Origin of the sequence: Pantoea phosphatilytica, assembly GCF_051025615.1 — a bacterium.
Taxonomy (GTDB): Bacteria; Pseudomonadota; Gammaproteobacteria; order Enterobacterales; family Enterobacteriaceae; genus Pantoea.
Map to the genome: position 1 here is coordinate 112,730 of NZ_JBPFDF010000006.1, position 56,094 is coordinate 168,823.

General features: G+C 58.2%; 52 protein-coding genes (2 of these 52 only partly in view). 25 read left to right on the forward strand and 27 right to left on the reverse strand.

Annotated features, from left to right (window positions below):
- The 3 genes from ACR6AS_RS18445 to ACR6AS_RS18455 all read right to left on the reverse strand — a co-directional run.
- Nucleotides 1-161, reverse strand: the start of a protein-coding gene (locus tag ACR6AS_RS18445; RefSeq protein WP_293773287.1) for a high-affinity branched-chain amino acid ABC transporter permease LivM. 1,111 nt of this gene lie to the left of the window's left edge; 161 of the gene's 1,272 nt are visible here — the first part of the coding sequence; the start codon lies at nucleotides 159-161; the stop codon falls past the left edge of the window.
- Complete coding sequence (livH, locus tag ACR6AS_RS18450; RefSeq protein WP_434163422.1) at nucleotides 158-1,084, reverse strand: high-affinity branched-chain amino acid ABC transporter permease LivH; 927 nt, start codon at nucleotides 1,082-1,084, stop codon at nucleotides 158-160. Before livH ends, ACR6AS_RS18445 begins: the two co-directional genes overlap by 4 nt.
- 133 nt (nucleotides 1,085-1,217) lie before the next feature.
- The gene (locus tag ACR6AS_RS18455; protein WP_111140406.1) at nucleotides 1,218-2,330 is read right to left on the reverse strand and encodes a branched-chain amino acid ABC transporter substrate-binding protein; all 1,113 of its coding nucleotides are present in this window, start codon (nucleotides 2,328-2,330) and stop codon (nucleotides 1,218-1,220) included.
- 394 nt (nucleotides 2,331-2,724) lie between these two features.
- Here ACR6AS_RS18455 and panM point away from each other — a divergent pair, with 394 nt between their 5' ends.
- The gene (panM, locus tag ACR6AS_RS18460) at nucleotides 2,725-3,120 is read left to right on the forward strand and encodes an aspartate 1-decarboxylase autocleavage activator PanM (protein ID WP_434163424.1); all 396 of its coding nucleotides are present in this window, start codon (nucleotides 2,725-2,727) and stop codon (nucleotides 3,118-3,120) included.
- Between the two features lie 75 nt (nucleotides 3,121-3,195).
- On the opposite strand, the gene rpoH is transcribed toward panM, so the two are convergent.
- From rpoH to ftsY, 4 genes are all read right to left on the reverse strand, one after another.
- Nucleotides 3,196-4,053, reverse strand: coding sequence for an RNA polymerase sigma factor RpoH (rpoH, locus tag ACR6AS_RS18465; RefSeq protein ID WP_010253314.1), 858 nt, complete (start codon nucleotides 4,051-4,053; stop codon nucleotides 3,196-3,198).
- A 243-nt stretch (nucleotides 4,054-4,296) separates the two neighbouring features.
- Nucleotides 4,297-5,280: a permease-like cell division protein FtsX gene (ftsX, locus tag ACR6AS_RS18470; RefSeq protein WP_003852199.1), complete on the reverse strand. Its 984-nt coding sequence runs from the start codon at nucleotides 5,278-5,280 to the stop codon at nucleotides 4,297-4,299.
- Nucleotides 5,270-5,938, reverse strand: coding sequence for a cell division ATP-binding protein FtsE (gene ftsE, locus ACR6AS_RS18475; protein ID WP_111140408.1), 669 nt, complete (start codon nucleotides 5,936-5,938; stop codon nucleotides 5,270-5,272). The genes ftsX and ftsE overlap by 11 nt, the downstream gene beginning before the upstream one ends.
- Before the next feature lie 5 nt (nucleotides 5,939-5,943).
- Entirely contained in the window at nucleotides 5,944-7,557 is a 1,614-nt protein-coding gene (gene ftsY / locus ACR6AS_RS18480) for a signal recognition particle-docking protein FtsY (RefSeq protein ID WP_111140409.1), read from the reverse strand.
- 232 nt (nucleotides 7,558-7,789) lie between these two features.
- On the opposite strand from ftsY, the gene rsmD reads away from it, so the two are divergent.
- Nucleotides 7,790-8,389, forward strand: a complete 600-nt coding sequence (rsmD, locus tag ACR6AS_RS18485) for a 16S rRNA (guanine(966)-N(2))-methyltransferase (RefSeq protein ID WP_111140410.1) — start codon at nucleotides 7,790-7,792, stop codon at nucleotides 8,387-8,389.
- The gene (locus ACR6AS_RS18490; RefSeq protein WP_009087803.1) at nucleotides 8,379-8,651 is read left to right on the forward strand and encodes a DUF1145 family protein; all 273 of its coding nucleotides are present in this window, start codon (nucleotides 8,379-8,381) and stop codon (nucleotides 8,649-8,651) included. Before rsmD ends, ACR6AS_RS18490 begins: the two co-directional genes overlap by 11 nt.
- 25 nt (nucleotides 8,652-8,676) lie before the next feature.
- Here the strand turns inward: ACR6AS_RS18490 and ACR6AS_RS18495 are convergent, their stop codons facing one another.
- The gene (locus ACR6AS_RS18495; RefSeq protein WP_111141899.1) at nucleotides 8,677-9,033 is read right to left on the reverse strand and encodes a DUF2500 domain-containing protein; all 357 of its coding nucleotides are present in this window, start codon (nucleotides 9,031-9,033) and stop codon (nucleotides 8,677-8,679) included.
- Nucleotides 9,034-9,178: 145 nt separating this feature from the next.
- Here ACR6AS_RS18495 and ACR6AS_RS18500 point away from each other — a divergent pair, with 145 nt between their 5' ends.
- Nucleotides 9,179-9,808: a lysoplasmalogenase gene (locus tag ACR6AS_RS18500; RefSeq protein WP_111141897.1), complete on the forward strand. Its 630-nt coding sequence runs from the start codon at nucleotides 9,179-9,181 to the stop codon at nucleotides 9,806-9,808.
- Between the two features lie 85 nt (nucleotides 9,809-9,893).
- Complete coding sequence (locus ACR6AS_RS18505) at nucleotides 9,894-12,179, forward strand: zinc/cadmium/mercury/lead-transporting ATPase (RefSeq protein ID WP_434163429.1); 2,286 nt, start codon at nucleotides 9,894-9,896, stop codon at nucleotides 12,177-12,179.
- A 37-nt stretch (nucleotides 12,180-12,216) separates the two neighbouring features.
- On the opposite strand, the gene tusA is transcribed toward ACR6AS_RS18505, so the two are convergent.
- Entirely contained in the window at nucleotides 12,217-12,468 is a 252-nt protein-coding gene (tusA, locus tag ACR6AS_RS18510) for a sulfurtransferase TusA (protein WP_010253330.1), read from the reverse strand.
- A 204-nt stretch (nucleotides 12,469-12,672) separates the two neighbouring features.
- Here tusA and ACR6AS_RS18515 point away from each other — a divergent pair, with 204 nt between their 5' ends.
- Nucleotides 12,673-13,338, forward strand: coding sequence for a 7-cyano-7-deazaguanine/7-aminomethyl-7-deazaguanine transporter (locus ACR6AS_RS18515; protein ID WP_111141893.1), 666 nt, complete (start codon nucleotides 12,673-12,675; stop codon nucleotides 13,336-13,338).
- Nucleotides 13,339-13,517: 179 nt separating this feature from the next.
- Nucleotides 13,518-14,072 carry a DcrB family lipoprotein gene (locus tag ACR6AS_RS18520; RefSeq protein ID WP_434163432.1) on the forward strand — a complete coding sequence of 185 codons (555 nt, stop codon included), beginning with the start codon at nucleotides 13,518-13,520 and terminating at the stop codon, nucleotides 14,070-14,072.
- Between the two features lie 49 nt (nucleotides 14,073-14,121).
- Here ACR6AS_RS18520 and iolE read toward each other — a convergent pair whose 3' ends face one another.
- From iolE to iolD, 3 genes are read right to left on the reverse strand one after another with little or no spacing between them, the layout of a single operon-like run.
- Entirely contained in the window at nucleotides 14,122-15,018 is an 897-nt protein-coding gene (iolE, locus tag ACR6AS_RS18525; protein WP_111141889.1) for a myo-inosose-2 dehydratase, read from the reverse strand.
- 32 nt (nucleotides 15,019-15,050) lie between these two features.
- Nucleotides 15,051-16,061: a bifunctional inositol 2-dehydrogenase/D-chiro-inositol 1-dehydrogenase gene (gene iolG / locus ACR6AS_RS18530; RefSeq protein ID WP_111141887.1), complete on the reverse strand. Its 1,011-nt coding sequence runs from the start codon at nucleotides 16,059-16,061 to the stop codon at nucleotides 15,051-15,053.
- 51 nt (nucleotides 16,062-16,112) lie between these two features.
- Nucleotides 16,113-18,053, reverse strand: coding sequence for a 3D-(3,5/4)-trihydroxycyclohexane-1,2-dione acylhydrolase (decyclizing) (iolD, locus tag ACR6AS_RS18535; protein ID WP_434163435.1), 1,941 nt, complete (start codon nucleotides 18,051-18,053; stop codon nucleotides 16,113-16,115).
- 546 nt (nucleotides 18,054-18,599) lie between these two features.
- Between iolD and ACR6AS_RS18540 the strand changes: the two genes are divergently transcribed.
- Nucleotides 18,600-20,513: a bifunctional 5-dehydro-2-deoxygluconokinase/5-dehydro-2-deoxyphosphogluconate aldolase gene (locus ACR6AS_RS18540; protein ID WP_293773265.1), complete on the forward strand. Its 1,914-nt coding sequence runs from the start codon at nucleotides 18,600-18,602 to the stop codon at nucleotides 20,511-20,513.
- A 423-nt stretch (nucleotides 20,514-20,936) separates the two neighbouring features.
- Nucleotides 20,937-21,779 carry a MurR/RpiR family transcriptional regulator gene (locus ACR6AS_RS18545; protein WP_293773263.1) on the forward strand — a complete coding sequence of 281 codons (843 nt, stop codon included), beginning with the start codon at nucleotides 20,937-20,939 and terminating at the stop codon, nucleotides 21,777-21,779.
- Between the two features lie 73 nt (nucleotides 21,780-21,852).
- On the opposite strand, the gene iolB is transcribed toward ACR6AS_RS18545, so the two are convergent.
- Complete coding sequence (iolB, locus tag ACR6AS_RS18550) at nucleotides 21,853-22,671, reverse strand: 5-deoxy-glucuronate isomerase (RefSeq protein WP_111139268.1); 819 nt, start codon at nucleotides 22,669-22,671, stop codon at nucleotides 21,853-21,855.
- A 117-nt stretch (nucleotides 22,672-22,788) separates the two neighbouring features.
- Complete coding sequence (locus tag ACR6AS_RS18555) at nucleotides 22,789-24,294, reverse strand: CoA-acylating methylmalonate-semialdehyde dehydrogenase (protein ID WP_434163440.1); 1,506 nt, start codon at nucleotides 24,292-24,294, stop codon at nucleotides 22,789-22,791.
- 422 nt (nucleotides 24,295-24,716) lie between these two features.
- Between ACR6AS_RS18555 and ACR6AS_RS18560 the strand changes: the two genes are divergently transcribed.
- A complete protein-coding gene (locus ACR6AS_RS18560) occupies nucleotides 24,717-25,532 on the forward strand; it encodes a TIM barrel protein (protein ID WP_434163442.1) in 816 nt (271 codons plus the stop codon).
- 65 nt (nucleotides 25,533-25,597) lie between these two features.
- Here the strand turns inward: ACR6AS_RS18560 and ACR6AS_RS18565 are convergent, their stop codons facing one another.
- Nucleotides 25,598-26,809, reverse strand: coding sequence for an MFS transporter (locus tag ACR6AS_RS18565; RefSeq protein ID WP_434163444.1), 1,212 nt, complete (start codon nucleotides 26,807-26,809; stop codon nucleotides 25,598-25,600).
- Nucleotides 26,810-27,085: 276 nt separating this feature from the next.
- Between ACR6AS_RS18565 and ACR6AS_RS18570 the strand changes: the two genes are divergently transcribed.
- Nucleotides 27,086-28,141, forward strand: coding sequence for an AI-2E family transporter (locus tag ACR6AS_RS18570; protein ID WP_111139272.1), 1,056 nt, complete (start codon nucleotides 27,086-27,088; stop codon nucleotides 28,139-28,141).
- On the opposite strand, the gene ACR6AS_RS18575 is transcribed toward ACR6AS_RS18570, so the two are convergent.
- Nucleotides 28,130-28,813: a FadR/GntR family transcriptional regulator gene (locus tag ACR6AS_RS18575; protein ID WP_434163447.1), complete on the reverse strand. Its 684-nt coding sequence runs from the start codon at nucleotides 28,811-28,813 to the stop codon at nucleotides 28,130-28,132. The two genes, ACR6AS_RS18570 and ACR6AS_RS18575, sit on opposite strands and share 12 nt — an antisense overlap.
- Nucleotides 28,814-28,960: 147 nt before the next feature.
- On the opposite strand from ACR6AS_RS18575, the gene uxuA reads away from it, so the two are divergent.
- The 6 genes from uxuA (at nucleotide 28,961) to ACR6AS_RS18605 (ending at nucleotide 36,151) form a co-directional block, all read left to right on the forward strand.
- The gene (gene uxuA / locus ACR6AS_RS18580) at nucleotides 28,961-30,145 is read left to right on the forward strand and encodes a mannonate dehydratase (RefSeq protein WP_111139274.1); all 1,185 of its coding nucleotides are present in this window, start codon (nucleotides 28,961-28,963) and stop codon (nucleotides 30,143-30,145) included.
- A 271-nt stretch (nucleotides 30,146-30,416) separates the two neighbouring features.
- Complete coding sequence (locus ACR6AS_RS18585; protein ID WP_434163450.1) at nucleotides 30,417-32,021, forward strand: EAL domain-containing protein; 1,605 nt, start codon at nucleotides 30,417-30,419, stop codon at nucleotides 32,019-32,021.
- The gene (locus tag ACR6AS_RS18590) at nucleotides 32,008-32,259 is read left to right on the forward strand and encodes a hypothetical protein (RefSeq protein ID WP_367395899.1); all 252 of its coding nucleotides are present in this window, start codon (nucleotides 32,008-32,010) and stop codon (nucleotides 32,257-32,259) included. Before ACR6AS_RS18585 ends, ACR6AS_RS18590 begins: the two co-directional genes overlap by 14 nt.
- Before the next feature lie 211 nt (nucleotides 32,260-32,470).
- The gene (gene proP / locus ACR6AS_RS18595; RefSeq protein WP_434163453.1) at nucleotides 32,471-33,976 is read left to right on the forward strand and encodes a glycine betaine/L-proline transporter ProP; all 1,506 of its coding nucleotides are present in this window, start codon (nucleotides 32,471-32,473) and stop codon (nucleotides 33,974-33,976) included.
- A gap of 127 nt (nucleotides 33,977-34,103) precedes the next feature.
- Entirely contained in the window at nucleotides 34,104-35,081 is a 978-nt protein-coding gene (hemB, locus tag ACR6AS_RS18600) for a porphobilinogen synthase (protein ID WP_418799504.1), read from the forward strand.
- 101 nt (nucleotides 35,082-35,182) lie between these two features.
- Nucleotides 35,183-36,151, forward strand: coding sequence for a GGDEF domain-containing protein (locus ACR6AS_RS18605; protein ID WP_418799507.1), 969 nt, complete (start codon nucleotides 35,183-35,185; stop codon nucleotides 36,149-36,151).
- 16 nt (nucleotides 36,152-36,167) lie between these two features.
- Here the strand turns inward: ACR6AS_RS18605 and ACR6AS_RS18610 are convergent, their stop codons facing one another.
- Nucleotides 36,168-37,190 (reverse strand): alpha/beta fold hydrolase, encoded by a 1,023-nt coding sequence (locus ACR6AS_RS18610; RefSeq protein WP_111139279.1) that lies wholly within the window; start codon nucleotides 37,188-37,190, stop codon nucleotides 36,168-36,170.
- A 308-nt stretch (nucleotides 37,191-37,498) separates the two neighbouring features.
- On the opposite strand from ACR6AS_RS18610, the gene ACR6AS_RS18615 reads away from it, so the two are divergent.
- The gene (locus ACR6AS_RS18615) at nucleotides 37,499-37,996 is read left to right on the forward strand and encodes a helix-turn-helix domain-containing protein (protein WP_111139280.1); all 498 of its coding nucleotides are present in this window, start codon (nucleotides 37,499-37,501) and stop codon (nucleotides 37,994-37,996) included.
- Here ACR6AS_RS18615 and ACR6AS_RS18620 read toward each other — a convergent pair whose 3' ends face one another.
- Nucleotides 37,997-38,656: an epoxyqueuosine reductase QueH gene (locus tag ACR6AS_RS18620; protein WP_111139281.1), complete on the reverse strand. Its 660-nt coding sequence runs from the start codon at nucleotides 38,654-38,656 to the stop codon at nucleotides 37,997-37,999. It abuts the gene before it with no gap.
- Between the two features lie 271 nt (nucleotides 38,657-38,927).
- Between ACR6AS_RS18620 and ACR6AS_RS18625 the strand changes: the two genes are divergently transcribed.
- A complete protein-coding gene (locus ACR6AS_RS18625; RefSeq protein WP_434163458.1) occupies nucleotides 38,928-40,316 on the forward strand; it encodes a sugar porter family MFS transporter in 1,389 nt (462 codons plus the stop codon).
- A gap of 15 nt (nucleotides 40,317-40,331) precedes the next feature.
- Here the strand turns inward: ACR6AS_RS18625 and ACR6AS_RS18630 are convergent, their stop codons facing one another.
- From ACR6AS_RS18630 to ACR6AS_RS18640, 3 genes are all read right to left on the reverse strand, one after another.
- The gene (locus ACR6AS_RS18630; RefSeq protein ID WP_367395902.1) at nucleotides 40,332-41,009 is read right to left on the reverse strand and encodes an SDR family oxidoreductase; all 678 of its coding nucleotides are present in this window, start codon (nucleotides 41,007-41,009) and stop codon (nucleotides 40,332-40,334) included.
- Between the two features lie 173 nt (nucleotides 41,010-41,182).
- On the reverse strand, nucleotides 41,183-42,010 hold the full coding sequence (locus ACR6AS_RS18635) for a hypothetical protein (RefSeq protein ID WP_111139284.1): 828 nt from the start codon (nucleotides 42,008-42,010) through the stop codon (nucleotides 41,183-41,185).
- Nucleotide 42,011: 1 nt separating this feature from the next.
- Nucleotides 42,012-42,209, reverse strand: a complete 198-nt coding sequence (locus ACR6AS_RS18640; protein ID WP_111139285.1) for a hypothetical protein — start codon at nucleotides 42,207-42,209, stop codon at nucleotides 42,012-42,014.
- A gap of 284 nt (nucleotides 42,210-42,493) precedes the next feature.
- Between ACR6AS_RS18640 and ACR6AS_RS18645 the strand changes: the two genes are divergently transcribed.
- Complete coding sequence (locus ACR6AS_RS18645) at nucleotides 42,494-43,480, forward strand: aldo/keto reductase (RefSeq protein ID WP_434163463.1); 987 nt, start codon at nucleotides 42,494-42,496, stop codon at nucleotides 43,478-43,480.
- 6 nt (nucleotides 43,481-43,486) lie between these two features.
- Here the strand turns inward: ACR6AS_RS18645 and ACR6AS_RS18650 are convergent, their stop codons facing one another.
- The gene (locus ACR6AS_RS18650) at nucleotides 43,487-44,671 is read right to left on the reverse strand and encodes a BaiN/RdsA family NAD(P)/FAD-dependent oxidoreductase (RefSeq protein WP_293773234.1); all 1,185 of its coding nucleotides are present in this window, start codon (nucleotides 44,669-44,671) and stop codon (nucleotides 43,487-43,489) included.
- Nucleotides 44,672-44,914: 243 nt separating this feature from the next.
- Between ACR6AS_RS18650 and pitA the strand changes: the two genes are divergently transcribed.
- A complete protein-coding gene (gene pitA / locus ACR6AS_RS18655; protein ID WP_293773232.1) occupies nucleotides 44,915-46,417 on the forward strand; it encodes an inorganic phosphate transporter PitA in 1,503 nt (500 codons plus the stop codon).
- A gap of 35 nt (nucleotides 46,418-46,452) precedes the next feature.
- On the opposite strand, the gene uspB is transcribed toward pitA, so the two are convergent.
- Nucleotides 46,453-46,788 (reverse strand): universal stress protein UspB, encoded by a 336-nt coding sequence (gene uspB, locus ACR6AS_RS18660; protein WP_111139289.1) that lies wholly within the window; start codon nucleotides 46,786-46,788, stop codon nucleotides 46,453-46,455.
- Nucleotides 46,789-47,203: 415 nt separating this feature from the next.
- On the opposite strand from uspB, the gene uspA reads away from it, so the two are divergent.
- On the forward strand, nucleotides 47,204-47,641 hold the full coding sequence (uspA, locus tag ACR6AS_RS18665) for a universal stress protein UspA (RefSeq protein ID WP_293773229.1): 438 nt from the start codon (nucleotides 47,204-47,206) through the stop codon (nucleotides 47,639-47,641).
- Between the two features lie 629 nt (nucleotides 47,642-48,270).
- On the opposite strand, the gene rsmJ is transcribed toward uspA, so the two are convergent.
- A complete protein-coding gene (gene rsmJ / locus ACR6AS_RS18670) occupies nucleotides 48,271-49,035 on the reverse strand; it encodes a 16S rRNA (guanine(1516)-N(2))-methyltransferase RsmJ (RefSeq protein ID WP_111139292.1) in 765 nt (254 codons plus the stop codon).
- A gap of 8 nt (nucleotides 49,036-49,043) precedes the next feature.
- Entirely contained in the window at nucleotides 49,044-51,086 is a 2,043-nt protein-coding gene (gene prlC / locus ACR6AS_RS18675) for an oligopeptidase A (RefSeq protein WP_434163468.1), read from the reverse strand.
- 293 nt (nucleotides 51,087-51,379) lie between these two features.
- Between prlC and ACR6AS_RS18680 the strand changes: the two genes are divergently transcribed.
- Both ACR6AS_RS18680 and ACR6AS_RS18685 read left to right on the forward strand, forming a co-directional pair.
- A complete protein-coding gene (locus tag ACR6AS_RS18680) occupies nucleotides 51,380-52,222 on the forward strand; it encodes a 23S rRNA (adenine(2030)-N(6))-methyltransferase RlmJ (RefSeq protein ID WP_111139294.1) in 843 nt (280 codons plus the stop codon).
- Between the two features lie 7 nt (nucleotides 52,223-52,229).
- On the forward strand, nucleotides 52,230-53,048 hold the full coding sequence (locus ACR6AS_RS18685; protein ID WP_434163471.1) for a CPBP family intramembrane glutamic endopeptidase: 819 nt from the start codon (nucleotides 52,230-52,232) through the stop codon (nucleotides 53,046-53,048).
- Here ACR6AS_RS18685 and rnz read toward each other — a convergent pair.
- A complete protein-coding gene (rnz, locus tag ACR6AS_RS18690) occupies nucleotides 53,045-53,956 on the reverse strand; it encodes a ribonuclease Z (RefSeq protein ID WP_111139296.1) in 912 nt (303 codons plus the stop codon). The genes ACR6AS_RS18685 and rnz overlap by 4 nt on opposite strands.
- 127 nt (nucleotides 53,957-54,083) lie before the next feature.
- Here rnz and gorA point away from each other — a divergent pair, with 127 nt between their 5' ends.
- Nucleotides 54,084-55,436: a glutathione-disulfide reductase gene (gene gorA / locus ACR6AS_RS18695; protein WP_111139297.1), complete on the forward strand. Its 1,353-nt coding sequence runs from the start codon at nucleotides 54,084-54,086 to the stop codon at nucleotides 55,434-55,436.
- 111 nt (nucleotides 55,437-55,547) lie between these two features.
- On the opposite strand, the gene ACR6AS_RS18700 is transcribed toward gorA, so the two are convergent.
- Nucleotides 55,548-56,094, reverse strand: partial view of an alpha/beta hydrolase gene (locus ACR6AS_RS18700; protein ID WP_111139298.1) — the 3' portion only. The gene runs 350 nt beyond the window's last position; the window shows 547 of its 897 coding nt (coding positions 351-897); its start codon lies off the right edge, out of view; it ends in the stop codon at nucleotides 55,548-55,550.

Here is a 56,094-nt window from a genome sequence, read left to right on the forward strand (position 1 = left end):
ACCACCACACAGCCTGTCGCGATCCAGTTCCAGCGCACGCTACCGGCGTTCTGCACCACCAGCTGTGTGCCATCGAGGTTCAGGCGCAGCCCCATAAAGAAGGTGGCGAGCACCAGCAGCATCAGGGCCGAGATCAGCGCATTAATAAAGGAAGTCTTCATACTTTTTCGACCTCCGGGCGACCCAGAATCCCGGTCGGCATCACCAGCAGCACCACGATCAGCAGCGCAAACGAGACCACATCTTTATATTCCGTACTGAGATAGGCGGAGGTCAGCGCCTCGGCGATCCCCAGCACCAGGCCACCAATCATCGCGCCAGGAATACTGCCAATGCCGCCCAGCACGGCAGCGGTGAATGCCTTCATACCGGCCATAAAGCCGATGAAGGGGTTAATCGAACCGTAGAACTGACCCAGCAGTACGCCAGCAACCGCGGCCATCGCGGCCCCGATCACAAAGGTCAGGGAGATCACGCGGTCGGTGTTAATGCCCAGCAGGCTGGCCATTTTCAGATCTTCTGCACAGGCGCGACAGGCCCGGCCCATGCGGGAGTAGCGAATAAACGTGGTCAGGGCCAGCATCGCCAGGAAGGTCACGACCCAGATCACCACCTGCATGGTGGAGATAGTGGCGGCAAAGCCGTTGCTCTCACCCACCGTCCACTGCCCGGTGATCAGACTCGGCAACGCCAGGTCGCGTGAACCCTGCGTCAGGCTGACGTAGTTCTGCAGGAATATCGACATCCCGATGGCGGAGATCAGCGCAATCAGGCGCTTCGAGGCACGCACGGGGCGATAGGCGACACGTTCAATGCTCCAGCCGTAGGCGCTGGAGATAATCACCGCCATCACAAAGCCCGCCGCGATCATCAGCCAGGTGGTGTCGATGCCCATCATCATCAGGGCAGCAATCACGATAAAGGAGACGTAGCTACCGATCATGTAGACCTCGCCGTGGGCGAAGTTGATCATGCCGATAATGCCGTAAACCATGGTGTAACCGATGGCGATAAGCGCATAAGTGCTTCCCAGGGTCACACCGTTGAACATCTGCTGAAAAAAATAGAGAAACTGCTCCGACATACCTTAACCCTTACTTGTCCGATCGCAGGCGACCGGGGTACAAAAAACGCCTGGCAGTGAGGTGCCAGGCGTTCATGTCGCAGGTCAGGCAAACCGGTTACCCGGCCTGCCATCTACCCGAAAATGACCTGGTTTACTTCACAGCGGTCGAGGTGCCATCGGCATGCCATTTGAAGACGCCGAATTCAAAGCCCTTAAGGTCGCCCTTCTCATCCCAGTTCAGGTTGCCCATTACGGTTGGCACTGCGGCACCCTCTTTCAGGTTTTTCACGATGGCATCCGGCTCGGCACTCTTGCTGCGCTCCATGCCGGTCGCCAGCGACTGCAGTGCGGCGTAGGTGGTCCAGACGAACGGACCGGTCGGATCCAGTTTCTTCGCTTTCAGCGCATCCACGATAGGTTTGTTGGTCGCCACCTGGTCATAGCGTTTTGGCAGGGTCACCAGCATGCCTTCAGAGGCGGCACCGGCAATGTTCGACAGCGAGGCGTTACCCACCCCTTCCGGCCCCATGAACTGGGTTTTCAGACCAGCTGCACGCGCCTGGCGGACGATCTGGCCCATTTCCGGGTAGTAACCACCGAAGTAGACAAAATCGACGTTCTCTTTCTTGAAGCGAGCCACCAGCGTGGAGAAATCTTTATCCCCGGCGGTGATCCCTTCAAACATCACGATGTTCGCGCCCTGCTTTTTCAGGCTCTCCTGCACGGCGCGCGCCAGGCCTTCGCCATACTGCTGCTTGTCGTGTACGACAGCGATGCGCTGCGGTTTCAGCTCGCTCATCACATATTTTGCCGCCGTCGGCCCCTGATCGGAGTCAAGACCGGTGGTGCGCATAATCAGTTTATAGCCGCGTGAGGTCAGGTCTGGTGCGGTCGCGGCCGGGGTGATCATCAGCACACCTTCATCTTCATAGATGTCAGATGCGGGCTGCGTGGAGGATGAACAGAGATGGCCAATCACATAGCGGATGCCGTCGTTAATGACTTTGTTGGCGACCGCCACGGCCTGTTTCGGGTCACAGGCGTCGTCATATTTCACCGCCACCAGTTTGTTGCCGTTAACGCCACCTTTGGCATTGATATCTTCAATCGCCTGAGTAGCGCCCGCGAACTGCATATCGCCATACTGCGCCACCGGACCCGACATGGCGCCAACAATCGCCACTTTGATATCTTCAGCCAGCGCCGCATGGCTCATCGCCAGTGCTACACATCCCGCCAGTAATGCGCGACCTTTCATTTTCATCCTGACTACCCCATCTGTTTTATCGTGTATGTTGTGAGTGTTTGCGCTGCCAGATAAAGTGGAAAACTGATTAAGCATGAATGAGTTAGCTTACTTTTCTGGCATTTATTAGTAATAAGGCTTTATTTTTCAGGTTATTAAACAGGAAGTTTCTTCTGTAAATCAACTGACATATTCAGAATTGACTGAGTGAAACAGCATAATACACTGGAGGCAATGGCCGGTTTTTCACCACTTTGCCAGCGCGTTATGCTGGGTGACCATTCGCTGTCGCTGTTTACAACTATCATCCTGGCATCCAGGCCATCTTTTGACCTGTTTTATTGATGAAAATGTGGTGGTGCGCAGGTTGTATATTTTCGCTACACATTCCCCTATTACAGAGGTTTTTGTTATGAAGCTCACTATTCAGCGGGTGACGATGCTGACCGCACAGGACCGCATCGATCTGGGCAAAGTCTGGCCGGATCTGGAGATGGAAAAACTGGCGCAGCATCTGGATGAGCGGCATCGTCTCTATGCTGCGCGCTTCAACGACCGCCTGCTGGCTGGTCTGCTTCTGGAGATCGCCGGAACCCACGGCAAGATCCAGCGGCTGACCGTCCGCGATGTGACCCGGCGACGTGGCGTCGGTCAGTATCTGCTGGAGGAGACAATGAGGCAGAACAGCTCTGTGGCAGACTGGTGGGTCGCCGATGATGGCAGTGACGATCAGCAGGTGCGGGCGGCCTTTATGCAGGCGTGTGGCTTTCGGGCACAGAATGATGGCTGGATAAGGTCGGCAGAGTAAGCGCCAGCGGCTGAGCAGAGAGGGGGAAACAAAAAGGGCGACATCATCTGTCGCCCCTTACGGTGTTAACGTGCGTTACGCTTCGATCGCCATACGCAGTTTTTTCATGGCGTTCTTTTCCAGCTGGCGCACACGCTCGGCGGAAACGCCATACTGATCGGCCAGCTCCTGCAGCGTGGTTTTGTTATCTTCGTCCAGCCAGCGGGCGCGGATGATGTGCTGACTGCGCTCATCCAGACCTTCCATCGCATAGCTCAGCTTGTCAGCCGCGTGCGCATCCCAGTTATCCTCTTCAATGCCGTCAGCAAAGTCAGAGGTTTTATCCTGCAGGTAGAGCACCGGTGCCATCGAGCGACCTTCGCTGCTCTCATCATCAGCAGACATATCAAAGGTCATATCCTGGGCCGCCATACGCGATTCCATTTCGCGCACGTCTTTGCTGCTGACGCCCAGTTCACGCGCCACCATCTCGACCTCATCCTGGTTGAACCAGCCCAGACGCTGCTTGGTTTTACGCAGGTTAAAGAAGAGCTTACGCTGTGCTTTGGTGGTCGCGACTTTTACGATACGCCAGTTGCGCAGCACATATTCGTGGATCTCAGCTTTAATCCAGTGCACGGCAAACGAAACCAGACGCACGCCCACTTCCGGGTTGAAGCGACGCACCGCTTTCATCAGGCCGATGTTACCTTCCTGCACCAGGTCCGCCTGTGGCAGGCCGTAGCCGGAGTAGTTACGAGCGATATGAACTACAAAGCGTAGGTGAGACAGGATCAGCGTCTTTGCCGCATCCAGATCGCCCTGGTAATGCAGCCGTTCAGCCAACGCTTTTTCCTCTTCTGCCGAGAGCATCGGCCAGGTGTTCGCCGCCCGGACGTAAGACTCCAGGTTGCCAAGAGGAGCAATAGCTAAAGTTTGCATTTCTTTGGTCATTCAAACCCTCACAAATTCAGTGAAATTGCCGCACATTTCCCTGCGCAGACGATACAGTAAGTCAACGTCGCGCGAAATCCGAAAGCAATCTGTGCTACTTAGAGTGGCAAAGTTATCCACAAGTTCAATTTTACCGGTGAATATTTTACACACAGATGACAGGAAGGGAAGAGGGGGGAAGCGATCCTCTGCACCCTTTGTCGGTAGCAGAGGACCATTATAACAAAAAAATGTTGCAGGCGTTTACTGCGGCGTAAATCGGCGTAAATGTTGGACTGTTGCCAGCCAGGCCGCGACCCAGCCGATGATGGCTGCGATCAGCAGCAGCAGCAGTGCCTCATCCCACGAGAAGCCTTCCAGTGAGAAGGTAGTACCAAATACGGTCGCCACGCTGGCCACCACAGACTGGAGTCGCAGCACCAGCACTTCCGACAGCAGCAGCGACAGCACCGCGCCGCTGAAGCCCAGCAGCGCCCCGCCATAGAGGAACGGGCGCAGGATAAAGCCGTCGGTCGCGCCAATCAGCTTCTGCACGTTGATGGTGTCACGCCGGGCAAAGATACTGAGCCGCACGCTGTTACCAATCACCAGGAACACCGCCACGATCATCAGCACGCCAATCATGGAGGCGATCTGCCCGACCAGTCCGGTCAGCGCCGCCAGGCGGGCAAACCAGCTATCGTCCATGCGCACTTCATCCACGCCCTGCACTTTAGTAACCCGATCGCGCAGGCTCTGCATGGTGTCTGAGTTCTGGAAATTCAGTTTCGGCGTAATGATAGCGACCGCGGGCAGCGGATTCTGCTCCAGCATATCCATTGCACCGCCAAAGCCTGACCAGTTACGGAACTCGTTCAGCGCCTCTTCCCGCGTCAGGTAGTTGACGTTATCCACCCCTTCGACCTGTTTGAGCTGCGCCACCACGTTTTCTGCCGCCGTGTCATCCAGCGTTTTGGAGAGATAGACGGTTAACTGCGGGGCCGGATACCACTGGGTGGCCGCCTGGCTGACGTTTTTCCAGACCATGTAGCAGACGCTGGGCAGCGTCAGTGAGATGGCGATGACCATCACCGTCAGCAGGGTGGCCAGCGGCTGACGCCACATGTCCGAGAGCGTGCCGCGCAGCGCATAGCGCCACTGCTCCTGCCAGCCGCCCTTCAGTGCTTTACTCTTCGACGGCTGCTTAGCTTTCGGCGCAGCCGGGCGTTTAATGCGTTTATTGACCATCGTGGCCTCCGTGCAGACGTCCCTGATTCAGCGTCATCATCCGGTAGTTGCGCCGGGCGATCAGGCCGCTGTCATGTGTCGCCATCAGAACGGTGACGCCGACGCGGTTAAACTCTTCGAACAGACGAAGAATGTCTTCGGAGAGCGCGTCGTCGAGGTTACCGGTCGGTTCATCCGCCAGCAGCACGGCTGGCTTGTTCACCACCGCACGGGCAATGCCCACACGCTGCTGTTCACCGCCAGAGAGCTGAATCGGAAAACTTTTCGCTTTGTCGAGCAGCCCGACTTTATCAAGCGCCGCCGAGACGCGACGGCGGATATCTTCGCCGCTGGCCCCGGAGATAATCAGCGGGATCGCCACGTTGTCATAGACCGAACGATCCATCAGCAGATGGTGATCCTGGAAGATCATGCCAATCTGACGACGCAGGAACGGCACCTCGCTGTTACGCAGGCGGGAGATGTCATGGCCGCTGAACCAGATTCTTCCGGCACTCGGGCGCTCAATGCCACAAATCAGCTTCAGCAAGGTACTTTTACCGGCACCGGAGTGGCCGGTCAGAAACGCCATTTCGCCAGGGCGCAGATGAAAATCGACCCCCTGCAGCGCCTGACGTCCGCCGAGATATGCCTTACTGACCTCTTCAAAGCGAATCATCCTAATTAGTCCTCTCGGGCAAACAGTGCCTCAATAAAATCGTCCGCCTTAAACGGTCGTAAATCTTCAATGCCTTCGCCGACGCCGATGTAGCGAATCGGAATACCGAACTGATCGGCCACCGAGAAGATCACGCCGCCTTTGGCGGTGCCATCCAGCTTGGTGAGCGCAATGCCGGTCAGGCCGACCGCTTCGTTAAAGAGTCGGGCCTGGCTGACCGCGTTCTGTCCGGTGCTGGCATCCAGCGTCAGCATCACTTCATGTGGCGCGGAATCGTCCAGCTTTTTCATCACGCGGGTGATTTTTTTCAGCTCTTCCATCAGGTGCGATTTGTTCTGCAGACGACCGGCGGTATCGGCAATCAGTACGTCAACGCCGCGCGATTTGGCAGCCTGAATCGCATCGAAGATCACCGATGCTGAATCTGCACCGGTATGCTGTGCAATCACCGGAATGTTGTTACGCTGGCCCCACACCTGCAGCTGTTCCACCGCCGCCGCACGGAAGGTATCGCCCGCCGCTAACATTACCGATTTGCCTTCGGCCTGATACTGGCGCGCCAGCTTACCGATAGTCGTGGTTTTACCGACGCCGTTAACGCCCACCATCAGGATGACAAACGGCGTTTTGCCTGAGACGTCCAGCGGCGCATCGACCTTCGCCAGGATCGCGGCCATCTCCGCCTTCAGCAGGCCATACAGTGCTTCGGCATCACGCAGCTGCTTGCGGCTTGCCTGCTGGGTCAGATGGGCGATGATGCGGCGCGTGGTTTCCACGCCGACATCGGCAATCAGCAACTGCTCTTCCAGCTCGTCAAACAGGTCATCATCAATCTTTTTGCCCCGGAACAGGCTGATAAAACCGGAACCGAGGTTCTGACGGGTTTTCACCAGGCTGCGCTTCAGGCGGGCGAAGAAGCCCTCTTTGCTCGGGCGCTCCTGCTCCTGCGCGATGAGTGGCGCGGCGGCCAGCGGCAGATCGCTGACGGTATCCGCTAACGGCTCGGCGGGTGCAGTCTCCGCCACGTCGGCGTCATCCAGCGCCAGCGCAGTCAGCTCCTCTTCAGAGAGCGGCGCCTCTTCTTCGTGGTACGGGGTTTCAACGACGTCTGCGTCGCCCGGCGCCAGCGCGGTCAGTTCATCCTCAGACAGCGGCGCCTCTTCTTCTTCGCGATGCGGGGTCTCCACGACCTCCGCGTCGCCCAGCGCCAGCGCGGTCAGCTCTTCTTCGCTTAACGGCGCATCTGCCGGTGCGTCATCGGCGATTGGCGTGATGACGTCGTCGGCGTCAATAACCGGCGTCGCGTCATGTTCAGGGGGGTCGATATCCACCTGCACTTCAGGATCGGCCTCAGCCGCATCCAGCCGCTCAGGTGCCGCTTCGTAGGGCGCGGCGGCGGTAACGTCCGCCTCACGCTGCTGGTCAGCTACCGTTTCGGTGATCGCAACCGTCTCTTCCGCCTGCGCTTCAGCCTGGCGGAGTGCCGGATCGTCCTGTTCAGTCTGCTGCTGAGCGGGTTCCGCGACCGTCGGGGTCTGCTCTTCCGCTACAGGTTGTTTCTCTTCCTCTTTGCCAAATCCCAGCCAGGAAAAAAAGCCACGTTTTTTCTCTTTTGCCATTGTGTGACGACACTCCTCGATGGCTTTGTCCCGGTCGCGCGTGGTTTCCAGGGGTAAATCAATGAAAGTTGGTCAGCGCCAGACCGGCGTAAACCGCAGAATAATGCATGACTTCAGCAACTCAGTAGTCTAACACTTTCCTGCCAGCTCACCACAGCACCCTTTTTTAACGTTTCTTCTCACCGATTGGCCCGTTAAACTACGCAACAAATTATGACGAGTTGTGAGCAATATGAATAAAAACCCCCGCAGTACAGGCGGTGCCGGGCAGATCCGTATCATCGGCGGTCAGTGGCGCGGACGCAAATTGCCGGTGCCGGACAGTGCCGGACTGCGCCCGACCACCGATCGGGTGCGCGAGACGCTGTTTAACTGGCTGGCCCCGGTACTGCCAGAGGCCCGCTGCCTCGACTGCTTTGCCGGTAGCGGCGCGCTCGGTCTGGAAGCCCTGTCGCGCTACGCAGGCTCCGCGACGCTGCTGGAGCTGGAGCGTCCGGTGGCGCAGCAGCTGACAAAAAACCTGCAGACGCTGCGCGCCACGAATGGCACCGTGATTCAGACCAATGCGTTAAGCTGGCTGGCGCAGCCCGGTGAACCTTTTGATGTGGTGTTTATCGATCCGCCGTTTCGTCAGGGATTGCTGGCGCAGACGCTGGCGTTGCTGGAGCAGAATCACTGGCTGGCCGAGCAGGCGCTGATTTATGTGGAAAGTGAAGTGGAAAATGGCGCGCCGCCGGTGCCGCCAGCGTGGGACCTCTATCGCGAAAAAATAGCCGGACAGGTCGCTTATCGTTTGTATCAACGTCAACAGGAGACGCAGGATGTTACTTAATTTGGGGCGTCTGTTGATGCTATGCGTGTGGGGATTTTTACTGGCCAACGTGGTACATCCCTACCCGAAACCGCTGACCTATTTTATCAACGTTGCCCTGTTTTTCATGATCATGATGCATGGTCTGCAGCTCGTTTTACTGCGCGCAACGCAGACCAAAGATGCGCCGCCAATTGACCGCGTTACACAGATTAAGGTGTTCCTGTTCGGCGTCTTCGAGCTGGTCGCCTGGCAGAAGAAACATTTCCCACGCAAAAAATAGGGCTGGCGGGCGTTATGCCCGCCCTCTACGGCAGGGGAGTGAAGCGGATAAAGCGCGTCCCCTGCATCGTCAGCTCGCCCCGGGCGCCTTTATCCAGCTGATGATACTCCCCTTCCTTTAGCTGCACCCTGATGTCGCTGGCACCGTTCAGGGGATGAAACAGCACTTCATAGCGCATCTCTTCTCCGGCGATAACTTCGCGCTGTCGTGAACGACGATTGGGCGCAGGAAATTCGCGCTTACTGCTGACCTCAACCTGCAGAGAACGCGCAGGCGCAGCGTCATTCATGGCCCCTTCGCGACGTTGCTTAATAAACTGACGGGTCGCCAGAACGGCAATGATCGCCAGGACGATAACAAAGATTAACGGCGGTTTACTCATCGCATTCTCACGCCTGTGAAGAAGAGGGATCAGGCGGCAAAGCATACAACCAGAGTTGCCTGATTGTCACATCGCAGAGGCGTAACCTAAACTGGAAGAGATATTTTGGGATCTTTTACCATTCTGAGTAAAAAAGGGAGAAACAATGCTCTGGTCTTTCCTCGCTGTCCTTTTCTCCGGCTGGCTCTATGTCGACGCCAGCTATCGCGGCCCGCAATGGCAGCGCTGGCTGTTTAAACCGGTCACTCTGCTGCTGCTGGTCGGGCTCGCCTGGCAGGCACCGGTATTGCAGAGCACGGACTATCTGATTCTGGCCGGGCTGGTCGCCACGCTGGCGGGTGATGCGTTAACGCTGCTGCCGCGTCAGCAGATGCTCTATGCCATCGGGGCCTTTTTCCTGTCGCACCTGCTCTATACCCTCTGCTTCGCCGCCAGCATGACCATGACCTTCTTCTGGCCGATTCCGCTGACGCTGCTGATCATCGGTGCTGCCCTGATCGGTATCCTCTGGAGCCGGCTGGAAGATCTGCGCTGGCCGGTCTGTACCTTTATCGGTATGACGCTGGTGATGACCTGGATCGCCACCGAGCAGTACTTCTTCCGTCCGACCGATTACAGCTTCTCCATCATGGTCGGTGCCGGACTGCTGCTGCTGGCGAATGCTGTGTGGTTCCTCTCGCACTACCGTCGTCGCTTCGCTGCCGACAGCGCAGTTGTCGCCGCCTGCTACTTTGCCGGTCACTTTATGATCGTGCGCTCGCTGTGGGTGGTCTGATAAAAGTGCCTTGACTCTGGAGTCGACTCCAGAGTGTAGGATAGCGGGATGGGCAGCGTCGCTCATCCCCTTATCCGGAGGTCATATGCAACACCATCACGCCTGTGGCTGTGGCAAACCCCGCGGCAGCCACACCGCCACAAAACCGCTATGCCAGGTTCCTCAGGCTCGTCCCCTTACCCTTTCGATCCATGCTGCCACGCCTGTCACGGCGGATACGGCAGGCTGTTGCTGCGACAGCGACAGCAGTCCCGGCAGTGATGGCGGGGCGGCAGAGGAAAGTGACCGGCGAGGCGGCGCTTATCCTTTCAGCTGGCAGATCCAGGGGATGGATTGCCCCGCCTGCGCCCGCACCGTTGAAACCGCCGTTCGTCAGGTGAGTGGCGTGACCGACGCCCGCGTTCTTTTCAGCAGCGAGAAGCTGATGGTCAGCGCCGACACTGACGTACAGAATGCGGTTGAACAGGCGGTGAAAAAAGCCGGATTCCGGCTCGCGGCCGCGTCCTCCCCCTCTGCCCCACAGGCCGCGCCAGGCTGGCAGCAAAACCGGATGCTGATTCTGCTGGCGCTGCTGGTGCTCGCCGGTACCCTGCTCAGCCAGCTTGCGCCGGTCTGGGGCGACCGGCTGTTTGTCGTGACCACGCTGGCGGGCCTGATCCCGGTGGCGCGCGCAGCCTGGCAGCGCCTGCGCAGCGGATCGCCATTTACCATTGAGACACTGATGACCGTGGCGTCGGCAGGCGCGCTGATGATTGGCGCACACGCAGAGGCGGCGATGGTGCTGGTCCTGTTTCAGCTGGGCGAACAGCTGGAAAGGTATGCCGCCTCACGGGCGCGCAGCGGCGTCACCAGTCTGATGGCGTTGCGGCCCGAATCCGCGATCCGCCTGCAACAGGGCAAACGTGTTGAGGTATCGCTCACGGCGCTGCAACCTGGTGATGTGATCGAAGTCGCGGCGGGCAGCCGTTTGCCGGTCGATGGCCGGTTACTCAGCCCGATCGCCAGTTTCGATGAGAGCGCCCTGACCGGCGAATCCCTGCCCGTGGCGCGGAGCAGTGGCGAGACGCTGCCTGCCGGTGTCACCAGTATTGACCGGCTGGTGCAGCTGGAGGTGGTGTCGAAGCCCGGTGAGAGTGCCATCGACCGTATCCTGCAGTTGATTGAAGAAGCGGAAACGCATCGTGCCCCGGTTGAACGTTTCATCGATCGGTTCAGTCGCATCTATACGCCGCTGGTGATGCTGCTGTCACTGCTGGTGATGGTGGTGGTGCCGCTCTCTGGCGCAGGCGACTGGCAGCCGTGGATCTACAAAGGGCTGACCCTGCTGCTGATTGGCTGCCCCTGTGCGCTGGTGATCTCTGTCCCCGCTGCCATCACCTCCGGGCTGGCGGCGGCGGCGCGTCAGGGCGCCCTGATCAAAGGCGGGGCGGCGATGGAGCGGCTGAGTTCGCTGCGCTGCATCGCGTTTGATAAAACCGGTACGCTGACGCTGGGCAAGCCCGGACTGACGCAGATCCTGCGGTTTGGCGCGCGCGACGAGATCGCGATCCTGGCACTGAGCGCCGCCGTTGAACAGGGGGCGACGCATCCGCTGGCCAGCGCCATCGTGGCGGCCGCGCAGGCGCGCCATCTGACGCTGCCTGAGGCGCACGATCAGCAGGTGCTGGCGGGACGTGGCATCAGCGCCAGGGTCGCAGACCAACAGGTTCAGCTGCTGACGCCCGCGCATGCCCCCGGACTGACGCCGGAGCAAACGGCGCAGATTGCGCAGCGGGAAGCGGAAGGGGAAACCCTCGTGGTACTGCTGTGTGAGGGCGAGGTGCTGGGTGCCCTGGCACTGCGCGATCGGCTGCGCGACGACGCGGCCGCTGCGGTGCAGGCGCTGAAAAAACTGGGTATTGAAAGCCTGATGCTGACCGGCGATAACCCGCGTGCCGCTGCCACGATCGCCCGCCAGTTGCAGATTGATTATCGCGCCAGCCTGCTGCCCGCCGACAAAGTCGCGGCGGTGCGTGAACGGAGCCGGCAGCAGCCGCTGGCGATGGTCGGGGATGGCATCAACGATGCGCCCGCCATGAAGGCGGCGACCCTGGGGATCGCGATGGGCAGCGGCACCGATGTGGCGCTGGAAGCGGCCGACGCGGCGCTGACGCGAAATCAGCTCGGTCATCTCGCGCCGATGATTGCGCTGGCCCGCCGGACCCGCCGCATCATCCGCCAGAATATCGGCATCGCGCTGGGCTTAAAGGCGATTTTCCTGGTCACCACTCTGCTGGGTCTGACCGGACTCTGGCTGGCGGTGCTGGCCGATTCAGGGGCGACCGCGCTGGTCACCGCCAACGCGCTGCGGCTACTGCGGCGGCACGCCTGAGGATGGAGCAGGCTGACGGCGGTCCGTCCGGCCGTCGTTAACCTGCCATGCCTTTGCGGATCAGGAACTGATAGGGCAGCGTGTCGGTCTGCTGCGCCAGCAGGCCATGCTCCATGAAGCGGCAGAAGCCGGGAATATCGCGGGTGGTCGCCGGATCATCGGCGATGATCAGCAACGTCTCGCCATCCTGCAGGCTGCGTACGGTTTTGCGCACCATCATGACCGGCTCCGGGCAACGCAGGCCACGGGCATCCAGCTGATGGTCGGCAGAGGAAAAAGCATCGCTCATAATCGACTCGGTTCAGGTAAGGGGCGCTCATTCTAGCGCGTGCGGGCGGTGACGCAAGGCGATAACGATTGCGCTAAAATTAACCATTGCATAAAAAGCACAACGCGATAAGATGCCGCCGCTTTTTACTCATAAAACTGCCCGCCACCGCTCGAACGGTGTCGCGCAATGGGTTCCCTCACCCCAACATTAAAAAGGTCGATTATGCTCGCATTTTCTTCACGTCAGCGCATGCATGCGCTTTTCTGGTTGTCGTTGTTTCACCTGCTGGTGATCACCTCCAGTAACTACCTGGTCCAGCTGCCGGTTGCTATCTTTGGTTTCCACACCACCTGGGGCGCATTCAGCTTTCCGTTTATCTTTCTGGCGACCGATCTCACCGTGCGTATCTTTGGCGCACCGCTGGCCCGACGCATTATTCTGGCGGTCATGATCCCGGCGCTGTTTATCTCCTATGGCATCTCTTCCCTCTTCTATCAGGGAGAATGGCAGGGCTGGCAGGCGCTGGAACAGATGAACCTGTTTGTGGCTCGTATCGCCTGCGCCAGCTTTATGGCCTACGCGCTGGGTCAGATCCTTGACGTTCACGTCTTTAACCGTCTGCGCCGGCTGCCGCAGTGGTGGGCCGCACCGGGCTGCGCCATGTTCCTGGGGAACATCAGCGACACCCTGGCCTTCTTCTTTATCGCTTTTTACAAGAGCCCCGATGCGTTTATGGCGCAGCACTGGGTCGAGATCGCCCTGGTGGATTACAGCTTCAAGGTGCTGATCTGCATGATCTTCTTCCTGCCTGCCTATGGTGTGCTGCTCAACGCGGCGCTGAAACGCCTGGCGGAACGTCAGGCCACCCGCCAGGTCAACTTCGGCTAAACCTGGCCCGGCAGGCGTCAGGGGCAGACGGACAAACAGACGTCTGCCCGGCCAGAGGCTCATACGCTCTGCCATTCCGGCAATTATCCGCTAAGATCTTCTGACAATCATCAGGTTGCGTTTGCAGCCTGATTCCTGTTGTATGAGTGCCTGACCGGAAACTGAAAAAAGGGATTCTGATGCGCAAGCTGGTGAAATATGTAGGAATGAGTTTACTGGTGCTGGGCTTAGCGGCCTGTGACCAGAAGAAAGAGGAGGCGGCGAATGACAACGGCGTCAGCGCCAGTCAGTCAGCCCAGACTGTCACACTTATGGATGGCAAGCTGAGCTTCTCACTGCCACCAGGCATGTCAGATAAAAGCGGTAAGCTGGGTTCGCAGACCACTAACATGCACGTTTATGCCGATGAAACCGGTGCCCGCGCCATTATCGTGATTGCCGGCGAGCCGACCAGTGACGCGCTGGATGTGCTGTCACAGCGCATGGAGCAGCAGCAGCGTAATCGTGATCCGCAGTTGCAGGTGGTGTCGAACAAAGCCGTGACGCTGAAAAATCAGCCCGCGCAGCAGCTGGATACCGTGATTTCCGCCAATAATCAGACCTCATGGTCGTCCGTGATTCTGGCGAAAGTCGATGGCAAGCTTGTGACGCTGCAGATTACGCTGCCAGGCGATAATCAGCAGCAGGCGCAGAGCAACGCTGACAGTATTGTGAAAAGTATTACCCTGAAGTAAATCGCAGGCTGACTTCTCTGCCCGGCAGAGAAGTCAGCTTAAAAGCCTTTTACAGACCGGCATTCTCGCGAATATATCTGCGGGCTTTAACCGCATATTCGAAGGGATTCGCCAGCGCCGGATCCTGCTCCGCTTCCACCACCATCCAGCCTTTATAACCATAATCATCCAGAATTCTGAACACCGGCTTAAAGTCGATCACGCCATCGCCCGGTACGGTAAAGGTGCCCTTTTTGACCCCTTCCAGAAACGAGAGATGGTTCTCGCGGACGTCGGCGACGACCTCATCGCGCACATCCTTGAGGTGAACGTGGAAGATACGCGGCAGGTGCGTTTCCAGTACCGCCAGCATCTTCTGCTGTGAGCCCTCGGAGTAGTAAATATGGCCGGTGTCGTAGAGCAAACCGACCTGCTCGTCAGTCATCGCCATAAAGCGATCGATCTCTTCCGGGGTCTGAATACCGGTGCCCATGTGATGATGCAGCGTGACGCGCATCCCCTTCTCTGCCGCAATCCGCGCCAGCTCATTGTAGCCTTCTGCGGTTAAGCGCCACTCTTCATCCGTGAAAACGGGTTTCTGCTCAAACACCGCCAGTTCGGTGCCCTGAATACTTTTGCTCTGCTCTGAGCAGCCAATCACCCGTGCGCCCATCGCATGCAGGAAGTTCATGTGTTCGATGAACGCGCTGAGCGTTTTCTCTCTGTCACCACGGGCAAAAAAGGTGCTGAACCAGGCGTTACAGATCTCAATGCCGCGAATGTCGAGCATCGGTTTCAGAATCGCCGGATCGCGGGGATATTTACTGCCGACCTCGCTGCCGGTAAATCCAGCCAGCGCCATCTCACTGACCGTCTGCTGAAAAGTATTTTCACTGCCAAGCGCCGGCATATCGTCATTGGTCCAGCCGATCGGCGCGATCGCCAGTTTTACATTCTCTTTGTTCATCGTCATGTTCCCGGGCCGCATTCAGGGCGAAATCAGTTGTAAAAAGCAGGGCGTGGCGGCATCTCTACCGGCTCAATGGCACCGCTGTTTTGCGCTTTAATGCAGGCATCGGCGGCCACAGAGGCGGCAAAACCATCCCAGGCAGAAGGACCGGTCAGCTGTCCTGCCTGAATGTCGTTGATAAATGCCTGCAGCTCCACGTCATAGGCTTCGATAAAGCGATCTTTCCAGTCCACCAGAATCGTGTTCGACAGACGGGCATCTTTACGCAGCTGTACCGAAGAGGGTTCCGGCAGACGGGCAATGCCCTCTTCGCCAACCACTTCGCACTGAATGTCATAGCCATACGCGCAGTTAACGAAGATTTCGACGTCGATGCGCACCCCTTTCTGAGTTTCAAACAGCACGATCTGCGGATCTTTCAGCTGACTGTGAGACTTCGACGTCACGCGCGGGAAGACCACCTGCACCGTTTTGTAGTCGTCGCTGGTCAGCCAGCGCAGCACGTCCAGCTCATGGATCAGGGTGTTGGTAATCGCCATCGGCGTGGTGTAGTTCTCCGGCACGGTCGGGTTGCGGTGTGCGCAGTGCAGCATCAGCGGCTCACCAATGTCGCCGTCGGTGATCACCTTTTTCAGCGCACGGTAGCCCGCATCGTAGGGACGCATAAAGCCGACCTGCACCAGACGTTTTCCTGCCTGAATCTCCGCATCGACGACCCGGCGGCAGCCCTCGGCGCTCATCGCCAGCGGCTTCTCGCAGAACACCGGTTTACCGGCGGCAATCGCCGCCAGGGTGAACTCTTCATGGGTCGGATCCCATGAGGTCACCAGCACCGCATCGACGTTGGGCGACTGAATCACATCATGGCCATTCTGGAACACCTCCGCCTCGATGTTCAGGCGCTGGAGGGCGGCACGCGCACCGTCGACATTAATGTCAGAGACGGCCACAACCTGGGCACCCTGCAGCACATGGCTGCAGCGGCGAATATGTTCCTGACCAATTGCACCTGTACCGATAACACCAAGTTTCAAAGTCATAATTACACCTGTGTAGGGTTCGTACGGAGAAGAGGAAAACGGCTCTTAAAATTAATACTTTCGTGCCTGATCCAGATGGCTGTTGAGCTTATCCGCCACCGCCTGCGCGCGTTCAGTGTTTGAAGCCTGCGCCACGCCGACATGCCACCAGCTGAAATATTTGTGGATCATGGTTTTTGGCAGCACTTTGATGTCGATAAGAGTCGAAACCGTCTGAGTACGTGCATCTTCCAGCGCGGCGCTGAGTTCCTCCAGCGTGGTCACACGGTAGGTTTTACAGCCGTAACCGGCGGCGATCGCGGCAAAATCGACCGGGATAAAGCCGCCATCCAGCCTGCCACTCTCCGGATTACGGAAGCGGAACTCGGTGGTAAAACTGTCCATGCCGTGTTCCATCTGCAGATTGTTGATGCAGCCGTTGGTCATGTTATCCAGCAGCACCACGTTGATCTTCGCCCCCTCCTGAACCGACGTGACCAGCTCAGAGTGCAGCATCATAAAGGAGCCATCACCGACCAGCGCATAGACCTCGCGCTGCGGCTGGGCCAGCTTCGCGCCCAGCGCCGCATTGACCTCGTAACCCATGCAGGAGTAGCCATATTCGACGTGATAGGCGTTGTAATCCCGGGTGCGCCAGACACGCTGCAGGTCGCCCGGCAGGCTGCCCGCGGCTGCCACGATGACCGCCTCTTTCGGCAACTGCTCATTGAGGGTGCCGAGCACGCTGCTCTGCGTCAGCAGGGATTGTGTCAGGCGGCGGAACTCCGCAAATACCGCCTCGCGATCCAGATGGTCAGCGATCTCCGGCACAAAGTCGCCATCGTGATATTCGGCCTGATAGACGCGCTGCGTCTCTTCCAGCAGCTGACGCTGCGCCTGCGCAATCTGACTGCCCCAGTCGTTGCTGTAGTGCTGTGAGGCCAGTCCCGCCGTCAGCGCCGTCAGTCCCTCACGGGCGTCGGCCAGCAGCTGGACACCGTCCAGCTTGTAGCTGTCGAAGTTGCTGACGTTAACGTTCAGGAAACTCACTTCGGGATGCTGGAAAATCCATTTCGAGGCGGTGGTGAAGTCGGTATAGCGGGTGCCAATCCCGATCACCAGGTCAGCCTCTTTCGCCAGCAGGTTAGCGGCCAGCGATCCGGTCTCGCCCACGCCGCCCAGGTTCAGCGGATGATCGGAAACCAGCGTGCCTTTGCCCGCCTGCGTCTCTGCGAAAGGGATCTGATAGCGTTCGGCGAACTGCCGCAGCGCCTCGCCCGCTTCGGAGTACTTCACCCCGCCGCCGCAGATAATCATCGGCTTGCGCTTACGGGTGATCAGCGTCAGGGCATCCGCCAGCTGTGCTGCCACCGGCAGGCGGCGATCCAGACGGTGAACCCGTTTCTGGAAGAAATAGTCGGGATAGTCCCAGGCTTCGCCCTGTACATCCTGCGGCAGCGATAGCGTTACCGCACCGGTTTCGGCCGGATCGGTCAGGACACGCATGGCATTGATGCAGGCGGACATCAGCTGTTCCGGGCGGCTGACGCGATCCCAGTATTTGCTGACGGCACGAAAAGCGTCGTTGGTACTGATGCTGAGATCGTAGCTCTGCTCAATCTGCTGCAGTACCGGATCGGGCTGACGGGTGGCGAAGACATCGCCGGGCAGCAGCAGCAGTGGAATACGGTTAGCGGTCGCGGTTGCCGCTGCGGTGATCATATTGGCCGCGCCAGGCCCCACAGATGAACTGCAGGCGATAATCTGACGACGCAGTGACTGGCGGGCAAAACCGGTGGCGGCGTGGGCCATGCCCTGCTCGTTACGCCCCTGCCAGACCACCAGATCGCCGCTGTCCTGCTCCAGCGCCTGGCCCAGCCCCAGCACGTTGCCGTGGCCGAAGATAGCGAAGATGCCTTTAACAAACTTCGTTTCGACACCATCCACATCGATAAATTGATTATCAAGAAATTTAACCAGCGCCTGTGCCGTGGTCAGTCTGATTGTGCCCATATTCATCCTTACATGCTGGTGGACCCCGACCTCCGCGACACCCCGCCATACGTGGTTATCGACGGAACAGGCGACCGGAATAACTGAAACGTGAGGCGATTATAAACAAATATATTTTTCATAAAACATGATTACAGAAGAAACATTTCATTTTGCGAGTGAGATCAAATTTAGCGGTTGCAGCGGGTCTGGCGGGAGAAAGCGGCAGGAAAATCCGGAACGTTTTACCGTGCAGCGAGCGGGATGAAAAAATTCATTTCAGTGGGGGCAGCGTGCCCTGGCGACGAAGAGATCTCTGCGATCGGCCTCACAACCCTGACATGGCGCGCATCGGGATAGCGGATTGCGCGCCGGTGGGTCAGGATCAGGAGTTTTACCTGGTTCACATATTTGCGACGGATATTTCATTACAAGTTGTTTATGAAATTTTTATTCCTCATACTGCCGCTACAGCCAGTGAGACATTCACAGACCCGGGAGCCGGGCAGACATGACGTTGCTCGTTTCGCTCGCCAGCTCTGCTAATCACAGAAGGAAACCACAGGTATGCGTACAGAACAGAAGCCGCTTGATGTGATTTGTATCGGGCGAATCGCCGTTGATTTTTATGGCCAGCAGATCGGGGCGAGACTGGAAGATGTCACCTCCTTCGCGAAATATCTGGGAGGTTCGTCAGGCAATGTCGCCTATGGCACCGCCATTCAGGGACTGAAATCGGCGATGCTGGCGCGCGTGGGCGATGAGCACAACGGTCGCTTTCTGCGTGAAGCGTTGCAGCGTGTGGGCTGTAACACTGACGCGCTGATCACCGATCCGCGGCGTCTGACCGCCCTGGTGATCCTCGGTATTAAAGATGAAGAGACCTTCCCGCTGATTTTCTACCGCGATAACTGTGCCGACATGGGCCTGGTGCCGGAAGATATCGACGAGGCCTTTATTACCTCTTCCCGCGCGGTGGCGGTGACCGGAACCCACCTGTCCCATCCACAGACGCGGGCAGCCGTGCTGAAAGCGCTGGATATCGCCCGCCGTCACGGCCTGCGCACCGCGCTGGATATCGATTATCGTCCGGTTCTGTGGGGGCTGACCTCGCCGGGCGATGGCGAAACCCGCTTCATTGAGTCCTCTCAGGTCACTCAGCAGCTTCAGGAAGTGGTGCACTATTTCGATCTGATCGTCGGCACCGAAGAGGAGTTTCACATTGCCGGTGGCAGCACCGATACTCTGACCGCGCTGAAGAGCGTGCGTCAGGCGAGTCAGGCTACGCTGGTCTGCAAACGCGGCCCGCTGGGCTGCGTGGTATTTGAGGGTGAAATACCGGATAGCTGGGACCAGACGCAGCTGCACACGGGCGTGCGGGTTGACGTGCTAAACGTGCTGGGTGCGGGCGATGCCTTTATGTCTGGCCTGCTGCGCGGCTGGCTGAACGATGAGGGCTGGGAACAGGCGTGCCGCTACGCCAACGCCTGCGGCGCACTGGTGGTTTCACGCCACGGCTGCGCCCCCGCTATGCCTACCAGGGCGGAGCTGGATGATTTTCTGAGCCGCGATGATGCGGTAAAACGTCCCGATCTCGACAGTCGTCTGAACCATCTGCACCGCGTCACCACCCGCAGGCAGTCCTGGCCAGAGCTGAATGTCTTCGCCTTTGACCACCGCAAGCAGCTGGCGGAGATGGCCCAGGAGGCGGGTGTCGATGAAAGCCGCATCCCGCCGCTGAAGCTGCTGCTACTGAAAGCGGCACAGCAGGCGGCCGAAGAGGCGGGATTAGAGAATAAAAGCGGCATTCTGGCCGATACCACCTACGGACAGAAAACGCTGAATGCCATTACCGGTAAGAACTGGTGGATTGGTCGCCCGATCGAGCTACCGGGCTCACGTCCGCTGCGTCTGGAGCATGGCAATATCGGCTCTCAGCTGATCGACTGGCCCGCCGAGCATGTCGTGAAATGTCTGGTCTTCTATCATCCTCATGACAGTGCTGAACTGCGAAAAGAGCAGGATGAGCTGCTGCTTGACGTCTGGAAGGGCTGCAACAAGAGCGGTCACGAACTGCTGCTGGAGGTGATTCTGCCTGAGAGCCATCCGGACAAGAACGAGGTTTATTACGTCGATATGCTGAGCCACTTCTACAGCCTGGGCATTAAGCCTGACTGGTGGAAACTGCCGCCGCTTTCGGCCGAATGCTGGCAGACGATTGGTCGCCTGATTGAGCAGCAGGATCCTGACTGTCGCGGCATTCTGCTGCTTGGCCTGGATGCGCCCGAAGAGAAGCTCAAAGCTGGTTTTGCGGCGGCGGCTGACGCACCCTGGGTAAAAGGTTTCGCGGTAGGCCGCACCATCTTTGGTCAGCCTTCCCGCCAGTGGCTGCAGGGTGAGCTGGATGATGAGGCGCTGATTGAGACGGTTAAGGGCAACTATCTGCGGCTGATTGAGCACTGGCGCACTGCCCGTGCCTGATTCACTGCGGCTCTGCCAGACGCCATCCCGGACGGGATGGTGTTAACCTTTCTGACGACGTTTGCATGGGCTGCTGTGAGGCCGTGCAGCCACAGTGAACAGGGTCAGAGCGGAGAAACGTCATCGCCGCCATGCCTGCTCGTTAAGCTAAGCCGCTGCAGCCAGCTCCGATTGTTCAGCACTCCGCCCTCCTCCCACCCGGATGTTATTCTGACCCGTGACGCTCCTCTCCCCCGCAGACATTCCACGCCGCTCTTTACATGGTTATTGCCTGTCAGGCGGCGCGCTGACGCTAATCTGTGAACCATTTCATAAAGACATGAAATAAATTGTACTGCTGACGCAAACAAATGAAATTTTCCATCCATCTGGTACTATAGCGCTCATTATGCAGCCATTATTTCCAGGACACGGGCAGACGTGATGAACAATAATCCCACCCAACTTTCTCTGTTGCAGGACGATATTCGTCGCCGCTACGAAACGCTGAGTAAGCGGCTTAAACAGGTTGCGCGCTATATCCTTGATAACAGTAACAGTATCGCCTTTGATACCGTTGCCTCAATTGCCCAGCAGGCCGATGTGCCGCCTTCAACGCTGATCCGTTTTGCCAATGCGTTTGGCTTCAGCGGCTTCAACGAAATGAAACAGGTTTTTCGTCAGCACCTGATGGAGGAGACGGTCAACTATACCGAGCGCGCGCGTCTGTTCCGTCAGACCGCCACGGACGACAGCGCCAGTGCGCCTGAGAGCCCGGCGGAGATCCTGAATGTCTTTACCATGGTGAACAGTCAGGCCCTGCAGCAGCTGGCGATGCAGGTTAATCCTGAGCAGCTCAACAAAGCGGTGAAGCTGCTGAACGAGGCGGAAAATATCTATGTCATCGGCCTGCGCCGCTCTTTCAGCGTGGCCTCCTATCTGGTCTATGCGCTGCGCCATCTGGAGCGTCGTGCGTTCCTGATCGATGGTCTGGGGGGGATGTTTACCGAGCAGCTCAGCCTGGTGAACCCGAAGGATGTGGTGATTGCGATCAGCTACTCACCCTATGCGCGCGAAGCGGTTGAAGTGGTGGAGATGGGGGCCAAGCGCGGCGCACATCAAATCGCCATTACCGACAGCCAGGTCAGCCCGCTGGCCGCCTTCAGCGATGTCTGCTTTGTCGTGCGTGAGGCCCAGGTTGATGGCTTCCGTTCTCAGGTCGCCTCTCTCTGTCTGGCGCAGACGCTGGCGGTTTCCCTGGCGCTCAACAACGCGGAAACCTCCTGAATCTGACCGGCTCGCCTTGCAGAAAGGGCAGCCCAAGGGCTGCCCTTTTTCACTGCCTGAAACCGTTCCGGCGTTACTCGGTGCGCGGATAGCGGTCGCTGTTGACCCAGGCGTGATCTTTCTCCCAGCTGAATTTCCACAGCCGCACCGGCCCTGCCATGACATTCAGATAGTAGTTGTTGTAACCCGCCAGCGTTGCCACCGGATGATAGCCGCGTGGCACCATCACCACATCGCGATTGTAGGGGGCCATACAGAGATCCAGCGAACGGTCGTCGGTGTAAACGCGCTGCATGGCAAAACCCGGCTCCGGATCGAAACGGTGATAGTAGGTCTCTTCCAGATAGGTTTCGTTTTCACTCTCCTCCTGGTCGTGCTTGTGGCTGGGATAAGAGCTGGTGTCGCCCTCGTTGGTATAGACCTCAACCACCAGCAGACTGTCTGCCGGTTCACTGTCAGGCAGAATATTGTGGACCAGGCGCTGATTGCGCCCTTTTCCGCGATGTTCGACGCCGACATCCGCAGGTGAAATCAGTCGCGCCGGCAGATTCCCCTGACCGGGTGCGTTACAGACGGCCAGTTCGAGATCGCTGTCCGCGTAAACGACCACCTCATCATCATGCGGTACATAGACGGAATAGGGCGGCACGCGCTCAAAGGGCGACATGCGCTGACCAATGCCGGGGAACTCAGCATGGCGGGTTTTTACCGAGGCCAGCCCGGCAACCAGCACCAGGCACAGCTCTTTATCACCGCTGCTCAGGTGCAGGGTTTCCCCTTTTTTAAGCAGATAGGCATCAAAGCCAACATAACGCCAGCCTGCCCGCTCAGGCGTAACATGCTGAATACGGCCCTGCGCGTCAGGGGCCTGGGCTTTCGACAGTAAAGACATCCTGATCCTCCTCTCTGTCACGATTGACGCTGCAGTACCTCGCTGCGCGGTGCCAGCGAATAACGCGACCGGCAGAGTAGCCTGCCGGTCGCGCATCCTGATCAGCGTTGAAATAGATTAGCCGAGTGTCGGCATACTGAATTCAGACACGGTCTGCTGCCCGGATGGCCAGCGCACGGTGGCCGTCTTCATTCGGGTGTAGAAGCGAACGCCATCCGGCCCGTGAACATTGAGTGCGCCAAAGACGGATCGTTTCCAGCCGCCGAAACTGTGAAACGCCATCGGCACCGGAACCGGCACGTTAACGCCCACCATGCCCGCTTCCACGTTCTGCACAAATTCACGCGCGGTATGCCCGTTGCTGGTGAAAATCGCACTGCCGTTGCCAAACTCATGGCTGTTAACCAGCTGCAGCGCCTGGGTATAGTCGGGCGCGCGCATGATGCTCAGCACCGGTCCGAAGATCTCTTCACGCCAGATCACCATGTCCGGCGTGACGTTATCGAACAGCGTGCCGCCGACGTAGTAACCTCCGGCATGGCCTTCCACCTGGACGCGACGGCCATCGACCACCAGCTTCGCCCCTTCCTGCTCGCCTTTGTCGATGTAACCCAGCACTTTCTTCTGGTGCGCCGCCGAGACCACCGGTCCCATCTCATTCTCATCCGCGCCCTGATTCATGCCAGGGCCGATGCGCAGCGCCTTCACCAGCGGTGTCAGACGGGCAATCAGTTTGTCGGCCGTATCATTGCCTACCGCGACCACGACCGGCAGCGCCATGCAGCGTTCACCGGCGGAACCAAATGCCCCGCCCATAATGGCGTTCACAGTGGCATCCAGATCGGCATCCGGCATCACAATCGCGTGGTTTTTCGCCGCGCCAAACGCCTGGACGCGTTTGCCATGGGCGCTGGCCGTTTTATAAATATGTTCTGCCACGCCCGAAGAGCCGACAAAGCTGACTGCGGCAATGCGGGGATCTTTATAGAGCTGTTCGGCATCTTCATTTGAGCTGTGGACCACGTTGAAGACCCCATCAGGCAGGCCCGCTTCGGTCAGCAGTTCCGCCATGCGCACCGAGGCCGAAGGGTCCAGCGCAGGGGGCTTCAGTACAAAGGTGTTACCGCAGGCCAGCGCGATCGGGAACATCCAGAGCGGCACCATTGCCGGGAAGTTAAACGGCGTAATGCCTGCCACGACCCCGACCGGTTGCATCAGCGAGAAGCTGTCCACCCCGCCGCCGACATTCGGCGAGTACTCCCCTTTAAGCAGATGCGGGATCCCGCAGGCAAACTCGATGACTTCAATGCCGCGTGTCAGTTCGCCCAGCGCATCTGACCAGACTTTGCCATGTTCAGAGACAATCAGTGCCGCCAGCTCATCGCGATGCTGTTCCATCAGGGCTTTAAAGTTAAACAGCACGCGGGCGCGACGCAGCGGCGAGGTTTTCGACCAGTCGGCAAACGCATTGTGCGCCACGCTAATCGCATGGGCCACCTCATCAGCGGTGCTTTGCGTCAGTTCACGGATGACGTTGCCCGTGGCGGGATCGTAAACAGGAATGGTTTCGTTGCTGGCGCTGAGGGTAGTTTTACCGCCAATGAAGTTACCTATGATCGTCATGATGTTGCCTCTTTAAATGGTGAAGTTCCCTGCAGACGGCCCCTGCAACCTGCCACGCTGCCTGACCAGGCAAACCTGAAAGCGTAGTATGAAGCTATTACAGTGGAATAAATTTTTCAAATAGTTCTTTTTGGAAAATTTGCTTTTAGCGGCACAGATCGCATTTTCCCGGTTGCTCTTGCCCTGAAGGCGTGCTGCTGGTCGCAGGAGGTTATCTCAGGCCAGCACACGCCTGGCCGTGTTACATCCGGGGCGTACAGGGGAGAGAACAGTGCGAACCTTAGCGGGTTTTGAGGCATCTGACTGAAACGCAGCAGGGAATTAATGCGAGGCTGATCTAACAATTTAAATTTCACAATTCCCTATTAATGAAATAAATGTTTTCTTTAGTCGCCATACCCTCCTTTTCCTGGAGTTATCGCATGGCTATCGATCCCACCCGTTTCTGCATCAATCGCAAAATTGCGCCCCGGCTTTCGCTGGAGGCATTTTTTCAGCTGGTTCAGCGGCTGGGACTGAGCAAAGTTGAGCTGCGCAATGACATGCCGGGCGGCAGCGTCACCGACGATCTCAGCACCAGCCAGCTGCGGGCGCTGGCCGACAGATACCAGATCGATATCGTGACCATCAATGCGCTCTATCCGTTTAACCGTATTGATGACGATCTGCTGAACCGCGCGGAGGCGCTGCTTCGGACAGCACAGCAGATCGGCGCGAAGGCGCTGGTCATGTGCCCGCTGAATGAGGGCATCGCCCTGTCCTCTCAGCAGACCCAGGCGGCGATGCAGCAACTGGCCCCGCGCTTTGCACATTACGGCATTCAGGGGCTGGTTGAGCCGCTGGGTTTCCCCGTCAGTTCGCTTCGTTCAGCCGTACAGACGCAACAGTTAATCGCTGCGGCGGGCGTGCCCTTTAAGCTGCTGCTGGACACCTTCCATCATCATCTTTATGAGGAGGCTGAGCAGGAGTTTCCGGCGGGCATTGATGCGGAACAGATCGGGCTGGTGCACCTGTCCGGCGTGGAAGATCGCCGTCCGACCGCCGAACTCACCGATGAGGAGCGCATCATGCTGAGTGACAGTGATGTGCTGAAGAGCGTGGTGCAGGTCAGACGCCTTGAGATGCTGGGCTATAAAGGGCTTTACGCCTTTGAGCCTTTCTCCAGCCAGCTTAACAACTGGACTCCGGCAGAGATTGAGCGCCAGATCCGCCATAGCATTGAACTGCTGCAGGCCTGAGTGCGGCATTGCACAGGTTGCGGGCGGGCACCGGACACGACGCGGCGCCGTCGTCGTGCCCGATGCTAGTCTGAAGCGGCGTCTGCCGCCTGACGCCGCTGCAGGCGCAGCGTGCAGAAAAACGCCACACAGACCAGTAAAGCCGTCAGCAGATAGACGCGGGAAACCCCGGCGTAGGTCATGATGAATCCGGCCAGCGGGCCGGTAATGCCCAGCGAAAGATCCATAAAGGCGGTGTAGGTTGCCAGCGCGCTGCCCTGATTCTGCTGTGGCATCACTTTTACCGCCACGCCCCCCAGCGCCGGAAACACCAGCGAGAATCCGGCCCCGGTCAGAAAGGCGCCCGCTTTGGCCATCCAGGGCTCGCCCGCCGCGGCAACCAGAAACAGCCCGGCCGCTTCAACCGCCAGGCAGAGGCTGGCGACCCGCAGGCCACCGTGACGGTTAATGGCGTTCGGGAACAGCAGACGCGCGCCGACGAAGGCGCCGCTGAACAGAGAGAGGGCAAAGGCGGCCCCTTCCCAGCCCTTCTCCTGATAGAACAGAGTAATAAAGGTGGCGATGACGCCAAATCCGGCCGACCCCATCGCCAGAATGGCACCAAAACCCGCAACTTTTCCCAGCACCGCCCTAAACGGCAGCGGCCTGGCCCGGCTCGCTTTTACCGCCGGGCGCGGCACCGCACAGGCGATACCCACAATGCAGATAGCCACAATCACCAGCGACAGCCACAGCAGTCCGCCCGCCCGGAATATCATCACGCCGAGCGGCGCGCCTATCGCCATCGCGCCGTAGGTGACGATGCCGTTCCAGGAGATGACCCGGCCGATGTGCAGCGAACCGACCCGCGCCACCCCCCACAGTGAGGTGCCCGTGCCGGTAAAACTCTGACCCACGCCAAGGATCAGCCTGCCCAGACAGAGCAGCGTCAGGCTTAGCAGCGGTGAGGCGATCAGCGCCGCCAGCAGAATACAGAAACCGCTGATCAGGCAGCCTGCCAGGCCTATCACCACCACTTTTTTTGGGCCCCAGAGATCGGCATAGCGTCCGGCATGTGGCCGGCTCAGCAGCGTCGCCACATACTGCAGGCTGATCACCAGCCCGGCCCAGAACGCGCTGAACCCCAGCTGCTCATGGACCCATCCCGGCAGCACCGCCAGCGGCAGACCGATGGTGAGATAGCTGGCGAAGTTGTAGGCCACGATAGAGAGGATCAGCAGAGAGATGCTTACATTGCCGGTTGGCGTATTCGGTTCCGCTGCAGGCTGTTCAGGCATGAGTCCTCACGCGCGTATTAGGCTGAATGATAAGGTTTATCCTTTCACTATACCTGCTTTCGCCACCGGCGCATCACAATGGCCGGCGATCCGGCCGCCGCGCCTGCCCAGCCAGGCCGCCGTACACCGGCCGGAAAGTGATGGCGAGAGCGGAATGGGGTGGCGCTGATTATCCCGCCTTTCCGCCGCTGCGATTTACCGTTTCTCTGATAAATCAGATTGTTAATTTTCTTTCAGCTAAACTGGTAACAGCCAATTTACGTCACGGGAGAGGGCATGAGCGAGCTGCAACGGGAAAAGATCGGACAAAACATTCTGATTAAACTGGCGATGCTGGTCATCATCCTCGCCGGTATCCGGGCTGCGTCCGATATTCTGGTCCCGCTTCTGCTGGCGGCGTTCTTTGCCATCGTCCTCAATCCGCTGGTCACGATGCTGATGCGCCGTGGCTTCCGTCGCGGACTGGCGATCGGGCTGGTAATCACAGTGATCTTCTGTGTGATCGTCCTGCTGGGGGCGGTCATTGCCAGCTCGATGAGCGAATTTTCCGAGCTCTATCCGCAGCTGCGCGCCACTATGGAGCAGAAAATGACGGTGCTGCAGCATCTGGCGGCAGGCTTTCATCTCAATATCTCAACCAATGCGCTGGTTCAGCATTTCGACCCGAATACCATGATGAATCTGGCCCGGGCGGCGCTGAGCGGTTTTTCCGGGGCGATGACCAACACCGTGCTGTTGGTGCTGACCGTGGTCTTTATGCTGTTTGAGGTCCATCACCTGCCTTACAAGATGCGCAACGCGCTGGTGAATCCGAAAATCCGCATCGCCGGGCTGCATAAAGCACTGAAAGGCGTTACCCACTATCTGGCGCTGAAGACCCTGGTGAGCCTGATTACCGGTCTCTCGGTCTGGCTGACGCTCTATCTGCTGGATGTGAAGTTCGCGCTGCTGTGGGCCGTCGTGGCGTTTATCCTTAATTTTATTCCCAACATTGGCCCGATTATCGCCGGCATTCCCCCTTTCCTGCAGGCGCTGCTGCTGAACAGCCTGTTTGATGCGGCGATGGTGGCGGCGCTGTTTACCGCGATCCATATGGTGTTCGGTAACATGCTGGAACCGCGTCTGATGGGGCGCGGTCTTGGCCTGTCGACGCTGGTGGTGTTCCTGTCACTGGTGTTCTGGGGCTGGCTGCTGGGCCCGGTCGGCATGCTGCTCTCGGTGCCGCTCACCAGCATTACTAAAATCCTGATGGAAACCACGCCGGGCGGCAGCCGTCTGGCGATCATGCTGGGCACCGGCAGACCGAAGCGGGCGCGGGGATTAACCAAGTAGCCGCTGCTGAACGTGCTGCAGATGGCTCTCCATTGCCTGGCGGGCCGCCACGTCATCGCCCGCCACAATGGCCTGCGCAATCTGCTGATGGTCAGCATTCATCTCCTGCGCAACGCTGTTATCAGCGAAATAGCGTTCCAGCCGCTGCACATGCGGGCTGTGGCGTCGGTTCCATAATTGCTCCAGCATGTCGCGCAGGAGATCGTTACCGCTCATCTCGCTGATCAGCAGATGAAAGCGTTTATCCTGTGCCAGAAAAGCCGCATCGTTTTCATTGTGCTGCTGCAGTTCTGCGGTCAGTGCCAGCAGTTCTGCCCGCTGCGCGTCAGTACCGTGCCGTGCCGCCAGGCCTGCCAGCATCCCCTCAAAGGCTTCGCGCGCCTGCAGAAGATCCTGCAGACTGCAGGCTTCACTCTCCTGCGGCATCGCGCTCTGCGGCAGCGGCTGTGCAACAAAGACGCCGGTGCCGGTGCGGATATCGACCCAGCCAGTCATCTCCAGCGCAATCAACGCCTCACGCACTGACGAGCGGCTGACGCCCAGCTGCTTCGCCAGCTCACGTTCCGGCGGCAGCAGTCCTCCCGCGACGAAGTCCCCACGCGCGATACCGTCCATAATGGCGTTGGCAATCTGGCGATAGAGACGCTCAGTTTTGATTACAGCCAGGGTCATTACCTTCTCCTTTTACTCCGCTTAACAGCGGTCGCGGCCGATGCAGTTTGTCACGCTGCGATCCGGATCACGGCCCTGTTTTTCCCGCTATCATACTCTTGGTCCAGCGGCCTGACCACTGGGCCACATCACAGTTAAGGAGTGAAGATGGAACATACATGGCGATGGTACGGCCCGAACGACCCGGTTTCACTGGATGATGCGCGTCAGGCGGGCGCGACCGGTATCGTGACGGCGCTGCACCATATCCCCAATGGCGAAGTCTGGCCGGTTGAGGAGATTAAAGCGCGTCAGGCCCTGCTGGCGGAAAAAGGGCTGGTCTGGTCGGTCGTGGAGAGCATCCCGGTTCATGAGGCAATCAAAACGCAGCGAGGTGACTACCTGCGCTATATCGCCAATTATCAGCAGTCGATACGCAATCTGGCCGCCTGCGGCATTGATACCGTCTGCTACAACTTCATGCCGGTGCTGGACTGGACGCGCACCGACCTCGCCTGGACGCTGCCGGATGGCGCAAAAGCCCTGCGCTTTGACGCCGACGCCTTCGCCGCCTTTGAGCTTTACCTGCTAAAGCGGCCCGGCGCAGAGCAGGATTACAGCGCAGCCGAGCAGCAGGCCGCCGCTCAGTGCTTCGCCGCCATGAGTGAAGAGGAGAAAAACACCCTGGTCCGCAACATTATCGCCGGTCTGCCGGGTGCCGAAGAGGGGTACACCCTGGAGCAGTTTCAGGTTCAGCTGGCGCAGTATGACGGCATTGATAAAGCAAAACTGCGTGAGCATATGGCGACCTTCCTGCGCGCCATCGTGCCGGTCGCGGAAGAGACGGGCATCCGGCTGGCGGTGCATCCGGACGATCCACCGCGCCCTATCCTGGGTCTGCCGCGCATTATCTCTACCCAGGAAGATATGCAGTGGCTGAAAGAGACGGTCGACAGCCTGCATAACGGCTTCTGTTTCTGCACCGGCTCCTATGGGGTCCGTGCCGACAACGCGCTGGTTGAGATGGCGGAAACCTATGCTGACCGCATTAACTTCGTCCACCTGCGCGCCACGAAACGCGAGGAGAATCCGGCCAGTTTCCATGAGGCGGCGCATCTGGCGGGCGACGTCGATATGGTCGGCGTGATTAAAGTGATTCTGGCGGAAGAGCAGCGCCGTCGCCGGAGCGGCCAGTTGAGAGCGATTCCGATGCGTCCCGATCATGGTCACCAGATGCTGGATGACCTGCACAAACGCACGAACCCTGGCTACTCCGCCATCGGCCGTCTGAAAGGGCTGGCTGAGCTGCGTGGCGTCGAAGTGGCGCTGACGCAGATCTATTTTGCCGACTGAGCAGCAGAACCCTGGTCCGCGAGCGGGTCAGGGTTCTGCTGCCGGCTGCGGCCGCCAGGCGCGCCGTCTCTCCTCCCGTTATCAGCGGATCTGCGCTGAAAGCCAACGAAGCCAAAACAACCTGTCAATAAATGCAAAGTCTGGTCGATAATTGACCTGAGTCAGTTCTGTCGATCGCAAAAACGCTAATCTGCACCGCCCGGAGAAATGCTATGCTGCACCACGTATTAGCCCCTCCGCTCAATACGAAAAAATCTCAGAGGATTTAGCGGTGCCGCTACTGAAACGAAAACGTGATTACGCCAGGCTGGTGATTATTATTTCCGGCCTGCTTCCTCTGGTTATTGGCCTTTTCTTTACCGCGCTTGATGCGCGCCACACCGTCCAGCAGCAGCAGGTGAGTGCGGCACATACGCTGCTCTCTCAGGCCGAACGAATGAGCGACAGCGCCTGGAATATGATCACCACGCTGCGCCAGTTTCAGCATCAGCCCTGCAGCCAGATTGAAAGCCAGTTACAGCGCATCGGCTCACTGAATCCCTATTTCCGCGCCGTCGGCAAGATCGAGCGGGGTGAGATCGCCTGCTCATCAGCCTACGGTTCAGAGCCTACCCCGCTGAAAGAGATGATCATGCGTGACAGGCCGATCACCGGCAAAGCCTGGTGGAGCCTGTCAATTGCCGGAACCTCCGGCGTGCCGGATCGGCCGGCCGTGATTTTCATGCGCGAGCTGCCCGACGGTGAAGGTTTCTGGGCCGTGATCGACGGGCAGTATCTGATCGATTTTATGCGCGCGATCGGCAGCACACACCATTATCGTTTCAGCATGACCTTCAGCGACGGCGCACCGATCGCGTCTGGCGCACACATCACGGCATCCCGCTGGTTTGAGCCGCTGATTTATCAGACCCCCTCCGGTCGCTATCCGCTCTCCGTCACCCTGGTCGCCTCTCCCGCCGAGCTCATCACCGCGTGGCGTCAGGTAATCTTTATCATCATGCCGATGGCGGCCATCTTCTCTATTCTGCTGATGGTCGTGATGGCGAACTGGCTGCAACGGCGGATTTCATGGCGCGATGAGATACGACGGGCCATCGCCAGCGACCAGTTCAGGGCGCACTATCAGCCGGTTTATGATAATCAGCGGCAACGCTGCAGCGGCGCGGAAGTGCTGCTGCGCTGGATCACGCCCGATGGTCAGGGCATCCGGCCCGATATCTTTATCGGTGCAGCCGAAGCGGAGGGGATGATTGTGCCGCTGACCCGCCATCTGCTCGATCTGATCGCCGTGGATGTGCAGACGTGGCAGGTTGCGCCCCACTTCCATCTGGCGATTAACGTGGCGGCAGACCATCTTCAGCATCCCGACTTTGTGGACGACATGCTGCAGTTTGCCGAGCGGGTAAAGAGTAAACAGTTCCTGATTACCCTGGAGCTGACCGAACGCAGCCTGATCAAAGATGGCGCGGAGGTCGCCCGCAAGCTGGACCGGTTACGGCGCTGCGGAATGAAGGTCGCCATTGATGACTTTGGCACCGGCCACTGTTCGCTGAGCTACCTGCAGACCTTCACGATGGATTATCTCAAGATCGATCGCGGCTTTATCAACGCGATTGAATCCCTTGAGGGCCGCACCCCGGTGCTGGACGCGATTATCCAGCTCAGTCATCAGCTGGAACTGGAGGTGCTGGGTGAAGGCGTTGAGAGTGCGTTGCAGTTTCGCTATCTGCAACAGCGCGGCGTCGTCTTTATTCAGGGCTACTACTATGCCCGTCCGATGGATAACGAGGCGCTGGTCGCCTGGCTGGCCGCCCAGGGTGAAGAGCCGGTTAAGCTGGAACCCCATCTGCAGAAGCCGGAGAGTGCCAGCGCCTGATCCCGCCTTAAGCCGCAGTGAAACGCCAACGCTGCGGCTCCCCTTCATCCGCTTTCAGCGCAGTTCCGGCCCCGAAACCGCTGTTTCTGCTAATCTGAATCGGTGCCGGCAGCCGATTTCCGGCATTGCTCATCATTTGTCGCTCATTTTTCCTGTTTATCCGCTGAAAAAACCGGCAGTCGTCACGCAGCGTGATAATTTTCTGGCGTCGCTAAACAGCGTAAATCCCCAGCCCTGACGGTCAGTTATGGCTCAAACATGACAGATATCACACAAAAACGGTATACTCTGTCGCTGTTCGGAATAATTACAACAGTAATTATTGTATCGGCGAACGCCTGAATAGCGCTTATTTACGGCTATGCTTAAATTTCTCAACGCAGCGGTCTGACTGCTTCATCCCGGCTCGCGCCGTTGAGAACTTTCGTGTTCCATTACAGGGTAATTCTATGAAATTGCGTAGGAAGCGTGTAAAACCAATTGGGATCAATGATGTCACCATCATTGATGATGCCCGTTTACGTAAAGCCATCACCGCAGCCTCTCTGGGTAACGCGATGGAGTGGTTCGACTTTGGTGTTTATGGCTTTGTTGCCTATGCGCTGGGTAAAGTCTTCTTCCCCGACGCGTCACCGGGTGTGCAGATGATCGCAGCACTGGGCACCTTCTCCGTGCCCTTCCTGATCCGTCCGCTGGGTGGTCTGTTCTTCGGTATGCTGGGCGACAAATATGGTCGCCAGAAAATTCTCTCTATCACCATTATCATCATGTCGGTCAGTACCTTCTGTATCGGCCTGATACCTTCTTATGCCTCTATCGGCATCTGGGCACCGATTCTGCTGCTGCTCGCCAAGATGGCGCAGGGCTTTTCGGTGGGTGGTGAGTACACCGGCGCCTCGATCTTTGTCGCCGAGTATTCGCCTGACCGTAAACGCGGCTTTATGGGAAGCTGGCTCGACTTTGGCTCCATCGCAGGCTTCGTGCTGGGCGCGGGCCTGGTGGTACTGATCTCCTCGATTATCGGCGAAGCCAACTTCCTTGAGTGGGGCTGGCGTCTGCCGTTCTTCGTGGCGCTGCCGCTGGGGATTATCGGTCTTTACCTGCGCCATGCGCTGGAAGAGACCCCGGCCTTCCAGCAGCATGTGGATAAGCTGGAACAGGGCGACCGCGAAGGCCTGCAGGATGGCCCGAAGGTGTCGTTTAAAGAGATTGCGACCAAACACTGGCGCAGCCTGCTCTCCTGTATCGGTCTGGTTATCGCCACCAACGTCACCTACTACATGCTGCTGACGTACATGCCGAGCTACCTGTCTCACAACCTGCACTACAGCGAAGATCACGGCGTGATGATCATCATCGCCATCATGATCGGTATGCTGTTTGTTCAGCCGATGATCGGCATGATGAGTGATCGTTTTGGCCGTCGTCCCTTTGTGATTGTCGGCAGCCTCGCCCTGATGATCTTCTCGATTCCCGCCTTCATGATGATCAACAGCGGCGTGCTGGGTATGATTTTTGGCGGTCTGCTGCTGATGGCGGTGATCCTCAACGCCTTTACCGGTGTGATGGCCTCTTCCCTGCCAGCGATGTTCCCGACGCACATCCGCTACAGTGCGCTGGCCAGTGCGTTTAACATTTCGGTGCTGATTGCCGGTCTGACGCCAACCCTGGCGGCCTGGCTGGTTGAAACCACGGACAACCTCTACATGCCCGCCTACTATCTGATGGTGGTGGCCGTGATTGGTCTGATTACCGGTCTGTTCATGAAAGAGACGGCGAACAAGCCGCTGAAAGGCGCAACGCCGGCCGCCTCTGACATGAAAGAAGCGCGCGAAATTCTGCAGGAGCATCACGATAACATCGAGAACAAAATCGAAGATATCGACGCAGAGATCGCCCGTCTGGAAGCGAAACGTAAAAACCTGGTGCAGCAGCACCCGGATATCAACGAGTAATCGTTCTGCTCTCCCGCCGCCCGGCGGGAGAGCACTTTTCCCCGCGCACGACCGCACACAAACCTTCATGCCCAGCAGGCAAAGAGAGTAAACTGTCGTTACTTTTTTCACCTGTGTAAGAATGAAAATGTCTGATTATTCCCTTATCCAGCGCCCAAGAAGATTGCGCGCCAGCGCCCCGATGCGTGAACTGTTCCAGGAGTCTTCGCTGAGCCTGAACGATCTGGCTCTGCCTATCTTTGTTGAAGAAGAAGTCGACGATTACAAACCTATTCAGGCGATGCCTGGCGTGATGCGAATCCCGGAAAAGCGTCTCGCGTATGAAATCGAGCGCATCGCTAAAGCGGGCATCCGCTCGGTGATGACCTTTGGTATTTCACACCATACCGATGCCACCGGCAGCGATGCCTGGAATGAAAACGGTCTGGTGGCGCGCATGTCCCGCATCTGCAAGGAGACCGTGCCGGAAATGATCGTGATGTCCGACACCTGTTTCTGCGAATACACCAGCCACGGCCACTGCGGCGTGCTGTGCGATCACGGTGTCGATAATGACGCCACCCTAGCTAACCTGGGCAAACAGGCAGTCGTCGCAGCCGCAGCCGGTGCCGATTTTATCGCCCCGTCAGCCGCGATGGATGGTCAGGTGGAAGCGATTCGTCGGGCACTCGACGCGGCGGGCTTTACCAGGACGGCGATCATGTCCTACTCCACCAAGTTCGCCTCGTCGTTCTACGGGCCGTTCCGCGAAGCCGCTGGCACCGCGCTGAAAGGCGACCGTAAAACCTATCAGATGAACCCGATGAACCGCCGGGAAGCGATCCGTGAATCCCTGATCGACGCGACACAGGGTGCCGATTCGCTGATGGTGAAACCGGCGGGTGCCTATCTGGATATCCTGCGCGATATCCGTGAGCGCACCGAACTGCCGCTGGCGGCTTATCAGGTCAGTGGCGAATACGCGATGATTAAATTTGCGGCCCAGGCCGGTGCCATTGATGAGCGTAATGTGGTGCTGGAAAGCCTCGGTGCGATCAAACGTGCCGGTGCAGACCTCATTTTCAGCTATTTCGCCCTTGATCTCGCAGAACAAAAAGTGCTCTGATCCCCTCCTCATAAAGAGCGTGGTCGCTATGCCGCGCTCTTCTTCTCCGCCGTAAGGCAAACACCAGAACCTGGTTTCAGCTCAAACAAAAGGTCTCTGTGATGAAAGCACCTGGAATTCCTGCCGATGAGGCACAACGTTTATCGCAGTTGCGTGCGCTGAACATCATGAACACCCCAGCGGAAGAGCGTTTCGATCGTCTGACCCGCCTGGCGCGCCGCCTGTTTGACGTTCCTGTCGCGTTAGTCAGTCTGCTGGAAGCTGACCATCAGTGGTTTAAATCCGCCCAGGGCTATGAACCTGCAGGATCGCCACGCAACATCTCCTTCTGCGGTCACGCCATCCTGCAGGATGAGATCATGATCGTTGAAGATACGCACAATGATGTCCGCTTTCATGATAATCCGCTGGTGACCGGCGAGCCACACATCCGCTTTTATGCGGGCTGTCCGCTGCGCGCGCCGGGCGGTGCAAAGATGGGGACGCTCTGCATCATCGGTCGTGAGCCGCGTCAGTTTAACGAAGAGGATCTGGCCACCATGCGTGACCTGGCGGCAATGGCTGAAGCGGAGCTGGTCGCGTTTCAGACCGCCACCTGCGATGAACTGACGCAGATTACCAACCGGCGCGGTTTTATGACGCTGGGACAGATGGTGCTGAATGAGTGCCGGATGAAAAACCGCCTTGCCTGTCTGACCTTTCTCGATCTCGACAGGTTCAAGCAGATCAATGACACCCTGGGCCACTGCGAAGGCGACCGCGCGCTGATGGACTTTGCTGATGCGATGAAAGTGGTATTTAAGCACTCCGATCTGTTTGCCCGTCTGGGCGGTGATGAGTTTGTGGTGCTGCTGAACGGGCGATGCCAGCAGCAGAGTGAAGCTCTGTTAGCGCAGTTTGCCCGCTACCTGCGCCAGCAGTCTGTCAGCCTGAATCGGCGCTATCAGCTGCAATTCTCTTCCGGCGTCGTGGAGTTTGATCCGGCCCATCCGCAAACCCTGGAGCAGTTGCTGCACGACAGCGATCAGCAGATGTACCGGAGCAAAAAGCAGAAGCGGGCCACGGCATAAGGCCGGGCCCGGCGGTTCAGGGGCGCGCCAGATCGTCGAGCAGCGTCTGGTTAAATGTCGCCGGCGCCTCCATCTGTGGCGCGTGTCCCATGCCAGGAAATTCGATTAACCGCGCGCCCGGAATGCGTTGAGCCGCCGCTTTACCCAGGACCGCATATTTTCCCAGTTGCGCTCTGACCGCCGGTGAGGCGATGTCGCTGCCGATTGCGGTGGTATCGGCGGTGCCGATCATCAGCGTCGTGGGCACCTTCAGGTCACCCAGCTCATAGAACACGGGCTGCGTGAAGATCATGTCGTAGAGTAAGGCGGAGTTCCAGGCAACCTTCTGATGCCCTGGCCCCCCGTTGAGGCCCGCCAGCATATCGACCCAGCGATCGTATTCCGGTTTCCAGCGTCCGGCATAGTAAGTCTGCTGCTCATATTTCCGGATGCCCGCAGCGCTGAGCCTGAGCTCGCGCTGATACCACTGATCGACGGAGCGCCACGGTGCGCCCTTCGCCTTCCAGTCCTCCAGCCCGATCGGGTTAACCAGCACCAGCTTCTGCGTCTGATCCGGATACATCAGGGCATAGCGGGTAGCCAGCATTCCGCCCGTGGAGTGACCGATGATCACCGCCTGTTTCACCCCCAGCCGGGCAAGCAGCTGATGGGTATTGTCGGCCAGCTGCTGGAAACTGTACTGGTAGCGATCGGGCTTGGTGGAACTGCAGAATCCAATCTGGTCGGGCGCGATTACACGATACCCCTGCTGACTCAGCACCCGAATCGTCTCTTCCCAGGTCGCGCCGCAGAAGTTTTTGCCATGCATCAGCACCACCGTTTTGCCATTGGCCTGCTGCGCTGGTCTGACATCCATATAGCCCATGCTCAGCGACTGCTGCTGGGAGTGAAACTCAAAATGGTGCAGCGGCCAGGGATAGGTAAAGCCTTCCAGCTGTTCGCCATACACCGGCGTGGCACTGGCAGAGGCCGGTGCAGATAAAGCCAGCAAGGTGAGCAAAGCGGCAAGCGGTTTTTTCAACGCGTATGTCGGGCTCATCCGGGGTTCTCCTGATGAAAGATGAACCCTAAGCCTGGCATGTCACCGTCAGAAATCTATTGATGCGACGTGCGATAGCGATAATGAGAAAACGTGTTTTCTGATAATGTGGCGCGGCGAATTATTTTTATTTCATTACTTCATAATTATCAACACATCAATTACAACTCATCCTTTTTATTAAAAAAGGATGGTCAAATGAACATCTCTCGAAATAAATATTAAAATACTGAAAAATCTTTTACGCAAGGAATAAGCACATTAAGATAAATAATTCATCATTGCCGGACCTGAAACAGGGAGGCTCTATGACCGACAATAAACATAACGAAAGCGTAATTATTTCTATAACCGAGTGGATTAATCACAATCTCGATCAGCGTTTAAGCGTGGACGATATTGCAGAAAAAGCGGGTTACTCAAAATGGTATTTACAGAAGCTCTTTGCCCGTTATCACAATGAAACGCTGGCGCGCTATATCCGCAAGAAAAAACTCAACGCCAGCGTGAATGATTTAAAGAACAGCCACGCCCCGATCATCGCGCTGGCGCTGAAATACCATTTCGAAAGTCAGCAATCTTTTACCCGTTCATTCAGGCAGATCATGGGCTGCACGCCCAGCGCCTGCCGGAAGCGTCAGCTGAACGACGCGGCAAAGCAACAGCCGGGCTATACGGATAACCCCTGTGCGCAGTGCAGTTACGGGCAACACGACAGCGGACCGGACGGCAGCGTTACGCTGCGGCCGGTGATGACCGCCACGCACGGCCATGCGCAGGCCGCGGCGTTTCACGATGCCGGATAATCAGGACTCATCAGGCTGATAATATTGCACACCAATCTGAATACGCTCACGTCCCTGGGCGACGCGATGACGATTGGTGTCGCGCAGGGAATAGACGCAGCCGCAATACTCCTGCTGATAGAAACTTTCGCGCTTGCTGATTTCAATCATGCGCGCCGAACCGCCGCCTTTACGCCAGTTAAACTCCCAGTAAAGCAGGTCCGGATAGGCCGCCGCGGCGCGTACACCGCAGCTGTTAATCTGTTTCATATCTTTCCAGCGCGAAATCCCCAGGCAACTGGTCATGACCGGGAAGCCGTTCTCATGCGCATAGAGTGCCGTACGCTCGAAGCGCATATCAAAGCACATGGTGCAGCGCTCGCCCCGTTCCGGCGACCACTCCAGTCCGCGCGCGCGCTCAAACCAGTTATCCCGATCGTAGTCAGCATCCACAAAGGGCACGCCAAACTTTTCGGCAAAGCGGATGTTCTCCTCTTTACGCAGTTCATACTCTTTAAGTGGATGAATATTCGGGTTGTAGAAATAGATCGTGTAATCAATGCCGGAGGCCAGCATCGCTTCCATGACTTCGCCCGAACAGGGCGCGCAGCAGGAGTGCAGCAGGACTTTGTTATGACCGCCTGGCAGAGGCAGTGGCTGACGCTGGAAAGGTTCAGACATAAGCACCTTCAATCAATGGCAGAAAAGCGGCAGTGTAATGCCGCAGGCGGAGAGTTGCAAAAGCCGCCCTTTCCTGCCCGGTTTTGCGTAATCGTGCCCCACTTCCCTTTTCCCGCCATTGGGCCATCCCGCTGATCTCTGGCGTTTTCTTTTCGCCATCCCTTCTGCCAGGCAGGGTGATGCGTAAAAGTGTGATCGGCACCACACCAGCATCAGCTATGTTTACATAACGTTAACAATATTGACATAACATCGGCGCAGGGAGACTCGCATGGGAGCAGCTAAACGATCGGGACATCAACAGAACCGCTTTACCTGGTTCGTCTGTTTTATGGCGGCGCTGTCCGGCCTGCTGTTTGGCCTGGATATCGGCGTGATTGCCGGTGCCCTGCCATTTCTGGCGAAGGATCTGCAGATCACTAATCATCAGCAGGAGTGGGTGGTCAGCGCGATGATGTTTGGTGCGGCGCTGGGTGCGCTGGCTGCAGGCTGGATGTCGTCAAAGCTGGGCCGTAAAAAAAGTATGCTGGCGGGCGCGACGCTGTTTGTCGTCGGTTCGCTGTGGTCGGCCTTCTCTCCCGATGTCACCTCGCTGGTCTGCGCCCGCGTGATGCTGGGTCTGGCTGTCGGAATCGCCTCTTATACCGCCCCGCTCTACCTGGCGGAGATCGCGCCGGAACGGATTCGCGGCTCCATGATCTCGATGTATCAGCTGATGCTGACCACCGGCATTGTGGTGGCCTATCTCTCTGATACCGCCTTCAGCTACAGCGGCAACTGGCGCGCCATGCTGGGTATTATCGCTATTCCGGCGGTAATCCTGTTTATCGGCGTGCTGTTTCTGCCGAACAGCCCGCGCTGGCTGGCCGCCCACGGTCGCTTTAATGAGGCGCAGCGGGTGCTGGATCGCCTTCGCAACAGCAGTGAGCAGGCGCGCGAAGAGCTGAAAGAGATCCGCGAGAGCCTGCAGGTGAAGCAGCGCGGCTGGTCACTGTTCCGCTCGAACACCAATTTCCGCCGCGCGGTGTGGCTGGGGATGCTGCTGCAGGTGATGCAGCAGTTTACCGGCATGAACGTGGTGATGTACTACGCGCCGAAGATCTTTAACATCGCCGGTTTCTCCAGCACCAGCGAGCAGATGTGGGGCACGGTGGTTGTCGGGCTGGTCAACATGCTGGCGACCCTGATTGCCATCTTCTTTGTGGATCGCTGGGGACGTAAACCGATGCTGACCACCAGTTTCCTGGTGATGGCGATCGGAATGGGGGCGCTGGGCACGCTGCTGCACGTCGGCGTGGAGACAGATTTCCGCAAATACTTTGCCGTCGCGATGCTGCTGATGTTTATTGTGGGCTTCGCTATGGCGGCCGGGCCGGTGATCTGGCTGCTCTGCTCAGAGATTCAGCCGCTGAAAGGGCGTGACTTCGGTATCACCGCCTCCACGACCACCAACTGGGTCGGCAATATGATTGTGGGCGCGACCTTCCTGACGCTGCTGGACCAACTGGGCAACGCCAATACTTTCTGGTTCTACGGTGCGCTCAACCTGGTGTTTATTCTGCTGACGCTGATGCTGGTGCCCGAGACCAAGCATGTGACGCTGGAGCACATCGAACGCAATCTGATGAAGGGCAAAGCACTGCGTGATATCGGGGCGTAACCGCCCCGCGTCAGCCTACCATTGCAGCGTCTGGCCAGCGTAGTCGACATAGTGATGGCCACCGCGCCCCCGCCAGTGGGCGAGCTGCTGAACAATGCCCGCTGCGCTCTCTTCGGCGGTCAGGGGCGCACTCTCACCGCCCATATCCGTTTTTACCCAGCCGGGATGCAGCGTCAGCAGCGTCCCGCGCTGCGCGTCAACCGCGCCTGTCAGCGTGCGGCTCAGCATATTCAGCGCGGCTTTGCTGGCCGCGTAGATCGGCATCTGCGCCGTGGGGTTTTCGTTCAGGCTGCCGAGCTGCGAGGAGGTGATCGCCAGCACGCCCTCCGGCTGCAACAGCGGCAGCAGGATCTCTGCAGTGCGCACCGGTGCAATCGTATTGGTCAGGAACAGCTGTGCCAGCGCCTGATCGTCACTCTGTAACAGCGACTGATGCGCAGGGCCGCTGATCCCGGCGTTGATCAGCATCGCCGCAAACGTCCCTTTATGCAGCTGGCCGGCAAGCTGCTGTACCGCCGCCGTGTCGGTCATCTCCAGCGCATGCCATCGGATGCCAGAGTGGTTGCCCTGCGCCGGTATGCCGCTGCGGTGCGTGGCCGTAACCTGCCAGCCCTCATCGGCAAACGCCCGGGCGACGGCCAGACCAATGCCGCGCGATGCACCAATAATCAGAATCTCTTTTTGCTGAGCCATATTCACTCCTGGTTGATTGTCTCATGACAAGCTTAACCGCTAATCCGCTCAGGCCATGGCCAGGTGTGCTGTCTGGCGGAGAGTGCGCCTCTGCCAGGGCAGCGCGCGGGTAGGGAGAGGTCAATGTATCTGATTGTCCTCTGGCCTGCGGTCAGAGGAACCCATGGAACGGTTTAATCCGGCGTGTCCCGGCTTTCTGCATCCGGGCGGTCGCCATCCTCGGTGCCCTGGCTCTTTTCGACCTCCTGGGGATGTCCCATGGAGAGCGCGGTGGCACTGGCAGGATCGAACAGCGACAGGCTCTCAATCTGGTCAACCATGATCACTTTGCGGAACGACATTGCATCCTTAGGCGATGAGTCGAGCGTGATGTTGTGCTCGGCGTACCATTTGCTGTAGTTGTGCTCCACCGCCAGCTTCAGCGTCTTGCTGTCGCGATACCCGCTCAGCATCGGGATCAGCACAATGTTCTTGGTGCTCTCATACTCAAAGGTGGAGGCGTGCACCATGCCGATATAGATACGGCGTGACTTCAGGGTAATCCACGCCAGCTCCCCCTCTTCCATGCACTGAAACAGCAACTGCTCTACGCCGTTGGAGCGCGAAAGGCGCTGATAGAGATCTTTACGACCGGAGACGTTGAGCCGCGCGCTGCCTGCCCAGTTCGAGCGATAGAGGCAGAGCAGAATGGCAAAGGCGAGCATGACCACCACCGGTGCCTGGATGCCGAGAAAGCTCCAGTTCATAAACTCCACCTGCCACTTCAGGTGGACGCCAGGGATCATCTGTACGGCATTGGCGATGCCGGAGACGCAGAGCAGCAGCAGCCAGACCAGCCCGGTCGCGAATACCCCCTGCAGAACGAAGATACAGCCGTAGAGCGCCACCAGGAAGTAGACATCCCAGCCTGACGAGCGGCGGATTTTAAAGCGGCTGTTTAAATCACGGCTGGTATACCAGTAACCACTGACCATCAACACCATAAATATCGCGGTACCCACCTCATACTCCCTTTAATGTGTTCACATGGCGGGCAAAATCTTCATGGACTTCCTCGCTCAGCGTATTGACTGAGATATTGCCGTTCTCATCAATGATGATCCGCTCACCTTCCGCGATCGAGTCGTTGATATCCTGACGGCTCATGATCTGCAGAAACTTCTCGGGACTGGCAAAGACCGACGAAATAAATTTAAACATGGCGATCCACCTGGTAGCCTGAAAACATGAAGTATGTGACCGAATCCACACTCTCGCCTGTTTAATTTCAGGTGAAATTTCTTAAAATCAATTAATTAGCGAAGCGGTGAAGGCCCGGACGCCGCCGTTTTTCCCGGAAAACGTCAACGTTACCAGCAGCCTGCCGATGCGCTGCACCGCGACGATCTGCCGCATCATCCGGTCGCCTCTGCGCCGGAAAGCGCTAAGCTCAATGGTTAGCCCTCTTCTGTCACCCTGTCTGAAACGCATCGAGGAATGTTTGCATGAAACTACGAACACTGGGCCGTACCGGTCAGCGCGTCTCTGAAATTGGTTTTGGCGCATGGGCCATTGGCGGCACCTGGGGAGAAGTGAGCCTGGAGGATGCCAGAGCAGCCCTCAACGCTGCGCTGGATGCGGGCATAACCTTTATTGATACCGCCGATGTCTATGGCGATGGCCGCTCCGAAAAAATCATTGCTGAGGTGCTGAAGGCGCGCGGCGGGGAACGCCCGTTTGTGGCCACCAAGCTGGGCCGTCGCCTCTCGCCCCACGTCGCCCAGGGCTACACGGCAGAAAACCTCAACGCCTTTATCGACCGCTCACGGGAAAATCTGCAGACCGACACCCTGGATCTGGTGCAGCTGCACTGCCCGCCCACCGAGGTTTACTACAATCCGGACGTGTTCGCGGTAATGGATGAGATGGTGGCCGCCGGGAAGATCCGTCACTACGGCGTCTCCGTTGAAAAGGTCGAGGAAGGTCTGAAAGCGCTGGAATTTCCCAACGTCTCCTCAATTCAGCTGATCTACAACATTTTCCGCCAGCGTCCGGCGGAACGGCTGCTACGCGAAGCGAAACAACGTGAAGTGGCAATCATCGCCCGTGTGCCGCTGGCCTCTGGCCTGCTGACCGGTAAGATGCGCGCCGACAGCGTGTTCGCTGCGGACGATCACCGCAGCTTTAACCGTAATGGTGAAGCGTTCGATAAAGGCGAGACCTTCTCAGGCGTGCCGTACGAGGTTGCCCTAGAGGCGGTCGAGGAGATTCGGCGGCTGGTGCCGGGTGATATCACGATGGCGATGTTTGCGCTGCGCTGGATCCTGATGAACGAGGAGGTCAGCGTGGTGATCCCTGGCGCGAAGAACCGTGAGCAGGCGGAAGCCAACGCCCGCGCCAGTGACGTTGAGGCACTCTCTGCGGAGACGATGACTGCGCTGAAGCAGATCTATCAGGAGAAAATTGCACCGCATGTGCATCAGCGCTGGTAAACCGGCTTACAACGCCTGGGCGCAGGCCCAGGCGGAACTCCAGGCCCACTGGAAGTTATAACCGCCCAGCCAGCCGGTGACATCGGCGACTTCACCGATAAAGTAGAGTCCCGGCACCGTGCGCGCCTCCATCGTTTTTGAGGAGAGCTGGGTGGTATCGACGCCGCCGAGTGTCACTTCCGCCGTTCGGTAGCCCTCGGTGCCATTGGGCTGGATGCGCCAGGCGTGCAGCGCCTGCGCCAGCTCGCTCTGCTGTCTGCTGTTAAGCTGCTTCAGGGTGACATCCGGCACCCTCTTCATCCCCTGTAATACTTCCACCAGCCGCTTCGGCAGGATCTTCGCCAGGCTGTTTTTCAGGCTCAGGTTCGGGTGCGCGTTGCGCTGGGCCGTCAGAAACGCCTCCAGCGGCGTAGCGGGCGACAGATCGATCGTAACGAACTCACCCGGCAGCCAGTAGCTGGAGATCTGCAACACCGCCGGGCCGGAGAGGCCGCGGTGGGTGAACAGCATCGCCTCTTTAAAGCGGGTGCCATCCTGCGCGTCGATGGTGGTATCCAGCGCAACGCCTGACAGCGTCTGTAACTGCTCCAGCAGCGGTTTATGCAGGGTAAAGGGCACCAGCGCCGCCCGCGTCGGATAGACGCTCAGGCCGAACTGCTCCGCGATTTTATAGCCAAACGGCGAGGCACCCAGGCCTGGCATCGACAGACCGCCGCTGGCGATCACCAGCTTCTGCGCCTGAACCGCGCTGCCGTTGAGTTGCAGCGTATAACCGCTGTCGTCACGCGACACGCTGAGCACCTCGCTGCGCAGCCGCAGCGTCACGTTCCCTTTGTCGCATTCGGCCAGCAGCAGATCGACAATCTGCTGCGCGGAGTCGTCGCAGAAGAGCTGACCCAGGGTCTTCTCATGCCAGGCGATGCCGTGGCGATTCACCAGATCGATAAAATCCCACTGGGTGTAACGCGCCAGCGCGGATTTACAGAAATGGGGATTGTGCGACAGATAGGCCGCCGGTTCGGTGTAGAGATTGGTGAAATTGCAGCGGCCACCGCCAGACATCAGAATCTTGCGTCCGGGCTTTTTGCCATTATCCAGCAGTAACACGCGGCGCCCCCGCTGCCCGGCCTGAGCGGCACAGAACAGCCCTGCGGCACCGGCACCAATGATGATAACGTCAAACTGTTCCACTGCGGTTCACTCACTTTACTGGAAAGGCGCAGATTGTAGTGATCTGCTCACTGAGACGCCAGCGTCAAAAAATTGCCGTAAATGTGTCATATTGTATCTGACTGATATCTTACCCTTTTTCACCCAGCTGACTGTTACTCTTACGACGAAAGGTCAAATCAGAACTATATTTTGCTTTCCCATACCGCACGTTGTCGCGGATAATGCGCCGCGTTCATGTCCTCCAAAAATGGCGTAACGTTTATGCTACATTTGTTTGCTGGTCTAGACCTCAGTACTAGCCTGTTATTGGTTCTTGCCCTGCTGTTTGTATTGTTTTACGAAGCAATCAACGGTTTTCACGACACGGCCAACGCAGTTGCGACGGTCATCTATACCCGTGCCATGCGGGCCCAGCTTGCTGTGGTCATGGCCGGTGTATTCAACTTCCTTGGCGTACTGCTCGGTGGATTGAGCGTCGCATACGCTATCGTTCATATGCTTCCCACCGATCTGCTGCTGAATGTTGGATCGGCGCACGGTCTCGCCATGGTGTTCTCTATGCTGCTGGCGGCGATTATCTGGAACCTCGGTACCTGGTATCTCGGGCTGCCTGCCTCCAGCTCCCATACGCTGATCGGCGCTATCATCGGTATCGGCCTGACCAATGCTCTGATGAGCGGAACCTCGGTCGTTGATGCGCTCAACATCCCGAAAGTGCTGAATATCTTCCTCTCGCTGATCCTGTCGCCGATTGTCGGTCTGGTGCTGGCGGGTGGCCTGATCTTTATTCTGCGCCGCTACTGGAGCAACACCAAAAAGCGGGCGCGCATTCATATGACGCCTGCTGACCGCGAGAAGATCGACGGCAAGAAAAAGCCACCGTTCTGGACCCGTATCGCCCTGATTGTTTCGGCAATTGGCGTGAGCTACTCGCACGGCGCGAACGATGGTCAGAAAGGAATTGGCCTGATCATGCTGGTATTGATCGGGGTAGCACCGGCCGGTTTTGTGGTCAACATGAACGCCTCCGGTTATGACATCACGCGTACCCGCGATGCGGTCAATCATCTGGAGCAGTACTATCAGCAGCATAACGCATCGCTGACGCACATCATCCAGATGGCACCGCCTGCGCTGCCAACACCGGAAGAAGTGCCTGCGAGCAGCCCGAAAGAGTTCCACTGTGACAGCGCGCGGGCACTGCAGGCGGTACAGGGTGCACAGGTGCTGCTGAACAATCTGCAGAGCTACGACCAGCTGACCGTAGACCAGCGCGGTCATATGCGTCGCCTGCTGCTCTGTATCTCTGATACCGCCGATAAAGCAGCCCGCCTGCCGGAAACCTCAGCGGATGACAAACGCTTCCTCAACAAACTGAAAAGCGACCTGCTTGGCACCATCGAGTATGCGCCGATCTGGATTATTGTGGCCGTCGCGCTGGCGCTGGGCACCGGTACGATGATTGGCTGGCGCCGTGTTGCCACCACCATCGGTGAGAAGATTGGTAAAAAAGGGATGACCTATGCGCAGGGTATGTCAGCGCAGGTGACCGCCGCGCTGTCGATTGGCATTGCCAGCTACACCGGGATGCCTGTCTCCACCACGCACATCCTCTCCTCTTCGGTGGCCGGTACGATGCTGGTCGACGGCGGCGGATTGCAGAGCCGGACCATCAAGAATATCGCTATGGCGTGGGTCTTCACCCTGCCGGTCTGTATTCTGCTCTCCGGTTCGCTCTACTGGATTGCCCTGAAACTGGTGTAATCTCCGCGAAAAAGGGCGACTCAGGTCGCCCTTTTTTAATGCCAGATCGCCAGCCCCACCAGACTGATCACCACCAGCCCGCACAGTGCACTGGTCAGAATAAACTGTCCTCTAACCCGCTCACAGCGCCGGATGAATTCATCATCATGGTGGTCAAGGTAACGCTTTGCCCAGATATAGGTCACCAGCCGCACCTGTTTGCTCGGCTGGCCGTGAGAAGTGAAAAATCCCGCACCATCGACATACTGATACAGCAGCGGATCACAGCCCCGCAGAACCGCCAGCAGCGCGCGCAGCGATGAAAAATAGCGCGCCATATTTACGATACATACCACACAAAGCGCCCAGAAAAGTGCAATAGTGCTGATCATTTTCTCCCCCTCCCGGCCGGAATCGCAGCCACAGACCCCGCATCATGCACTGAGCCCGCCTGCCGATATAACCCGCCACTGAATCACCGGACTGCCAAAGTTTTCGACCCCCTGAGCGGCTGCGAATCGGACCGCCTTTTTTCAGTGTAGGAGAAATCTTTACATTTTTTCCAACGATGATTTTCGTTCAGCGCGAGTAAATTCTGAACAGCCTTGATCTGCTGCACAAGCCAGGCGGCAACGGCAGCATTTGCGGTGAGAGAAGGCTATACTCAGGGGATAACAACATCATCACCTGCAACGCAGGCAGACACGTTGGTGGCGCTCATCGCCCGCTCGCGCAAGGGATTTCGCTAAGCTGTGACGCGGCAGGAACACTGGATGCCATCCTTAATCTCGTGAAAGGAGTTTTATCATGGCTTATAAACACATCCTGATTGCAGTAGACCTTTCCCCGGAAAGTCAGTTGCTGGTGGATAAGGCCGTCTCGCTGGCTCGCCCCTACGATGCCAGAATTTCCCTGATTCACGTTGATGTGAATTACTCCGACCTCTACACCGGCCTGATCGATGTCAATCTGGGGGATATGCAGAAGCGGATCTCCGAAGAGACCCATACCGCGCTGAAAGGGTTGTCAGACGCGGCAGGTTATCCTGTCAGTGAGACGCTGAGCGGCAGCGGCGACCTGGGGCAGGTGCTGGTGGATGCGATTAAGAAATATGATGTCGACCTGGTCGTGTGTGGTCATCATCAGGATTTCTGGAGCAAGCTGATGTCCTCTGCCCGCCAGCTGATCAATACCGTGCACATCGACATGCTGATTGTGCCGCTACGCGATGAAGAGGACGCATAATCCCCGTTTCTGAAAGCCGGCACCCGCCGGCTTTTTTCATGCAGGAAGACTATGACCCGTGCCTGGTTAATTCCTGACAGCAAAAGGGAACTTATCAAAGTATTACGATAGGCAAAGATAACGGCATTCGTTGTCTTTTTCTGGCTTGCTTGTTTTCTTTACACAGGAGAGCAGCGCGAAATAGTCGCTTTAACTGATTCAGAGAAACTAATAAGGATATTAACGATGAGAGAAATTAACCCGGCAGAAATAACGGTGGTCAGTGGCGCCTGCCTCGTCGGTATGATGGGTGACGTCAGCCAGTGCGAAATGAATGTTCCGGAATTAATGAACAAGGTTATCGCCCCCGATACCCGCTCACCGTTCCGGAAACAAACTGGAACCCGTCAGAGATCCGTCCTCCTGTCGCCGTTGTGCCACCGACGTTTCTGGACAATCTGTTAAATTAAGCGTCCCGCAGAACCCCGGCTGAAGCATTATGCCGCGATAACGCGAAGCGTTTATAAAGCATGGCTGAAATTATTCAGCCATGCTTTATTTCATCCGTCACATGATGAGATGCGCGTTACGAACCCGGTACGGCAGCGTGCCAGATAAACCGGGCGGGCGCGCTGGTGAAAGCGGGCAGATTAGGATGCGGGCGGAGCCGCCAGCGGGGGATAGATATCGAAGCGATGACTTTTCGTGACCACCGCCGCCTGCGTCTCCACCCCTGCCAGCGGCGGGGCGTAGTCTGGCCGTTTGACCACGATGCGCTTCTTCGCCAGCCGACGGGCCGGTTCCAGTAACGCATCCGCATCTTCATCGGGGCCAACCAGCGACTGGAATACCCGCATCTCTTTTTTCACTAGCGCACTTTTCTGGCGATGGGGATACATCGGGTCAAGATAGACCACATCGGGCTGAGGCGTAATCTCGCCCAGCGCCTGCGCGCTGGCAGCATGGATCAGCGTCAGCCTTTCGCGCAGCCAGGGACCGATTTCCGCATCCTGATAACCGCGCTGCAGGCCATCGTCCAGCAGTGCAGCCACCACCGGATGGCGTTCCAGCATCCGTACCCGGCAACCCAGTGCCGCCAGCACAAATGCATCCCGCCCCAGCCCGGCCGTGGCGTCAACCACATCCGGCAGATAGCTGCCTTTAATGCCAACCGCTTTCGCCACGGCTTCGCCGCGCCCGCCACCAAAGCGACGGCGATGCGCCATCGCGCCAGTGACAAAATCAACAAAAATGCCGCCCAGCTTTGGCTCATCGCGCTTGCGCAGCTCCAGATGCGTGGCCGTCTGCACCAGGGCCAGCGGCGTGGCATCATCGTGCTCCAGCAGCCAGCGTTGCGCTAAACGTGATAAGGCGCCGTTTCCGGCGCCCGATTCATCAAGTAAACAGATTTTCACGAACCGACTTATCCCTGAATGCCGTAATGTTCCAGCATCGCATCGAGCTGCGGCTCACGGCCGCGGAAGCGTTTGAACAGCTCCATCGGCTCTTCGGACCCCCCGCGCGTCAGGATATTATCCAGGAACGACTGACCGGTTTCACGGTTGAAGATGCCCTCTTCTTCGAAGCGGGAATAGGCGTCGGCCGCCAGCACGTCGGCCCACAGATAGCTGTAGTAACCGGCAGCATAGCCCCCTGCGAAGATATGGCTGAAGGCGTGCGGGAAACGGCCCCATTCCGGGCTCGGAACGACCGCCACGCGGCTTTTCACTTCGCGCAGGGTTTCCAGGATCTGCGCGCCTTTCTCCGGGTTAAACTCGGTGTGCAGACGGAAGTCGAACAGACCAAACTCAAGCTGACGCAGGATAAACAGTGCCGCCTGGTAGTTTTTGGCCGCCAGCATTTTATCCAGCAACGCTTTCGGCAGCGGCTCGCCCGTTTCATAGTGTCCAGAGATAAAGGCCAGCGCGTCAGGTTCCCAGCACCAGTTTTCCATAAACTGACTTGGCAGTTCTACCGCATCCCACGGCACCCCGTTGATACCCGATACGCCCGGCGCTTCGATGCGGGTCAGCATGTGGTGCAGGCCGTGACCAAACTCATGGAACAGAGTAATCACTTCGTCATGGGTAAACAGCGCCGGTTTGCCTTTTACCGGGCGGTTAAAGTTACAGGTCAGGTAGGCGACCGGCTTCTGCAGGCTGCCATCAGCTTTACGCATCTGACCCACGCAGTCATCCATCCAGGCCCCGCCGCGCTTGTGCTCACGGGCATAGAGGTCGAGGTAGAAGCTGCCGCGCAGTTCACCGGTTTCATCGAACAGATCGAAGAACTTCACGTCAGGATGATAAACCTCGACGTCGGTGCGCTGCTTCGCCGTGATGCCGTAAATGCGTTTTACCACTTCAAACAGACCGGCGACGGCCCGCTCTTCCGGGAAGTAAGGACGCAGCTGCTCGTCGCTGATGGTGTAGAGATGCTGCTTCTGTTTTTCACCGTAATAGGTGAGATCCCACGGATTGAGTTCCGTCACACCATGCTCTTTCCGGGCGAAGGCGCGCAGCTGCTCCAGCTCTTTTTCACCCTGCGGACGGGCGCGTTCAGCCAGGTCATTGAGGAAATCGATCACCTGAGACGGGCTCTGTGCCATTTTGGTCGCCAGCGATTTATCGGCGTAGGAGTCAAAGCCCAGCAATTGTGCCAGTTCGTGACGCAGCGCCAGCTCTTCCGCCATGACAGGACCGTTATCCCACTTACCGGCGTTCGGTCCCTGATCGGAGGCGCGTGTTGCGTAGGCGCGATACATCTCTTCACGCAGCGCGGCGTTGTCGCAGTAGGTCATAACCGGCAGATAGCTTGGAATATCCAGCGTCAGCAGCCAGCCTTCCTGCTCTTTGGCTTCGGCCTGGGCTTTCGCCGCGGCCAGCGCGCTTTCCGGCATCCCCGCCAGTTCGCTTTCGTCGGTGATCAGCTTGCTCCAGCCCATGGTGGCATCCAGCACGTTGTTGCTGTAGGCCGATCCCAGTTCGGAGAGGCGCGCGGCGATCTCGCCATAGCGCTGCTGCTTCTCTTTGGGCAGACCGATACCGGAAAGTTCGAAATCACGCAGGGCGTTATCGACCGCCTTCTTCTGCGCCAGATCCAGCGCAGCATACTCGTCGCTCGCTTTCAGGCTGCGATAAGCCTGATAGAGGCCCTCATGCTGACCGACCCAGGTGCTGTATTCAGAGAGCAGCGGCAGCGTCTGCTCATAGGCTTCGCGCAGCTCCGGGCTGTTTTTGACCGAATTAAGGTGGCTGACCGGGGAGAAGATACGGCTCAGGCGGTCATCGGTTTCCGCCAGCGGCTGAACCAGATTATCCCAGGTATAGGGCGCGCCCTGCGCCACGACTTTTTCAACTTCTGCGCGACACTGGCTGAGTACTTCCGTCACGGCAGGCACCACATGTTCAGGCTGGATGGCAGAAAAAGGGGGAAGCGTAAAAGATGTCAGTAGCGGATTGGTCATAGCGCAGTCCTTTATGGATGTATGGGGCGCAGCGGGTCGCGCCACGCAATCTAAGTAACATGCGGCTTAGTGTAGCGAAAATCAATGGCAGCCAGAGAGAGGTGGGGAAGAAACGCGCCGATTTGTTCTCTCGCTTTCGACCCATCACCCCGTCATCCCTGATATAATCGCGGATTCTCATGCTTTTCCTGCGTCGGTTGCTGTGCGTCGTTCTGTGGGTAATACGTGAGGTAATAATTGGGATAAATTGATTTTCCATCAATTAAAACCTTATACATTCAACAGGATAAACAATGCTGAGTTATCGCCATAGCTTCCATGCCGGCAACCATGCCGACGTGCTGAAGCACACCGTTCTGAGCCTGATCATCACGGCGCTGAAAGAGAAAGAGAAACCCTTTTTCTACCTGGATACCCATGCCGGTGCCGGCCGCTACCAGCTCAGCGGCGAACACGCCGAGCGTACCGGTGAATATCTGGAAGGGATCGCCCGCATCTGGCAGCAGCCCGACGCACCCGCACTGCTGCAGCCCTATTTTGACGCGATCGGCGCGCTGAATCGCGGCCCCGCGCTGCGTTACTATCCCGGCTCCCCGCTGATCGCCCGTCACCTGCTGCGTGAAGATGACAAACTGCAGCTCACCGAACTGCACTCCAGCGACTATCCGCTGCTGCGTAACGAATTCAGCAAAGACAACCGCGCCCGCGTCGATCGCGCCGACGGGTATCAGCAGCTGAAAGCGAAGCTGCCCCCGCTGTCGCGTCGCGGTCTGGTGCTGATCGATCCGCCGTATGAGATGAAAAGTGACTATCAGGCGGTCGTGAAAGGGATCCAGGAAGGCCACAAACGTTTCGGCACCGGCATCTTCGCGCTGTGGTATCCGGTGGTATTACGCCAGCAGATCAAGCATATGCTGCGCGACCTGGAAGCGACCGGCATTCGCAATATTCTGCAGATCGAGCTGGCAACCCGTCCGGACAGCGATCAGCGCGGCATGACCGCCTCCGGCATGATTGTGATCAACCCGCCGTGGAAGCTGGCCGATCAGATGAACACCGTGCTGCCGTGGCTGCACAAAAAACTGGTTCCGGCAGGCACCGGTCACTTCGTGGTAAACCAGATCGTCCCTGAATAACGCCACGATGTGGATGCTGCTGGCGGCCGCACTGGCCGCTCTGCAACCCGCCCGGCGGCTGGCGCTGCTGCTGTCAGCCTTCGCCGTGCTGGTGGGGTTTTATCATCAGGTCCTGACGTGGCCGGTTCTGCCGCTGCTGGCCGGCACCGCCGCGCTGGTTGCGCTGCACCGCGATGACCCAGCCCGTTCCCGATATGCCCTGCTGCGCGAAGCGCTGCTGCTGCTGATCGCGCTGGGGCTGCTGCTCCATCTCTTTCCCGGCTTTCACAATCCTGTTCAGGTCGATGCGGTTAAGGTGGGTGCGCAGAGCCTGCCGTTCAGCTTCTCCTTTAATATCGATAAGGCGCTGATCCCCTTCGTGCTGCTGGCCTGCCTGCCGACGCTGTTCCGCGCCCGGGCCTGCCCGCCGCGTTATCCGTGGATCGCGGCGCTGGCGCTCATCGCCGCCGTGCCGCTGCTGCTCTGCTGCGCCGTGCTGCTGGGCGGTCTGGCGTTTGAGCCGCACCTTCCATCGTGGCTGCCCGCATTTATGCTGGCGAATCTGTTTTTTGTTTCGCTGGCCGAAGAGGCGCTGTTTCGCGGCTATCTGCAACAGCGGCTCCGGGCGGCACTGGGAGGCGTGCCCGCGCTCGCGATCAGCGCACTGCTGTTCGGGCTGGCGCACATCACCGGCGGCGTGCTGCTGGTGATTTTTGCCACCCTGGCGGGCCTGCTGTATGGCCTGGCGTGGCACTGGAGCGGCCGGTTATGGCTGGCGACCGCCCTGCACTTTACCCTTAACCTCACTCATCTGCTGCTCTTTACCTATCCGGCACTCCAGCACTAAACCGTGAAAACGGCCAGATCCGAAGCCAGCTCGGTGCAGGGAAAAATCGTCTGACACTCCGCCAGCAGGCGGCTCATGTCTCTGGCCAGATAGCGGGAGCTGAAATGGGTGGCGATCAGCCGTTTTGCCCCGGCGCGTTTCGCCAGATCGGCGGCCTGCAGGGTGGTGGAGTGGCCGCGTCCGTTGGCCTTTTCCACCATCGCCGCCTCCAGCGTGGTTTCATGCACCATCAGATCAACATCCGCCGCCAGTTGCAGCGCGGCCTCGGTAGGGGCGGTGTCGCCAAAGATAGCCAGCTTTTTGCCAGGCGTCGCCGGCCCCAGATAGTCCGCGCCGTTGATCACCCGGCCATCCTCCAGCGTGACGCGCTCGCCCTGTTTGAGCTGCTGAAACCACGGCCCGCGTGGCACCCCTTCGGCCTTAAGCCGCGCCGCATCCAGCAGGCCGGGTTTGTCATGCTGCTCAATGCGGTAGCCGTAGCACTCTACCGGATGGCTCAGCGGCCAGGCGCTGATGCGGAAGGCCCCGTCATCCAGCGTCCAGCCCGCCTCAATCTCGACGATCGTCAGCGGATAGTCAGTGTAAGAGCCGCTGATCGACAGCGCCGTCTCCACAAAGGTTTTTAACCCCTTTGGCCCGTAAACCGTCATCGGTGTGGTCAGCCCGGCCATCGATCGGCTAGTGAGCAGGCCCGGCAGCCCGAAAATATGATCGCCATGCAGATGGGTGATAAAAATTCTGTCCACTTTGCCCGGTTTCAGGCTGGAGCGCATAAACTGTAATTGCGTGCCCTCCCCGCAGTCGAACAGCCAGGTTTCACCGCTCTGCGCACGGGTAAAAGCAATGGATGTCACGTTACGTTGCAGGCTGGGAGCACCGCCGCCGGTGCCAAGAAAAGTGAGGTGCATGGTATGCTTCCCTGTCAGCGATGAAAAAACAGAACCCTATTACAATCATAGGCGCAAACTTTGCGTCATTTCGACCCGCAGCGTTACACTCAACCCCAATTTTTTATGCAACCGGATGGATACTTCAATGACCCGACATTTCGACTATCTCGCCATTGGCGGCGGCAGCGGCGGTATCGCCTCAATTAACCGTGCGGCTATGTATGGCCAGAAATGCGCCCTGATTGAAGCGAAAGAGCTGGGCGGCACCTGCGTGAACGTGGGTTGCGTGCCGAAAAAGATCATGTGGCACGCCGCGCAAATCGCTGAGGCTATCCATCTTTACGGCCCGGATTACGGCTTCGACACCACCGTGAACCGCTTCGACTGGGCCACGCTGGTGAAAAACCGCAGCGCCTATATCGATCGTATCCACAACTCCTATGACAACGTGCTGGGCAAAAACAAAGTCGAAGTAATCAAAGGCTTTGCCCGCTTCGTCGATGCGCACAGCGTGGAAGTTAACGGCGAGATCATCACCGCTAACCATATCCTGATCGCCACCGGCGGTCGTCCGGTTCACCCGTCGATTCCGGGTGCGGAATATGGCATCGATTCCGACGGTTTCTTCGAGCTGGATGCGCTGCCAGAACGCACAGCGGTGATCGGTGCAGGCTACATCGCGGTCGAGCTGGCGGGCGTGGTGAACGCGCTGGGCTCAGAAACCCACCTGTTCGTGCGTAAGCATGCGCCGCTGCGCAGCTTCGATCCGCTGCTCTCCGAAACGCTGGTCGAAGTAATGAACACCGATGGCCCGACGCTGCACACCGAAGCCGTGCCGGAATCGGTGACGAAGAATGAAGATGGCAGCCTGACGCTGCGGCTGGAAAACGGCAGCGAATACACCGTGGATTGCCTGGTCTGGGCGATCGGCCGTGAGCCGGCGACCGACAACCTCAATATTGACGCTGCAGGCGTGGCGCTGGACGACAAAGGCTATATCCGCGTCGATAAATTCCAGAACACCAATGTCTCCGGCGTCTATGCGGTGGGCGATAACACCGGTGCGGTCGAGCTGACGCCGGTCGCGGTGGCCGCAGGCCGTCGTCTCTCTGAGCGTCTGTTTAACAACAAGCCGGATGAGCATCTGGATTACAGCAATGTGCCGACCGTGGTCTTCAGCCATCCGCCGATTGGCACCGTCGGCCTGACCGAGCCGCAGGCGCGCGAACAGTATGGCGACGATCAGGTCAAAATCTACAAATCATCGTTTACCGCGATGTACAGCGCGGTGACTCAGCATCGTCAGCCGTGCCGCATGAAGCTGGTCTGCGTGGGTGCCGATGAGAAGATTGTCGGGATTCACGGTATCGGATTCGGCATGGATGAGATGCTGCAGGGCTTCGCCGTGGCGCTGAAGATGGGCGCGACCAAGAAAGACTTCGACAACACCGTGGCGATCCACCCGACCGCCGCGGAAGAGTTTGTGACCATGCGCTAAGCCGCACGGGCTTCAGCAACAGAACAGGCGGCTCCGGCCGCCTGTTTTTTTTATCTCTCTGCCGCCTGCCAGGTTTACTGAGCGTGCAGCCCTGCACCGCACCAGAGCCCCTCAGCCGACCCGATCCAGCCAGCGGACATACGCCTGATCCCATAACGCCGCGGGTGTTCCCGCCTTGCCCAGACCAAATCCATGCCCGCCTTTGCTGATCTGAATCAGCTCAACCGGCACGCGATTGCGGCGACAGGTGTCGCGCATCAGCTCGGTATTAAAGGGATTGGAGGTGTGATCGTCCTCGGCCTGCGCCAGAAACGTCGGCGGATAGTGCCGGGTCACAAAGTTCTGTACCGACCAGTTCGCCTCATCCTGCGGCGTGGCATTTTTGCCGACCATCATCAGATGGGTGTTGGTGTGCTGATAAGGCGCTTCCAGGGTAATCACCGGATAGATCAGCCCCACGCTATCAACGCCAGGCACCACCTCATCCAGCGAATCGATGGCGGGATAGGATTGAAAGTCCGGCCGCGCCGCCGCCAGCCCCAGCAGATGCCCGCCTGCCGAGAAGCCCAGCACATGCACCCTGCGTTCGAAAGATCGCACCAGCCGGATGGCGCGCTGCGCATCCTGCAGCGGTGCCAGCCGGCCCGCCTGCCACTTC

What these genes read in the sequence shown, in the direction of transcription:
- livH (WP_434163422.1), bottom strand. Translation starts at nt 1,084, where the DNA reads ATGTCGGAGCAGTTTCTCTATTTTTTTCAGCAGATGTTCAACGGTGTG.
- ACR6AS_RS18455 (WP_111140406.1), bottom strand. Translation starts at nt 2,330, where the DNA reads ATGAAAATGAAAGGTCGCGCATTACTGGCGGGATGTGTAGCACTGGCG.
- panM (WP_434163424.1), top strand. Translation starts at nt 2,725, where the DNA reads ATGAAGCTCACTATTCAGCGGGTGACGATGCTGACCGCACAGGACCGC.
- rpoH (WP_010253314.1), bottom strand. Translation starts at nt 4,053, where the DNA reads ATGACCAAAGAAATGCAAACTTTAGCTATTGCTCCTCTTGGCAACCTG.
- ftsX (WP_003852199.1), bottom strand. Translation starts at nt 5,280, where the DNA reads ATGGTCAATAAACGCATTAAACGCCCGGCTGCGCCGAAAGCTAAGCAG.
- ftsE (WP_111140408.1), bottom strand. Translation starts at nt 5,938, where the DNA reads ATGATTCGCTTTGAAGAGGTCAGTAAGGCATATCTCGGCGGACGTCAG.
- ftsY (WP_111140409.1), bottom strand. Translation starts at nt 7,557, where the DNA reads ATGGCAAAAGAGAAAAAACGTGGCTTTTTTTCCTGGCTGGGATTTGGC.
- rsmD (WP_111140410.1), top strand. Translation starts at nt 7,790, where the DNA reads ATGAATAAAAACCCCCGCAGTACAGGCGGTGCCGGGCAGATCCGTATC.
- ACR6AS_RS18490 (WP_009087803.1), top strand. Translation starts at nt 8,379, where the DNA reads ATGTTACTTAATTTGGGGCGTCTGTTGATGCTATGCGTGTGGGGATTT.
- ACR6AS_RS18495 (WP_111141899.1), bottom strand. Translation starts at nt 9,033, where the DNA reads ATGAGTAAACCGCCGTTAATCTTTGTTATCGTCCTGGCGATCATTGCC.
- ACR6AS_RS18500 (WP_111141897.1), top strand. Translation starts at nt 9,179, where the DNA reads ATGCTCTGGTCTTTCCTCGCTGTCCTTTTCTCCGGCTGGCTCTATGTC.
- ACR6AS_RS18505 (WP_434163429.1), top strand. Translation starts at nt 9,894, where the DNA reads ATGCAACACCATCACGCCTGTGGCTGTGGCAAACCCCGCGGCAGCCAC.
- tusA (WP_010253330.1), bottom strand. Translation starts at nt 12,468, where the DNA reads ATGAGCGATGCTTTTTCCTCTGCCGACCATCAGCTGGATGCCCGTGGC.
- ACR6AS_RS18515 (WP_111141893.1), top strand. Translation starts at nt 12,673, where the DNA reads ATGCTCGCATTTTCTTCACGTCAGCGCATGCATGCGCTTTTCTGGTTG.
- ACR6AS_RS18520 (WP_434163432.1), top strand. Translation starts at nt 13,518, where the DNA reads ATGCGCAAGCTGGTGAAATATGTAGGAATGAGTTTACTGGTGCTGGGC.
- iolE (WP_111141889.1), bottom strand. Translation starts at nt 15,018, where the DNA reads ATGAACAAAGAGAATGTAAAACTGGCGATCGCGCCGATCGGCTGGACC.
- iolG (WP_111141887.1), bottom strand. Translation starts at nt 16,061, where the DNA reads ATGACTTTGAAACTTGGTGTTATCGGTACAGGTGCAATTGGTCAGGAA.
- iolD (WP_434163435.1), bottom strand. Translation starts at nt 18,053, where the DNA reads ATGGGCACAATCAGACTGACCACGGCACAGGCGCTGGTTAAATTTCTT.
- ACR6AS_RS18540 (WP_293773265.1), top strand. Translation starts at nt 18,600, where the DNA reads ATGCGTACAGAACAGAAGCCGCTTGATGTGATTTGTATCGGGCGAATC.
- ACR6AS_RS18545 (WP_293773263.1), top strand. Translation starts at nt 20,937, where the DNA reads ATGAACAATAATCCCACCCAACTTTCTCTGTTGCAGGACGATATTCGT.
- iolB (WP_111139268.1), bottom strand. Translation starts at nt 22,671, where the DNA reads ATGTCTTTACTGTCGAAAGCCCAGGCCCCTGACGCGCAGGGCCGTATT.
- ACR6AS_RS18555 (WP_434163440.1), bottom strand. Translation starts at nt 24,294, where the DNA reads ATGACGATCATAGGTAACTTCATTGGCGGTAAAACTACCCTCAGCGCC.
- ACR6AS_RS18560 (WP_434163442.1), top strand. Translation starts at nt 24,717, where the DNA reads ATGGCTATCGATCCCACCCGTTTCTGCATCAATCGCAAAATTGCGCCC.
- ACR6AS_RS18565 (WP_434163444.1), bottom strand. Translation starts at nt 26,809, where the DNA reads ATGCCTGAACAGCCTGCAGCGGAACCGAATACGCCAACCGGCAATGTA.
- ACR6AS_RS18570 (WP_111139272.1), top strand. Translation starts at nt 27,086, where the DNA reads ATGAGCGAGCTGCAACGGGAAAAGATCGGACAAAACATTCTGATTAAA.
- ACR6AS_RS18575 (WP_434163447.1), bottom strand. Translation starts at nt 28,813, where the DNA reads ATGACCCTGGCTGTAATCAAAACTGAGCGTCTCTATCGCCAGATTGCC.
- uxuA (WP_111139274.1), top strand. Translation starts at nt 28,961, where the DNA reads ATGGAACATACATGGCGATGGTACGGCCCGAACGACCCGGTTTCACTG.
- proP (WP_434163453.1), top strand. Translation starts at nt 32,471, where the DNA reads ATGAAATTGCGTAGGAAGCGTGTAAAACCAATTGGGATCAATGATGTC.
- hemB (WP_418799504.1), top strand. Translation starts at nt 34,104, where the DNA reads ATGTCTGATTATTCCCTTATCCAGCGCCCAAGAAGATTGCGCGCCAGC.
- ACR6AS_RS18605 (WP_418799507.1), top strand. Translation starts at nt 35,183, where the DNA reads ATGAAAGCACCTGGAATTCCTGCCGATGAGGCACAACGTTTATCGCAG.
- ACR6AS_RS18610 (WP_111139279.1), bottom strand. Translation starts at nt 37,190, where the DNA reads ATGAGCCCGACATACGCGTTGAAAAAACCGCTTGCCGCTTTGCTCACC.
- ACR6AS_RS18615 (WP_111139280.1), top strand. Translation starts at nt 37,499, where the DNA reads ATGACCGACAATAAACATAACGAAAGCGTAATTATTTCTATAACCGAG.
- ACR6AS_RS18620 (WP_111139281.1), bottom strand. Translation starts at nt 38,656, where the DNA reads ATGTCTGAACCTTTCCAGCGTCAGCCACTGCCTCTGCCAGGCGGTCAT.
- ACR6AS_RS18625 (WP_434163458.1), top strand. Translation starts at nt 38,928, where the DNA reads ATGGGAGCAGCTAAACGATCGGGACATCAACAGAACCGCTTTACCTGG.
- ACR6AS_RS18630 (WP_367395902.1), bottom strand. Translation starts at nt 41,009, where the DNA reads ATGGCTCAGCAAAAAGAGATTCTGATTATTGGTGCATCGCGCGGCATT.
- ACR6AS_RS18640 (WP_111139285.1), bottom strand. Translation starts at nt 42,209, where the DNA reads ATGTTTAAATTTATTTCGTCGGTCTTTGCCAGTCCCGAGAAGTTTCTG.
- ACR6AS_RS18645 (WP_434163463.1), top strand. Translation starts at nt 42,494, where the DNA reads ATGAAACTACGAACACTGGGCCGTACCGGTCAGCGCGTCTCTGAAATT.
- pitA (WP_293773232.1), top strand. Translation starts at nt 44,915, where the DNA reads ATGCTACATTTGTTTGCTGGTCTAGACCTCAGTACTAGCCTGTTATTG.
- uspB (WP_111139289.1), bottom strand. Translation starts at nt 46,788, where the DNA reads ATGATCAGCACTATTGCACTTTTCTGGGCGCTTTGTGTGGTATGTATC.
- uspA (WP_293773229.1), top strand. Translation starts at nt 47,204, where the DNA reads ATGGCTTATAAACACATCCTGATTGCAGTAGACCTTTCCCCGGAAAGT.
- prlC (WP_434163468.1), bottom strand. Translation starts at nt 51,086, where the DNA reads ATGACCAATCCGCTACTGACATCTTTTACGCTTCCCCCTTTTTCTGCC.
- ACR6AS_RS18680 (WP_111139294.1), top strand. Translation starts at nt 51,380, where the DNA reads ATGCTGAGTTATCGCCATAGCTTCCATGCCGGCAACCATGCCGACGTG.
- ACR6AS_RS18685 (WP_434163471.1), top strand. Translation starts at nt 52,230, where the DNA reads ATGTGGATGCTGCTGGCGGCCGCACTGGCCGCTCTGCAACCCGCCCGG.
- rnz (WP_111139296.1), bottom strand. Translation starts at nt 53,956, where the DNA reads ATGCACCTCACTTTTCTTGGCACCGGCGGCGGTGCTCCCAGCCTGCAA.
- gorA (WP_111139297.1), top strand. Translation starts at nt 54,084, where the DNA reads ATGACCCGACATTTCGACTATCTCGCCATTGGCGGCGGCAGCGGCGGT.